Source organism: Arthrobacter gengyunqii (genome assembly GCF_023022985.1).
Classification (GTDB): domain Bacteria; phylum Actinomycetota; class Actinomycetes; order Actinomycetales; family Micrococcaceae; genus Arthrobacter_B; species Arthrobacter_B gengyunqii.
Map to the genome: position 1 here is coordinate 3,300,259 of NZ_CP095461.1, position 55,688 is coordinate 3,355,946.

Sequence of the window (55,688 nt, forward strand, 5' to 3'; positions counted from 1 at the left end):
TGCTTCACGCAGCAGTGTGGGTCAGCGCACCGGCAGATCTGCGGCGGGAACAGGCGCTGGCCCGCGACGGCGACACCTACGCCCCGCATTGGGAACGGTGGGCCGATCAGGAACAGGCGTGGGCGGCGGAGGATCCGGCGGCTTCCCGCGCTGACATACGGGTGGACCGGGAGCATGCCTCGGGGGCTCCGGCAACCGCCGCCGGTTATGTGCTGCGCGCCCTCGGGCAACTCGCCCTTCCGCTTGCCGCGACCTGGCCGGGAGCCGGTGCGCCCGCCGAAGCCGTCCGAGTGGAGCGGCTGGACACCTGGGCGAACCCCGAACAGCTCTACGCCGCCCTGTTTGGCGGTTCGGCCCGGGCGGTATGGCTGGACAGCTCCAGTGCCTCCGCGGCGCCTGCCGGGACATCGGGGGCCGGGCACGTTGCAGCCCGCAGCCGCTTCAGCATCATGGCCGACGACGGCGGCCCGCGGGGGCGGTACGCGGAGCACCGGCGCGGGACGGGCCGCGAAACAACCGGGGTAACCACCCTCGTGGCCGGACCGGTGAGTGTCTCCCGGCCGGGGTCCTTCTTCCCGTGGCTGGATACTGTCTGGGGGCAGCCGCGGGCGGACGTTCCGGCGGACTATCCCTGCGGCTTTGCCCTCGGCTGGCTGGGGTTCCTCGGCTACGGCCTCAAGCGGGAAACCGGCGGAGCTGACACGCCCGCGGCTCCCGGCTCCCCGGCGGATGCCGCTCCGGACGCCGCCCTGATATTCGCCGGCCGGGCCGTGGTTCTGGACCATGACGAGCGGTGCGTCTATGTACTGACACTCGCCGACAGTGCCAACGGTGCGACGGACATCGGTGACGGCGGTGACGGCGGTGACGGCGGTGACGACGGCGACGATGACGATGACGGCGGCGACCGTCACTGGGTCGCGGCGGTGCGGCGGTCAGTCGAGGCTGCAGCCGCTTCGCCGCCGGACCCTTCGAGCGAAGAACCTCCCTTTCCTGCTCCGGAGTTCACCGTGCGGGACAGCAGGGACTCCTACCTCGCCAACGTCCGTTCCGCGCAGGCGGAGATCAGCGACGGCAATTCCTACGAGGTGTGTCTGACCACCTCTCTCACCGCACAGCTGGACGAGCCCCTGGCCGGGGCGGACATCCTGGCCCTGTACCGCCGGCTTCGGCGGCGCAGCCCGGCTCCGTTCGCCTCCCTGCTGCGCTTTGAGGGATACAGCCTGGCTGGAACCTCTCCGGAACGCTTCCTGTCCTTCGACGCCGCCGGACACATGCGGGCCGAGCCGATCAAGGGCACCCGCCCGCGCGGCTCCACGCCGGCGGAAGACCGGGAGCTGGAAGCGGATTTGGTCTCCTCGCTGAAGGACCGCGCGGAAAACATCATGATCGTGGACCTGCTGCGCAACGACCTGTCCCATTTTGCCGTTCCCGGCTCGGTCACCGTGCCACGGTTGTGCGCGGTGGAAAGCTACGCCACGGTTCACCAGCTGGTCAGCACGGTGGATTCCCGGCTGCTGCCGGGCGCGTCCCGTGCCGAAGCCGTCGCGGCCGCCTTTCCGCCCGGGTCAATGACCGGAGCTCCGAAAATCAGCACCATGGCCATCCTCGACCGGCTGGAGGGCGCGCCGCGGGGAGCCTATTCCGGCGTCGTCGGCTGGTTTTCCCTGACCGGTGCGGCAGATCTGTCCGTGGTGATCCGGACCCTGGAGATCCGGAACGGTTCCCTGTCCCTGGGCGTGGGCGGGGCGGTTACTGCTGATTCGGATCCGCAGGCGGAGTGGGAGGAAGTCCGGGCCAAGGCCTTCGGCGTGCTCAGCGCGCTGGGCGCCAAGTTCCCGGAGTAACTACTGCAGGGTGGCAGTCAGCCGGCACACGTTGTCAATGTAACGCTGCCAGACGGGGCGCCCCACCCATTCGGAGAGCAGCAGCTCCCGGGACATGGACCGGTAGGTGTCTTCAATCCGGCGCATGTCGGTCACGATGTTCCCGTCGAACATCATGACCGACACTTCCAGATTCAGGGAAAAGGACCGCATGTCCATGTTCGAGGACCCCAGGACGGCCACCTCGTTGTCGATGGTGAAGTGCTTTGCGTGCAGCACCAGCGGCTTGGGATACAGGTAGATCCGGATGCCTGCCCGCAGCAGCGCTTCATAGTAGGAACGCTGGGCATGGTCGACGAGGAACTGGTCGCCCCGCTCGGAAACGAACAGCTCCACCTGAACGCCGCGCTGGGCAGCGGTGGTGATGGCGTACAGCAGGGAATCATCGGGCACGAAGTAGGGGCTGGTGATGGAAATGCGGTCCGACGCGGAATAAATCAGCGAGGTGAACAGGCGCAGGTTGTTCTCCGTGGTGAACCCCGGGCCGCTGGGCACCACCTGGCAGGTTACGTCGCCGGGATGACTGCTCCATTCATAGAGGCTCAGCTCCCGTTCAAGGTTCTCATCCGTTTCCGCGTTCCAGTCCGTGGCAAAAACCACGTTGATTTCATCCACCACCGGACCTTCCAGCCGCGCCATCAGCTCCACCCATTTCCGGCCGATCTTCCGGTTGTGGGGCTTCCTGTAGGAAGGCTCCACCAGGTTCTGGGACCCGGTGTAGGCCACCTTGCCGTCAACCACCAGGATTTTGCGATGATTGCGCAGGTCCGGCCGCCGCCACAAACCGCGGGCCGGGAGCAGGGGCAGCATCCGCCGCCACTGAATGTCAGTGCTGCGAAGTTCCTTCAGCAGTTTCCGATAGCCCTTCACCCGCAGTGTGCCGATGTGGTCAAACAGCAGGCGCACCCGGACTCCGCGCGCGGCGGCGTCCTTCAACGCGGCGAAGAATTCCCGGGTGACGCTGTCGTAACTCATGATGTAGAACTCGACGTGCACGTATTTTTGGGCGGCGCGGACCACTTCGGTCATTTCGCGGATGGACTCGCTGTAGTCCCGCTGCAGCTCCACTTTGTTGCCGTCCAAGCTCGGGAAGGACCCGAGCCGGCGGTTCAGCTCGGTGGCCGAGACCACCCATTCCGGCCCGGAATACCGGCTGCCTTCGGCCTCCAGCTCGCGGGTGTTCTCACGGACCGCCCGGTTGACCTCAGCTTGGCGCTTGACCCGGTGTTCGGAGAGCCGGAAATTGCCGAAGAGCAGGAACAGGATGATTCCCGGCACCGGGAGGAAGAAGATGCACAGCAGCCAGGCCATGGCGGTGGTGGGGCGCCGGTTCCCCGGCACCACCCCGAGGGCGATGATGCGGATCGCGTAATCCAGCACGGTCAGCGCCGTGGCGATCCAGACGGGGAGCGCTGTTCCCGTTAATGCCACCCACACACGACGCTCCTATCAGCTGCTGTTCCTCAATAGCCTAGTCTGCCGGATGGGCAAACTAGGCTGGGTGCATGACTGTTCTGGTGTTCCTGGATCCGAAGTTCCCCGAAGGCCGCCTCGCGGATGCCGCCGTTCCGCAGCTGATGGCCGCTGATCTTGGGGCTACCCGAGGCGACGGCGTTTTCGAATCGATGCTGGCCATTGACGGCGTCCCCCGCAAAATGGACGCCCATCTGGACCGGATGGCGTCCTCGGCGCTCGCCCTTGACCTTGTCTTTCCGGCGAGGGAGAGCTGGGAACGTGCGGTTTCCACGGCTCTTTCAGAGCTGCCCGTCCAGGCGGGGTCCGGCCAGGTGGGGTCCGGCGAGGCAGTGGTGAAGCTGCTGCTGACCCGCGGCGTCGAGGGAACCGACTCCCCCAGCGCGTGGGTCGCGGCCTCCCCCGTACCCGCCGCTGTCCGGGAGCGCAGCGCCCAGGGCCTGGACGTCCTGCTGCTGGACCGCGGCTATGACAGCACCGTGGCCGACCGCGCACCATGGCTGCTGCTCGGCGCCAAGACCCTGTCCTACGCCGTCAACATGGCGGCGCTGCGCTACGCCAAGGCTCAGGGCGCCGACGACGTCATCTTCACGTCCTCCGACGGAAAGGTCCTGGAGGGTCCGACGTCGAGCGTCATCCTGGCGGTGGAGGAAGACGGCGTCAAGACGCTGCTGACGCCCGAACTCGAGAGCGGCATCCTTCCCGGCACCACCCAGCGCGCACTGTTCGACGCAGCCGAAGCGGCAGGCTGGGCCCGGGGTTACGGCCCCCTGGAGCCGGCGCACCTGATGGAGGCCGACGCCGTGTGGCTGGTGTCCAGCATCCGGCTCCTGGCTCCGGTGACTTCCATTGACGGCACCCCGATTCCTTCGTCTCCCGCGCTGACGGAGGAACTGACCGCACTGCTGCGCGGGGCGTTGTAACCGGGCCGGCTCAACTCGGGATGAAGCTCAGCTCAGGATGAAATTAAACGTTCCTGCGCCCACGGCGGCGGCCAGTGCACCTCCGGCCAGCACCACCCCGTAGAGGGCAACCCACGCGTCCAGGCCGGTGAACACGGAGGTGCGGGCCCAGGTCCGGCCGCCGTTGCCGAAACCGCGGGCTTCCATGGCTGCGGCCAGGCGGGTGGCACGCCGTACGGCCTGCACCAGCAGGGCGACGGCCTGGCCCAGGAAGGAGCGGACCCGGGTCAGCAGCCCCGAATCCGCGCCGACTCCCCGCGCGTGCCGGGCCATCCCCAGGCTCTGCCATTCGGAAACCAGCAGCCCCACGAGGCGCATGGCGGCCAGTGCCCCGAGCACAAAACGGTGCGGGAGCCTCAGTTTCTGTGCCAGCGCGTCCGCCAGATCCGTGGGATCCGTTGAGGCCAGCAGGAGGATTCCGGGCAGGGCGATCGCCAGGCCCCGCAGCCCGATGGCGATTCCGGCAGCCACTGAATCCGACGTAAACAGGACCGGGCCGGCGTCCAGCAGGACGGTGCCGGTCTTTTCCGCCAGCAGCGCGGTGCCCCACGCGCCCACCAGCGCGGCGACGATCAGGGGCCAGATCCGTCGAAGCAGGGTCAGCGGCCGGGTCCGCAGCAGCGGCAGCAAAAGAAGTTCCCCGGCAAGGACGATGCTGGAGCTGATCCAGTCCACGCTGATCAGCACGGCAAGTGTCACTGCCACGGCTGCAGCAAGTTTGGACAGCGGATTGGCCCGCTCCAGCAGGGTTCCGGACGGACGCCGGGTCGGATTGCGCAGATCAATGTCCAGTTCCGCAGTGCTCACTTCCGCGCCGCTTCCTTTCCCGCCATTTTCAGCGCCGCCTTCTGCGCCGTCGTGCGCACCGTGGCAGTGCCGTCCTCCACGTGCAGGACGTTTCCGCCCAGCGCCGCCAGGAACTCGGCGTCATGGGTGACCGACACCACGGAGCGGCCCTCGGCCAGCAAGGTGCGGAGCAGGGTCACCAGCTCCGCCCAGGTGTTGGCGTCCTGCCCGAAGGTGGGTTCGTCCAGCAGCAGGATGTCCGGTTCCGTGGCGATCATGGTGGCCACGGAGAGCCGGCGCTTTTCGCCGCCCGACAGGGTGAACGGATTGGCGTCCAGCAGAGCGGTGAGCCGCAGCCGCTCCGCCAGCCTGTCCACCAGGGAGGCAATCTCGGTCTCCGTCAGCCGCCCCGCCCGTCTTGGCCCGAAGGCCAGTTCGCCGCGGACGGTGCCGGTCAGGAACTGGTGCTCCGGCTCCTGGAAGACAGTGCCGATCCGGGTTACCAGCTCGGTCGATTTCCAGCGGCCCGGGTCGGTGCCGGCGGAACCGGCCAGCGCGGCTGTGGCCCGCAGAGTACCGGCCACAGGCTTCAGCAGTCCCCCCATTGTTAGGGCCAGCGTCGTTTTTCCGGCGCCGTTGGGGCCGGTGATGCCGAGCGAAGTCCCGGCGCGCAGCGCCAGATCCACGCTGCTGACAATTGCCGGAGCCCGCTTCCCGCGCCCCGCGGCAAGGCCGCGGGCAACCAGCAGCTCTGAACCGGCATGCTGTGCCGCCGGTTCCGGGACGGCAGGCCGGTTCCCCGGCAGCCAGACGCCGGCGGCGGTGAGACGGGCACGGTTGCCCGGTGCCGACAGAACCTGTGACGGCGGACCGTCGGCAAGGATCCCGCCGTCGGCCGCTAAAACCACCACCCGGTCCACGACGTCCGCCCAGACGGACACCCGGTGTTCCACCACAATCAAGGTGGCCCCGGTGCGCTCCAGCACGCGTTCGACGGCGGCACGGACTTCTTCCACACCGTCCGGGTCGAGATTGGCCGTGGGTTCATCCAGGAGCAGCAGACCCGGCTGCATGGCCAGAACGCCGGCCAGCGCCAGGCGCTGCTTTTGTCCGCCGGACAGTGCGGCCGTGGAATGGTGCAGCGGCACCCGCAGGCCAACGTCGTCCAGGCTGGTGCGCACCCGCTGCCAGATCTCCTGCGGGGGTATGCGGAGGTTCTCCGCGCCGAAGGCAACCTCGTCCCCCACCCGGGAGAGCACCAGCTGGGAGTCCGGGTCCTGAAGCACAAGGCCGGCCCGGCCGCGGGCCAGCTGCGGAGCAATCCCGTCCAGGGTGAGGCTGCCGTGTTCCTCCCCTGCTGCGTCCGGCCCGGTACCCTCGCCGAGAACACCGGCGAGGGCGTGCAGCAGCGTGGATTTCCCCGCGCCGGAGGCACCCAGGAGCAGAACCCTCTCCCCCGGTTCGATGTCCAGCGTCAGGCCGGAGACCGCGGGGGTGCTGCGTCCTGCGTGCCGCCAGGAGTAGTCCCGTGCCCGTACGGACACGGGGGAAGACACGGGGGAAGACACGGGGGAAGACACGGGGGAACCGTCAGGAGCGCGCATCTGCTGCCCGGCCCGACGCGAACGACGCCAGAACTCCGGTCCGGGCCAGGGCACGTGCGGCCAGCCAGGACAGCAACCCGGCCAGGACGGCACCCGACACCGCGGCAAACAGGGTGTACAGCGCCTGCCACTGTGCGGCCCATTCCGGCCGGAAGAGAATGTTCTCGCTGACGCCCAGGAACACACCGGACACCAACCCGGCAAGCATCGCCACGGGCAGGGTGTACCGGGCATACAGGAAGGCCAGGAAGACCAGCTCCGCTCCCGCCCCCTGGATGAATCCGGACAGCAGCACCGAGAGGCCAAACTGTGTTCCGAGCACGCCGGACACCGCGGAGGCCAGGACCTCACAGTAAATTGCAGCTCCGGGTTTGCGGATGATCAGCGCACCCAGGACCCCTGCGATGAGCCACCCGCCGGTGTAGAGACCGCCTAACGGTGGAAAGGCAAGGAACACGACCTCCACCCCGTTGTACGCCAGCGACCAGGCCCAAAAGATGACCCCCACAGCCACTGCAAGGACGGACGCCACCACAATGTCGACAACGCGCCAAGGCCTGCGCCAGACGGAATCCTGCCGACCGGAGCGTTGGAGCCTGGAATTGTTCTGCTGCATGAAAAAAACCTCCTGAGGTACAGGAGGGGAGGGACTGTTCACGGCGGATTGCCGTGAGGTCCCGTGAGATCTCGACTCCCTAGCGCCGGTACTAACCGGATCAGGTTCGAGGGTCTGCGGATGTCCGCACTCTCAGCGCCTGGGTCTTCCCGCGTCGTGCCGAAGCACTGGCGGGGAGGGCGCTCCCCTGTCGTATGTTTTGCGATCACCACTCTACACACGGACAGGCCACTTTGGGCGGCTCGGCGGTAGGGTTAGGGAAAACGGCCCCCAACCTTAGGAGCATCCATGAACCTGATCCTGAAACTGCTCAGTACCGGCGTGAGCATCGGCGCGGGCATTGTGTCCGCCAAACTGCTGGACTTCCTCTGGACCCGGATCACCGGCAACGAACCGCCCCGGGACAATGACGGAGTCCTGGACGTCAACCTCCGCACCGCGGTGGTCTTCGCCGTCGTTTCCGGCGCCGTCAGCCAGGCCATCCGGGTGCTGACCACCCGCGGCACGCAGCGCGCCATCCAGCGTTACCAGAAGACCCCCGAGATCGTTTAGTCGACAGCTGATCCCAGCAATACCGAGTTTCACCGCAGGGCGCTCAGCCCTCGGGACTGCGTCCCGGGCGCTGGGCGCCCTGCGCTGTTTCCGACATCGAATCGTCGTCCAGGGACCCTGCCTCGTTGTGCTCCCCCGGGTCGTCGTCCACGCGGGGGTCTTCGTCTTCACCGTCGTCGTCGGAGTCCGAGCCGTCGGCGTTCTTGGCGTGCAGAAGCAGCTGCTGGGCCCGGCCCACCACGTCATCCAACTCGTCAATGGTGAGCAGTTCCGGACGCAGGTGCTTGGTCCGGTAGCCGGCCCGGCCCACCATGTGGGCGGACACCGGCGCGGTGAGGATCATGAACAGCCAGCATACGGCCAAGACCGGCAGCAGGGACCAGCTCTCAAACTGGACCGCCATCGCCAGCAGGAACAGCAGCAAACCCAGCACCTGGGGCTTGGACGCGGCGTGCATGCGGCTCATCAGGTCCGGGAAACGGGTCAGCCCGATGGCGGCAGCCAGGGACATCAAAGCCCCGCCCAGCATCAGGATTCCCACAATCAGGTCATTCAGTTCCTGGCTCACAGGCTACCTCCGGTCCGTAACAAAGCGGGCAACGGTCACGGAGCCAATGAACCCGATGAGTGAGATCGAGACCAGCAGCGCCAGATAGTTCAGGTTCTTGTTGACGATCATGTCCGTGGCCAGAGCCGCACCGACGATCGTCAGCAGGACGTCTGCGGCCAGCACCCGGTCCAGGATGGACGGTCCCCGGGCAATCCGGAAAATGGCGCCCGCTGCTGCAACTGCCAGCATGACGGCCACCAGGACCACAAAAACTGTCATCATGAGTTTGCTCCCTTAGCGGATTCCGCCCGGTTGTTCGCCAGGTCGGCGGCTTTCCTGCCGGCAGCCTGCTCCGCTTTAAGGACCTCAAGGTCCTCACGCGATCCAATGCTGCGGATCAGCCAGGACTCGGTGTCCCGCACGTCCTTGCGGACCTTATCGGCTTCCTCAGGAGTGGAAACGTTCAGGCAGTGCAGGTAAAGGGTGGACGTGGACCGGTCCACTTCCACCACGAGCGAGCCGGGAATCAGTGACAGGGCGTGTCCGGTTGCTGTCACCAGCAGGTCGGAGCGGCTGCGCAGTTTCACGCCCACCACCGCATTCTTGATGTGCGGTCCCTTGGTCACAGACAGCCACAGCACTTCGAAGCTGGCGTGGACCAACTTGTAGAAGAACCGTGCCAGGAATCCCGCAGCATAGAGCGGGTTGAAGCGTCCGCTCAGCTCCACGGGAGGCAGGTAGAAGATGTTCGCCACGATGAACGCGATCACGGCGCCAAAGATGAGGTTCCCCGCGCTGAAGTCCTGCCAGAGAGCGCCCCAGAGGAACACCAGCCAAATCAGCAGGGGGATTTCCTTCAGCAGCGGGACACGCGGACGGTTCCGCATTTGGGCCCTGCGGGTCATTGTCCGGCCCCCTCTCCGAGAACGGCTTCAATGTAGGGCGTACGGTCCAGCAGGTCCTGCGCCGCGTTGTCACTGAGTGAGAACAGAGGGCCGGCCAGGACGGAAAGGGAGACGCCAAGCGCCACCAGCCCCACCGTGGGGTACACCATGGTGCGCGGCAGCAGGTCGACGGCGTCGCTGCCGGAGAACTTGCCGGTGGTGACGCTTCCGGAGGTCCGCAGCGATGATCCGTCGGCACCGGTGGCCAGCAGGATCGGATCCGGATGCACGGCGTCTTCCGGCGTGCGCCAGAACGCACGGTTCCAAACCCGGGCCATCACCAGGAGGGTCAGCAGGCTGGTGAGCACGCTGGCCCCGACCAGGACGTAGGCCAGCGGAGTGCCCAGCTCAACGCCAGCCTCCAGGAGACCCAGCTTGCCCAGGAATCCGGAGAACGGCGGGATGCCGCCCAAGTTGATGGCGGGAATGAAGTAGAGCACGGCCAGGATCGGCGACAGTTTCGCCAGCCCGCCGAGCCGGTCCATGTTGGCGGTGCCTCCCCGGCGCTCGATCAGGCCGGTCACCAGGAACAGCGAAGTCTGGATTGTAATGTGGTGGACCACGTAGAACACCGCGGAACCAATGCCGATAACGGATCCGACGGCCAAACCGAAGACCATGTAGCCGATGTGGCTGACCAGGGTGAAGGAAAGCATTCGCTTGATGTCGGTCTGCGCCAGGGCGCCGAGGATCCCCACCACCATGGTCAGACCGGCAACCACCATCAGCAGCGTGTTGATCCGGTCTCCGGGGAAGAGCAGCGTCTCGGTGCGGACCATGGCGTAGACGCCCACCTTGGTCAGCAGCCCGGCGAACACGGCAGTCACCGGCGCCGGGGCCGTTGGATAGGAGTCGGGCAGCCAGAAGGACAGCGGGAACACCGCGGCCTTAATGCCGAACGCCACCAGGAGCATCAGGTGCAGCATCAGCTGTGTTCCGGGATCCAGGTCTCCGAGCTTCACCGCCAGGTCCGCCATGTTCACGGTGCCCGTGGCCGCGTAGATCATGGCGATGGTAATCAAGAAGAGCAGCGAGGAAACCACGCTGACCACCACGTAGGTGATGCCGGCGCGGATGCGCGCCGTGGTTCCGCCCAGCGTCATGAGCACGTAGCTGGCCGTCAGCAGGATTTCGAAGCCCACGTACAGGTTGAAGAGGTCCCCGGCGAGGAACGCATTGGACACGCCGGCCACCAGGATGAGGTAGGTCGGATGGAAGATCGAGACCGGCCCGTCCTCCTCGCCGCCGGCCATGCCCTGCCCGGCCGCATAAATAAGCACCGCCAGGCTAACGGCCGACGAAACCACCAGCATCAGGGCGGAGAACTGGTCCACCACCATGGTGATGCCCACCGGCGGCAGCCAGCCGCCCAGGTTCACCGCCTGCGCTCCGGTTTCCCAGACGGAAAACAGCAGGAAAACTTCCAAGATCAGGGTCACGGACAGGATGGTGACGCTGATAATGCGCTGGGCACGGGCATGGCGGATGAGGATGAAGGCCAGGGCGGCGCCGAAGAACGGCAGGACCACGGCCAGCGGAGCCAGACTTATCGTGTTCATTCCTTGGCCTCCGGGCTGGTGCTTTGACCGGTGGCGCGCAGGGATCCGGGCGCCTCTTCAGCCTCTTCGGGCGGGGTGAATTCGGTGGTGTCCTCGGGGACATCGGCGTCATCTTCAGCGTCGAAGCTGCTCTGGCTTGCCACGCGGCGGTCTTCGACGTCGTCCTGGACCTCGTCCTGGCGGCTCAGCACCCAGGAGCGGTAAATGATGCCGAGCATGAACGCCGTCACCGAGAAGGAGATCACGATGGACGTCAGGATGAAGGCCTGGGGCAGGGGATCGTTGTAATCCTCCGCCGCAATCTCCGCGCTGAACAGCGGTGCGAGGCCCTGGAATCCACCGGTGGACAGCAGCAGGATGTTCGTGGCGTTGGTGAGCATGGTCAGCCCCAGCACCACACGCGTCAGGCTGCGTTCCAGGAGCAGGTAGATCCCGCAGGCATACAACGCACCCATGATGATCATGAAGGTGATGTTGACGCTCATCGGGCCACCTCCTCTTCTCGCATGGTTATTTCAGGTTCGATCTCCACCAGGTCCTCGTCGTCGGAGGAACCGCCTTCGCTGCGTTCATCAATTTCGGAACCCAGGCTGCGCAGGACATCGAGCACCAGCCCCACGACCACCAGGTACACCCCGATGTCGAAAATGGTGGAGGTGACGAACTTGATCTCGCCGAAAATCGGCCAGGTGAACTTGATGATGGCGCTTTGCAGGATCTGCCCGCCGAAGAACAGCGGTGCCGCGGCGGTGAGGCCGGCAATCCCCAGCCCGCCGCCCAGCAGCAGGCCCGCGCTTACCGGGCTTGCCTCCGCGAGCTCAAACCGGCCACCGGCCAGGTACCGGATGGTCAGGGCCAGTCCGGCCATGAGTCCGCCGGCGAAGCCGCCGCCGGGAATGTTGTGCCCGGCGAGAAGGAGGTAGATGGAGAACAGGATCACCGAGTGGAACAGCAGCCGGGTAACCACTTCGAAGATGATGGAACGCCGTTCCGGCGCAAGCGTCCGACCGGCAACCAGCCAGGCGTCACGGCTCACGCTGGAGAACTTCCGTGCCAGCGCCAACGTGGCCTCCTGGCGGCCTGTCGAGGCAAAGTGCTCGCGGCCGCGGTCCACCGAGCCGGTGGCAATGCCCTCCGCACGGCGGCGTTTGTCGCCCCGTCCGCGGACAAAGATCAGCGAGGCCACACCCGTGGCGGCCATGGCCAGCACGGAGATCTCACCGAAGGTGTCCCAGGCGCGGACATCCACCAGGGTCACGTTGACGATGTTCGCTCCGCCGCCGACCTCATACGCGAGGTTGGGGAAGAGGAGCGAGATGGGCTCGGCGACGCGGGAGTTCATGGCGGTCATGGCAATCAGCACCATGGTGGCACCAAAGGCAATTCCCAGCAGGGCCCGCAGCAGGCGGTGTCCGGCGGGTTCGCGCTTCCAGAGCCGGGCAGGCAGCGACCGCAGGGCCAGCACGAAGGCCACGAGGACGATGGTTTCCACCAGCATCTGGGTCAGGGCCAGGTCCGGTGCGCCCTGCAGTGCAAAGATCAGGGCAATCCCGTAACCGGTGACGCTGACCATCAATACAGCCAGGAAGCGCTTGTTGGCGCGGGCTGCGGCAACGGCGCCCAGAATGATCCCCAGGCCAATGACGGCCTGCAGCGGGGTGTCCCACCAGTGGAACTGATCCGGAAGCGCGGCGCCGCGCCACAGCAGTGCGGTCAGCGGCGTCAGGACGGCAACCGTCAGGATCACAAAGAGGTAGAACATCAGCGAACCGCGCTGCGTTCGGCCCGTAACCCAAACGGCAACGTCGTCCAGCACGCCAATGATTCCGCGGTAGGAACGCTCGGCATCCAGCGGTGCGGTGAACCGCCCCTGAACACTTTCGACCCGCACGCGCTGCCAGAACAGCAGCACTCCGGCGCCGATGGTGATGACCGTCAGCAGCAGCGCCGTGGTGAAACCGTGCCACAGCGCCAGATGGGTGGGTTCACCGTCAACCGGGTACAGGTCAGCGTAGGAGCTGACGGCAGCATCGATCGGGGCCGGCCAGAGACCGAACACCACGGTGACCGCGGCGAGGATGGCCGGTGCACCGAGGAACGCCCACGGAACCGGCTTGAAGGGCGTCTGCTTGCCATTGGGCTTGGCCGCAAAACCGCCCCACACAAAACGTGCGCTGTAGGCAAACGTCAGGATGGAGCCGATGACGACGCCGGCCAGCAGAACGGCCGCGCCGAAAGTTCCCTGCTTTTCGGCAAAGTGGACGAACGTCTCGTAGACGGATTCCTTGGCCACAAAGCCCAGCAGGGGCGGCACGCCGGCCATGGAAGCGGCACCGATGAGGGCCACCACAAACAGTTTCGGTGCGGAACGGTAAATGCCGGAGAGCTTGCGGATGTCGCGGGTACCGGCCTGGTGGTCCACAATTCCCACCACCAGGAACAGCGTCGCCTTGAAGAAGCCGTGGGCCAGCAGCAGGCCCAGCCCGGCGATGGCAGCCTCGCGGTTGCCGAGCCCCACCACCAGGGTCAGGAAGCCGAGCTGGCTGACCGTTCCGTAGGCCAGGATCAGTTTGAGGTCATGCTGGCGCAGTGCCCGCCATCCGCCCAGCAGCATGGTGGAAAGACCCAAAACCAGCACAACCGCGTGCCAGTAGGCGCTTTCGGAAAAACCCGGTGCCAGCCGTGCAACAAGGTAGATGCCGGCCTTGACCATGGCAGCGGCATGCAGGTAGGCGCTGACCGGGGTCGGCGCAGCCATGGCGGCCGGGAGCCAGAAGTGGAAGGGCAGCAGCGCGGACTTCGAGACCGCGCCGATAAGCATCAGCACAATGGCGATGTCCACAAGGGCACCGCGTTCAAGCAGCTGCGGTGCCATGGCCAGGATCTCGGAAATCCGGAACGTTCCCGCGGCGCCGCCGATCAGAACCATGCCCACGAGCATGGTCAGGCCGCCGAAGGTGGTGACCACCAGCGCCTGCAGGGCGGCCCGGCGGGCAGACAGCCGATGCGCCGAGTATCCGATCAGCAGATAGGACAGGACGGTGGTTATTTCCCAGAAGATGAACAGCAGGATCAGGTCATCTGCCGTCACCAGGCCGAACATGGCCGCGGCGAAGGCCAGCAGCTGAGAACCGAAGGCACCCATCTGGGTGTCCCCCGGGCGGAAGTAGCGTGCGCAGTAGAACAGCACCAGCGAACCGACGCCGAGGATAAGGATGGACAGGACCGCGGCCAGGGTGTCCATCCGGAAGGCGAGCTCAACTTTGAGATCGGGTATCCAGGGGATCACTACGGACGGCGGGGCGTTGGGAGCGCCCGAGGCCAGCGTCTGGTCGGCAGCTGTGTACCGGGGGAACGTGACCAGCAGCCAGACGAAGGCTGCTGCGGGGACGGCTGCCAGGACGTAAAACGCCGACCTGCCGATCCTGCGAAACATTAAGGGCGCCACCAATGCCACCGCAAATAAAACGGTGAGCACAACTAGCACTAGATCTCCCGAGCTTTTTTTGACAGTCTTCCAGCCGCAAACACAGCTGTAGTTATCAAGGTGGTGGTCAGAGGGCGTATATCTATTCTACTCATGGCATACACCCAAGCCGTATTCGGGTACGGTTCAGCCATGCCGCGGGACATGCCGGAGATCCGGTTGTCGTCCCGCCCGGACCATGCACCTATAGCATCTGCCTATGGTCTCCAACACAGAAGTTCACATCGCGCTGCCCGGCGGGCCGCCTCCGCGTTTCCGGAAACGGCAGGTCCTGGCCTGGGCGTCCTGGGACTGGGGGTCCGCCGCCTTTAACGCCATCATGACCACCTTCGTCTTTACGGTGTACCTGACCTCGGAGAGCTTCGGCGGGGAAGACCATGCTTCCGCCGTCCTGGGGTACGGCATCGCCCTGGCCGGAGTGGCAGTGGCAGTGCTCGCCCCCGTCATGGGACAGCGCTCGGACGCCGGGGGGCGGCGCCGGCTCTGGCTGGGCATCAACACGGCCCTGGTGTGCCTGGTCACCGCCCTGTGCTTCTTCGTCTTTCCCCGGCCGGAGTTCCTGCTGCTCGGCGTTGCGCTGATCGCCTTGGGCAACGTCTTCAGTGAGTTTGCCGGCGTGAACTACAACGCCATGCTGTCCCAGATTTCGACGCCGGCAACGGTGGGACGGGTCAGCGGTTTCGGCTGGGGCATGGGGTATGTGGGCGGGATTGCTGCCTTGGCAGCGGTGCTGGTGGGCTTCATCAACCCCGACGTGGGCTGGTTCGGCGTTACTTCGGAGAACGGCTTGAACATCCGCGCCGTCGCCGTTTTCGCCGCCGTCTGGCTGGCCGTCTTCGCGTTGCCCGTCCTGTTTGCGGTTCCCGAAGTTCCCCGTAAGGCGCGAGCTGCCGGAATTGGTTTCCTGGCGTCCTACGGACTGCTGTTCCGTCGCGTCAAGGCCATCTACAAGACCAGTCCGCACACCATCTGGTTCCTGCTGGCCAGCGCAGTGTTCCGTGACGGCTTGGCCGCGGTGTTCACGTTCGGCGGAATAATTGCATCCGGAACCTTTGGATGGCCCATCTCACAGGTCATCATCTTCGCCATCTTCGGCAACGGGGTGGCAGCCGTCGGTGCCATCGCGGGCGGCTTCCTCGACGACCGCAACGGCCCCAAGAAGGTCATTGTCTTCTCACTGATCGGGCTGCTGATCTCCGGCGGAATCATTGCGCTGTTCGGAGCCGAGGACCAGAGCCTCTTCGGGCTGCAGTGGAGCGGAGACACCACGTTCTGGATATTCGGCCTGCTGCTGTGCCTGTTTGTGGGGCCTGCCCAGTCGGCGTCCCGTGCGTTCCTGACCCGGCTTGCCCCGGAAGGCGAGGAAGCCGAGCTGTTTGGGCTTTATGCCACCACCGGCAGAGCCGTGAGCTTCCTGGCGCCCACGCTCTTCGCCGTCTTCATCACCATTTTCGGCGCCCAGCGGTACGGCATCCTCGGCATCCTGCTGGTGCTGCTGGCGGGCCTGCTGGTGCTGCTGCCGGTGCGATCACCGGACAAGACACCGCGCGCGGTGGTTCCGGAAGCCTGACCGCTGCCCGGCGTTATACCTGGGAGCGGTGGAAGTTCAGGTGGCTGCGCGACGCCGTCGGGCCCCGCTGGCCCTGATAACGGTTGCCGTACTGTCCTGAACCGTAAGCGTATTCCGCCGGGGAGGTCAGCCGGAAGAAGCACAGCTGGCCGATCTTGGAACCGGGCCACAGTTTGATCGGCAGCGTTGCCATGTTGGACAGTTCCAGCGTGACGTGCCCGGAAAAACCCGGATCAATGAAACCGGCAGTGGAATGCGTCAGCAGCCCCAGACGGCCCAGCGAGGACTTGCCTTCCAGCCGTGCCGCAACGTCGTCGGGCAGGGTGACCGTCTCGTAGGTGGACCCGAGGACAAATTCGCCCGGATGCAGGATGAAGGGCTCGTCCGGATCGACCTCCACCAGGCGGGTCAGGTCCGGCTGGTCCAGGGACGGGTCGATGTGCGCGTATTTGTGGTTGTCGAAGAGCCGGAAGAACCGGTCAATGCGCACGTCCACGCTGGAGGGCTGAACCATTCCGGGATCGTAGGGATCGAGGACGATCCGCTTGTCGGCAATTTCGGTTCGTATGTCGCGGTCAGAAATCAGCACCTTCTAAAAATAGCGCATGACGGCGGGGCCTCCCGCAGCGGCTCCGGTCAGCGCCCGATCTCCGTACGCACGGCATAAAGCTCGGGGAAAAAGGTAAGTTCGAGCGCCCGCTGGAGGAAGGACGCCCCGGAGGATCCGCCTGTTCCCCGCTTGAAGCCAATGGTGCGCTCCACTGTCTTGAGGTGCCGGAAGCGCCACAGCTGGAAGTTGTCCTCCAGATCCACCAGCTCTTCACACGCCTCGTAGATGTCCCAGTGTTCCGCGGCGTTCTCATAAACGTGTTTGTAAACACGCATCAGGGCATCGTTGGCCACATGCGCCTGCGTGACATCGCGGTGGAGCAGCTCCTCGGGAACGGCATAACCCCGGCGGTGCAGGTACCGGATGAACTCGTCGTAGATGCTGGTCTGTTCCAGCAGGTCCGTAAGCAGTGCCTGCGCCGCCGGATCGGCGGCAAAGACGTTCACCATGGCAGCGTTCTTGTTGCCCAGCAGGAACTCCACGGCCCGGTACTGGTAGGACTGGAAACCGCTGGAGGCGCCCAGATCACCCCTGAATTCCGCATATTCCGACGGCGTCAGCGTCGCCAGCACGGACCACTGCTCGGTCAGCGAGCGCTGGATGTGCTTGATCCGGGCTATGCCCTTCATGGCGGCACGCAGGTCATCCGCGGCCAGTTTGGACCGCACGGCACGCAGTTCATGCAGGACAAGCTTCAGCCACAGCTCGGAAGTCTGGTGCTGGATGATGAAGAGCATCTCGTCGTGATGCTCCGGGCTGCTCACCGGATGCTGCGCGGCCAGCAGCTCGTCCAGCGCCAAATAGGAGCCGTAGCTCATCTTGTCGGTGAAGTCCCGTTCGATGCCCGGCTCGAGGTTTCGGGTGTTCCTGCTCACGCTCATCGTCCTACCGTAGCTTGGTTTTTCCCCCTGCCGCTGTGCCAGACTTGCGGCTGAGCCTTTGGCAGACACTGAGCACTCAAGGAGAACATCATGACTGAGAACACAGAGAACACGGACAACACGGACAGCAGCGCCGCGGAACGGGAAGGCACGCTTCCCGGCCAGGCGCAGTACCAGGATCCCGAAGGCGCTGCGGCGCTGGAAGAAGCCATCCTCGCCGGCCAGGAAGGCCGGATCAGCAGCCAGGAGCTGGTGGCCCGAATCTGTGAGTCGGAGCTGCTGAGCGTTGGCCGGCTGCTGGACGAGAAGGACCCCGCCTCCTTCCAGGCCCTGGTGCTGAAGTCTCCGGAAGGGGACTCCGCCGTTGCGGCAACGTTCACCAGCGCCGGGCGGGTACCGGAACAGATCCGTGAAAAGGCACCGGTCATGGTCAAGGCCGGAGGGGAAGCAACACTGCGCAGCATCGGCGCCGGCTACGGGCTCGCGATCAATCCCGGCAGCAACCTCGGGCTCGAGCTTGGACCGGAGGGAATTGCCGCCATTGTGGCCGCCTATGACCAGGCCGCAGCGAATCAATCCGCAGCCGCCCGCCCGAACGCAACCGGCAGTGCAGACGAAACCGGCAGCGCGCCCCAGGCACAGTAGCCGCCCTCTTGCACTGTCGGAGGGGGGCTCTAGGCTGGGGCCACAGGTGTGCAGGGAAACCAGTTGCCCTGCACCCGGACCCCGGAGGACAGCATGACCTGTTCAAGCAAGACATGTTCAATCGTTCCCCCCTATCTCCTGGCGCGTATTGCCGATCTCCAGGACGACGGCTTCCAACGGGCCGCCGATGCAGCCCGGCGGGCACTGGCCGAACTGCCGCCGGTCCATTCGGCCCGCTCCCGGTCCCTGCAGCCCCCGTTTCCCCCGCGGGGCAGCGCACTGCCCCCCTCCCTGCGGCGTGAAATTTCCGACGCCGGAGAACGTGAGGTCCTCCCCGGCACCCTCGTGCGGTCGGAGGGAGGGGAGCCGACCCGCGACGAAGCAGTGGACGAGGCATATGAGGGCCTTGGAGCCACCCACGCCCTTTTCCGCGACGTCTACGGCAGGGACTCGGTGGACGGTGCCGGCGGCATTTTGGCGGCCACCGTCCACTACGGGCGCGATTACGACAACGCGTTCTGGAACGGTGAACGCATGGTGTGCGGTGACGGCGACGGCGAGATCTTCCAGCGGTTCACCAAATCGCTGACGGTCATCGGACATGAACTGGCCCACGGCGTTGTCCAGTACACGTCCCGGTTCGACTACGAGGGCCAGTCCGGAGCGCTCAACGAGTCGGCCGCTGACGTTTTCGGTGTCCTGGTCGAGCAGAAGCTCCTGCACCAGGAAGCTGCGCAGGCGACGTGGCTGGTGGGCGCAGGTTTGTTCACCGACCAGGTGACAGGAGACGCACTGCGGTCCCTCAAGGCGCCCGGCACAGCGTACGACGACGACGTAATCGGCCGCGATCCGCAGCCGGCCACCATGGCCGGCTACATTGACACCCAAGCGGACAACGGCGGCGTCCATCTCAATTCCGGCATTCCCAACCATGCGTTTTACCTGGCGGCCACTGCCATGGGGAATTTCGCCTGGGAACGGGCCGGACAGATCTGGTACGACGCCCTCACCGAACAGGATCTGCCAGCGGACTGCACCTTTTCCCGTTTTGCGGCCGGAACACTCGCTGCTGCGGAAAAGCGCTACGGCAGCTCAAGCGCGGAGTACGATTCCGTGTCCGATGCCTGGGAAGCCGTAGGCGTGCAACCGTGAAGATTGTGGTCATCCGCACCGGCGGATTCGCCGGTCTCACCCGGATTTGGAGCACCCATGTCAGCACCGAAGAGGCCGAGCAGCAGTGGCTGCCGCTGCTGCAGGAACCCCCACCGCAAAAACCCGCCGGATCGGACCGGTTTGTCTACGAAATCAGTGTGGGCCCCGCCGCCGTCACCCTGCCCGAGCACTGCGTCCAGGGCAAATGGCGGGATTTGGTGGAACGCGCGCGGAAGGGCGGGGAAGAAGCCGGCAGCGACGGCACATGACCGCCGAATTCGGCGCGGAGCTGCTTCCATGTAAAGTGGTTTTTTGTGCCGGAGCCTTCCGGCGCTGCGGGCGTAGCTCAATGGTAGAGCGCTAGCTTCCCAAGCTTGATACGCGGGTTCGATTCCCGTCGCCCGCTCTCGAAAAAGACCCTCGGTATCCCATCGGATACCGAGGGTCTTTTTGTTGCCCGCCGGGTTTTCACCGTGGCTATACTTGGCCCCGATGAACTGCACAATTCCACCGCACGCAATTCCACCCCACGGTCTGTAGCGCCCGGTGCTGGGGGTACTTACCGGATTCACCGTTGTCTGGATCATCATCCTTGTCGGGTACCTGATCGGCAGGCTCGGGGTCCTGGGAGCAAATGCGCAAAGTGTCCTGAGCCGGCTGGCGTTCTTCGTGGCCTCCCCCGCACTGCTGCTGGTGACGCTGAGTGACGCTGACCTCCACACGGTCTTTTCCCTGCCGCTGCTCGTTGCCGCCGTCAGCGCTTTCCTTACCGCCGGCGCCTTCCTGCTGTGCACCCGCTGGTGGCTGCGCCGCCCGCTCCCGGAGGCGGTCATTTCCACAATGTCCGCGTCCCTGGTCAACGGGGCCAACCTCGGCCTGCCCATCGCCGTATATGTGCTGGGGGACGGCGCCTACATTGCACCGGTGCTCATTTTCCAGATGGCCGTGTTCACCCCGCTCTTCCTCATGGTGATGGACACGGCGACGAGCGGACGGCGCACCTCCCTGCCGCGGTTCCTGGGTCAGATCGTGCGCAACCCCATCATCATCGGCACCCTGATCGGCCTCATCCTGGCCGCCACCGGGCTGACGCTGCCCGTCATCATCCTGGAACCCGTCACCCTCATCGGCGGAGCAGCTGTGCCGGCCATGCTGCTGGCTTTCGGCATCTCACTCGTGGGCTCCCGGCCAATGCCCCGTATCGGCGGACGCCGCACCGACGTCGTCGTGGCCACTGCGTTCAAACTGGTGCTGCAGCCGCTCCTGGCCTTTGCCCTGGCGCGCTATGTCCTGGGCATGGATGGGCACCTGCTGTTCGCCGTCGTCGTCACGGCTGCCCTGCCCACGGCGCAGAACGTCTTCGTCGCGGCCAGCCGCTACGACCAGGGCGTGCTCGTGGCGAAAGACACCGTCCTGTTGACCACCGTCCTTTCACTTCCCGTCCTCATCGTCACTGCCGCGCTTCTGACCTGACCTTTCTCTGCCGTCGCCGCTTTGGGACAGTGGCGAAATTCATATCGAGGGCATAGTGTCTTTCGAAAGGCTGCTTAGGGTGGCAGTTCCGCGGAAAGTTCGATCAATCCGCGCCAACGACGAGGTGGAGGCACAACACCGATGCCAATGGACGCAACACACTACGGCCGGCCCCGCAAACGGGCCCGTGCAGCTGCGGGGCTTGCCCTCGCCGTCGGAGCCACGCTGCTGACCGGCTGCGCCTCCGAAGAAGGCCCACCAACACTCACCTGGTACATCAACCCGGATGACGGCGGACAGGCAACCATCGCCGAAATCTGCACCGACCAAGCCGACGGGGCTTACACCATCCAGACCTCGCTGCTTCCCAGCGATGCGGGAGCGCAGCGGGAACAGCTGGCCCGCCGCCTGGCGGCCGGTGACGACACCATGGACATCATGAGCCTGGATCCGCCGTTCGTCCCCGAGCTGGCCGAGCCCGGCTACCTTGCACCTGTGCCCGAAGATGTCGCCGAGCGCACCACGCAGAACGTGGTCGAAGGTGCGCTGACCGGCGCCAAGTGGAAGGACGAGGTGGTGGCCGTCCCCTTCTGGGCCAACACGCAGATCCTCTGGTACCGGAAGTCCGTGGCCGAGGCCGCGGGCCTGGACATGACCCAGCCTGTCACCTGGCAGCAGATCATTGACGCAGCCGCCAGCCAGGACAAGTTCCTGGGCGTGCAGGGCGCCCGCGCCGAGTCCATGACAGTGTGGGTCAACGCCCTCGTCGAGTCGGCCGGCGGTGCCATTGTGGAGAATCCCGATGCCCCGGCGGAGGAAATCCGCTTGGGCCTCGATTCCGAGGCTGGAACCCAAGCCGCGGAAATCGTCTCCGTGATCGGCAAGGAAGGCCTCGGCGGCCCCGGACTCCCCACCCAAACCGAAAACACCTCCATGATCCAGTTCCAGGGGGACCAGGGATCGTTCATGGTCAACTACCCCTTCGTCTGGCCTGCCACCAACGCAGCAGTGGAAGCGGGAACGCTGCCCGCGGACCTGATCGAGGACATTGGCTGGACACTGTATCCGCAGGTCAATGCCGGTGAGGAAACCGCGCCCCCGCTGGGAGGCATCAACCTCGGGGTAGGCTCCGAGAGCAAGCACCAGGACCTGTCCTACGACGCGATTGAGTGCATCGTCAGCCCGGACAACCAGTCCCTGTACTTCACATCCAACGGCAACCCTCCGGCCAACATCGATGCCTATGATGCCCCGGGAGTCTCCGAAACCTTCCCGATGGCGGAAACCATCCGCGAGTCGCTGGAGCTTTCCAAGCCCCGGCCGCAAACCCCGTACTACAACGAGGTTTCAACCGGCATCCAGCAGACGTGGACCCCGCCCAGCGACGTGAATCCGGAAACCACTCCGGCGACCAGCTCCGAGTTCATTCTTGCGGTCCTGAAAGGGGAGAAGCTGTTGTGAGTACTTCGGTAGAAGCTAAGCGGGGAGCTGCGCCCGCGTCCAAGCCCGCCAAGCCGCGCCTGAGTGACAGGGCCCGGTCGGAGCGGCGGCTCGGGTTGTGGCTGGCTGGTCCGGCATTCGTCATCATGCTGGCGGTCACTGCGTACCCGATCCTGCTGGCCGTGTGGGACTCGCTGTTCAAGTACCGGCTGACGGCACCTGATGACCGGGCGTTTATCGGTTTGGGAAACTACGGCGTCATCCTCACCGACAGCGTTTTCTGGCGCGACCTCGGAGTGACCCTGCTGATCACGGTGATCACCGTGGCGGTGGAACTCGTCCTGGGCTTCGCCCTGGCCCTGGTCATGAACAGTGCCCTGAAGGCTGTCCGCGGCTGGCTGCGAACCGCCATCCTCGTCCCCTACGGGATCATCACCGTGGTGTCCGCCTTCGCATGGTTCTATGCCTTTGACATCAACTCCGGCTATATCAACCATTGGTTCGACTGGGTCCCGGGAATCAGCCCCGACCTGAACTGGTTCGCCGACGGCCCCACGGCACTGTTCGTGATCATTGCGTCGGAAATTTGGAAGACCACGCCGTTCATCTCGCTCCTGCTGCTGGCCGGCCTGGCGCAGGTGCCCGGAGAGCTCACCGAGGCCGCGGAAGTGGACGGCGCCACCTGGTGGCAGCGGATGGCACGCGTGATCCTGCCGAACATGAAGGCCGCCATCATGGTTGCCGTCCTGTTCAGGGCCCTGGACGCTTTCCGAATCTTCGACAACGTCTACATCATGACCAACGGAGCCTACGGGACCGAGGTCTTGTCGCTGCTGGCGTACCGCACCTCAATTTCCCGCCTGGAGATCGGGATGGGTTCCGCCATTTCAGTGCTGCTGTTCCTCTGCGTCATCATCATCTGTTTCATCGCCATCAAACTGTTCAAGGTGGACCTCACCGGTGCACGAGGGGGTAACTAATGAAGTCCTCACCCGTCCGTCGGAGAGTGATCTGGACCATCATCTCGATCGTCGTCGTCGTCTACGCGCTGTTCCCGGTGGCGTCCATCTTCGCCACGTCCTTCAAGATCCCCAGCGACCTCACCTCGGGGACGTTCCTCCCCAACACGTGGTCCACCACGAACTATGAGGAGATCCTGGTGGGAGACGCCCAGGACCTCTTCCTCTCCGCCCTGCGCAACTCCATCGGCATTTCACTGATTGCAACCTTCGTTGCCGTGGTACTGGCGACCCTGTGTGCCTACGCCATTGCACGGCTGGATTTCCCCGGCAAAAAGCTGATCCTGACCACCGCCCTGGGCGTCTCGATCTTCCCGGTAATCTCCATCGTGACTCCGTTGTTCAATCTCTGGCGCAACATCGGCCTGTACGACACCTGGCTCGGCCTGATCATTCCGTACCTGTCACTGACGCTGCCGATCTCAATCTGGACCCTGTCAGCGTTTTTCCGGCAGATTCCCTGGGAGCTGGAGCAGGCCGCGCAGGTGGATGGTGCCACCACGTGGCAGGCCTTCCGCAAGGCCATTGTTCCGCTGGCAGCGCCCGGCGTGTTCACCACGGCGATCATTGCTTTCTTTATCGCTTGGAATGACTTCGTCTACGGCATTTCACTGACGTCTACTGATGCGGCACGCCCGGTGCCTGCAGCCTTGGCATTCTTTACCGGCGCATCCCAGTTCGAAGAGCCGACGGGCGCCATCTCGGCGGCCGCAATCATTGTCACCATTCCCGTTGTCGTGCTGGTGCTGGCGTTCCAGCGCCAGATCGTCTCGGGTCTAACCCAGGGCGCCGTCAAGGGCTAATCCCCTTGCGTCCGGTCGAAGAAAAGGATTTGTTCTCATGGCATCGATCACCCTCAACCACCTCGTCAAGAAATACGGAGACGGCTTCCCCGCAGTCAACGATGTCAGCCTGGACATCGCTGACGGCGAGTTCATCATTCTGGTTGGCCCCTCCGGCTGCGGAAAGTCCACTCTCCTGCGGATGATCGTGGGTCTTGAAGACATCACGTCCGGAGACCTGCTGATCAATGGGGAACGCGTGAACGACAAGGCGCCCCGTGACCGCAACTTGGCCATGGTGTTCCAGAACTATGCGCTCTACCCGCACCTGACGGTCTTCGAGAACATCGCGTTCCCGCTGCGTCTGGCCAAGGGTAAGTACACCGATGAGCAGATCGACAAGCTGGTCAACGACGCGGCCGCCACGCTCGAGCTGACCGAGCATCTGGACCGCAAGCCCGCCAACCTGTCCGGCGGGCAGCGCCAGCGGGTTGCCATGGGACGTGCCATCGTCCGCCAGGCGGATGCCTTCCTCTTCGACGAGCCCCTCTCCAACTTGGATGCCAAGCTGCGCGGACAAATGAGGTCCGAGATTTCGCAGATGCAGCGCCGGCTGGGAACCACCAGCGTCTACGTAACCCACGACCAGACTGAAGCCATGACCCTCGGAGACCGGGTGGCCGTGCTGAAGAAGGGCATCCTGCAGCAGGTGGCCTCGCCGCGCGAGCTGTATGAGCAGCCCGTCAACCTTTTCGTGGCGGGATTCATCGGATCCCCGTCCATGAACTTCCTGCCGGCCACGGTGGAAGGGAACGTGCTGCGGACTGCGGTCGGGGACCTCACGATTCCCCAGGACAAGGCGGACAAAGCCGCGGGCAAGAACATCGTGCTGGTGGGCCTTCGGCCGGAGTTCTTCGAGGACGCCAAGTTCGTGGACGATGCCAAACGCCCCCACGGCTCCACGTTCACCGCCCCGATCAGCCACACCGAATGGCTGGGCAACGAGCAGTACGGCTACATCCCCTTCCATCCGGATCCCGAGGTCAAGGAACTCCTGGACAACCTGGCGCGGGACATGGACGCCGACGAGCTGCGGCCGCAGATTGTGGTAACCCTCGACGCAGCATCCCGCATCCGCGGCGGACGCGACGCCGAGCTGTGGCTGGATACCCGCAAGGTGCACCTGTTCGATCCCGAGACCGGGGAGAACCTCACCCGGGATGCCGAGGCAGGTGCGGAGCTGACCGAGGAAGCCAATGCCGCAAGGGCTGAGGAAATCGCCATGGCCCGTGAAAACGACAAGGTCAGCAGCGGGACTGAATCCTAGGCCGGTCCCGGCCTGCGTACGGGCCACCCGGCTGCACCGGAAGCCCGGAAGCCCGGAAGCCCGGAAGCCCGGACTGAGCGAAGCACGCCGGTCCGGGCTTCCGGCGTTGAACCCGGTATCGTTTGATCGGTGCAGGGAACAACGTCAGTAATCAAGGCAGTGGCCACGTGGCTGCTTGCCCTCATGCTCACTATCGCCGCGGCAGTGGTTGTCATCTACTTCGTCAACGCCAAGGTGTACGGGCCAGGGCATCAGGTGAGCAGCTACTTCCAGGCCCTCCGGGAGGGGGACGGGGAACGTGCGCTCGGCCTGTTGGCGGCGAAGGTGCCGGAAGCCAACGCAGCCCTGCTTGACGGCCCCGCGCTCAAAGCCTCCGCCGCCGACCTTGAGGTGCTGGAGATCCACGAGCCCCGCGCCGCAGGTGATGACAGGGTGGACATTGACGTCACCTATGCCCTGGGCGAAGAGGAAGGACAGAGCACCTTCCGTTTGACCCGCACGGAGAAACAGTGGCTGTTCTTTGACCGGTGGAACTTTGTTCCCTCTGTCCTTCCCACGGTGACGGTCAGCGCCCCGAGCCAGCAGGAAGCTGTCCTCAACGGCGTTCAGGTTGCCCTGCCCGAAGAGACCACCACTTTTGCTTCGTTCTATCCCGCACGCGTGGAAGCTTCCTACGATTCGGAGTTCTTCGCCGCGCCGGCACAGTCAGGCGTTCTGGCATCGCCGCAGGACACTGCCTCCCTGGTCCTCGCCACCGAGGCCACCGAGGCCCTCACGAGTGCCGTGGATGCCAAGGTCCGGGATTTTCTGGCCGGATGCACCAGCGCCCAGGACCGGCTTGCCCCGCCGGGCTGCCCGTTCTTCCACTTCACCGACAACCGGGTCCAGCTGCCCATTGTCTGGGAAATCACCGAGTACCCGGAAGTCAACATTCGGGCCGTGTCCGGAAACTGGGTACTCTCTCCGCTCAACGGCAAAGCCCGCCTCACGGCTGAGCAAACGGACCTCTTCAGCGGTGTGAAGAGCCCGCTGGAGGTTGAGAAGGACTTCAGCTTCGCCGCACAGCTGTCAGTGGGTTCCGGCGAGGTATCCGTCTCTCCCCTGATCGACTAGTCGAGTCCGCGCAGGTCCAGGGTCAGCTCGGTGTCCCCGGCGGTGTCGATGGTCACAGGAATACCCCAGTCCTGCTGGTACAGGTGGCAGGCAGCGTGGTCGGGGATCTCGCCGTCGGGTTCTCCGTCGCAGGCCGCCGCACGGGCCGTGATGTGCAGGACACCGCCGGAGACGGAGTCCGAGAGGACCAGCTCCCGGGTGAGTCCGGTGGAGGTGCCGCCGCCGGAAACCAGCAGTTCCTCCGGAGAGGATGAGATCTTCAGCTGCGTGGGATCGCCCCAGCGGTCATCGAGTTTCTGCCCCTTCGGCGCGGCAAACCGCACCGAAAGTGCCACAGGGCCGGCGGCCATCGGGCTGGCGGGCCGCTGCGTCTGCCGGGCGCCCTCATCCACCGACTGGGCTTCCTTGGGAATCGGCAGCCGCACCAGTTCGTGTTTGTTGGCCTCCACCACGATCAGCAGAGGTTCTCCGGCAGTGCTGTCCACCAGGACACCTGAGGGCTCGGAGAGCCCGCGGGCCAGCGTGGACACGGTCTCGGTGGCCGGGTCATAGCGGCGGACCGCCCCGTTGTAGGTGTCGGCGATCGCCACCGAACCGTCCGGCAGCACCGCAACCCCCAGCGGATGCTGCAGCCGCGCCTCGCCGGCGGCACCGTCACGGAATCCAAAGTCAAAGAGGCCGGCGCCGACGGCGGTGCTGACGGACACCCGGATGCCACCGTCGGTCTCGGTGAAGGCCAGACGGCGCACGGCTGAGGTTTCCGAGTCAGCGACCCAGATGTTGCCGGCGGCGTCTTCGGCCAGGCCGGAGGACTGCGCAAACCAGGCCTCGGCGCCGTCGCCGTCGAGCAGGCCTTCCAGTCCGGTGCCGGCCAGGATGCCCAGCGCGCCGGTCAGCGGGTCGAAGCTGAAGATCTGGTGTGTGCCGGCCATGGCCACCACCAGGCGGTCCAGCGCCGTGGACCAGGTCAGGTCCCATGGGGAGGACAGGGACACGGCCAGCGGGTCTGAGCCAAGGGCCGGCTGCGCTGACGCAGATCCGGGTACGTCGCTGCTGCCCGCTGAGGCGGCTTCGGAGGGGTGATCCGCGCCGGGTGCCCGCTTTGTCTGGTTGCCGGCGTCCAGGAGCCGCTGCACGCCGTTTCCGGCGACAGTGGTGACGGTTCCGGAGGCCAGCGCCACTCCGCGCAGCCGGTGGTTGACCGTGTCCGCCACAACAACGTCGTACCCGGCCTGCTCCGCCGCGGCGGCGGGCAGGACGGCCAGGCCCTGGGGTTCGTTGAACTGTGCGGTGCCGGCGTCGCCGTCGCGCCATCCCTTGGTGCCGTCACCGATGACGCTGCGCACAGTGGTGAGATCCGCTTCAAGCTCCACGAGGCGGTGGTGGCCGGTATCGGCAACCAGGAAGGTCCCGCCGGGAAGCGGCACCGCCTTGCCGGGAAAGCGAAGGTTGCCGGCGGTGGGTTCGGCCGGAATGTACGGGCCGTTTCCCCGGTGCAGCGTGCCCTTGGCCTCGTGCTCCTCAATGAGCTCACTGACCAGTGATTCGAGTCCGGCGGCGTGACCTTCACCGGAGAGGTTGGCCACGATGTAGCCTTCCGGGTCCAGGACCACCAGGGTCGGCCAGGCGCGGGCAGCGTAGGCCTGCCAGGTGATCAACTCCGGATCGTCCAGGACGGGGTGGTGGATTTCGTAGCGTTCCACGGCCGCGGCCAGGGCCACGGGATCGGCCTCGTGCTCAAACTTGGGTGAGTGCACGCCCACCGTCACCAGGACGTCGGAGTACTTCTCCTCCAGCGGGCGGAGCTCGTCCAGGACGTGCAGGCAGTTGATGCAGCAGAAGGTCCAGAAGTCCAGGAGCACGATCTTCCCGCGCAGGTCTTCCAGCCCGAGCTGGCGGCCGCCGGTGTTCAGCCAGTTGCGGCCCTCCAGGGCGGAGGCCCGCACCCGGTATCCGGCGCGCACAGTTTCAGTCATTAACGGTCTCCTTCAGAGCTGCTGGCATCCCGCTTGGCCAGATTGGCAAACATGTTGTTGTAAGCGGCCAGTTCAGCCTCATTATTCCTTTCGGCTGCCCGATCTTTACGCCGTGTTTCGCGGGCGTCGGTCCGCGACCACTGCAGGGCCACGCCGATGGCCACCATGACGGTGGGAATCTCGCCCAGGCCCCACATGATGGATCCGCCCAGCTGCTGGTCCGCGAGGGCGGACAGGCCCCAGTCCCGGCCCATGTTGCCGAAGTAGGACGCCTGGATCAGCGAGGTGCCGCCCATCACTGCCACGCCGAAGAAGGCGTGGAAGGCCATGGTGGCCAGCAGGATCACCAGGCGCAGCGGATACGGCGCCCGGTAGGGCAGCGGGTCGATGCCGATCATGGTGAGGACGAAGATGTACCCGGTCAGCAGGAAGTGGACAACCATCAGCTCGTGGCCCACGTGCTGCCGGAGGGCGAAGCCGAACAGCTCGGAGTAATAGAAGATCACGATGGACCCGGCGAAGTTGACGGCCGCGAAGACGGGGTTGGTGATGATCTTGGAGTAGCGCGAGTGCACGCCGATGAGGATCCATTCGCGGATGCCGCGGGTGCCGTCGCCGCGCGGTGTGAGGGCCTTCAGCGCCAGTGTCACGGGTGCTCCGAGGACCAGGAACAGCGGAACCACCATGGTCAGGGACATGTGGGCAAGCATGTGGGTGCTGAACAGGACCATCCCGTAGACGGCGGGGGCTCCTGAGGTGACGTAGGTGAGACCCGCCAGGCCGACCAGCCAGCAGAGGGCCCGGACCACGGACCATTTGTCCCCGCGGCGACGGACCTTGATCATCCCGGCAATGTAGGAGACGGCAAGGATGGCCACGATCGCTACCCACAGCCAGTCGAAGCGCCATTCGGTGAGGTAGCGTTCGTTGGTCAGTTCCGGCGGCAGGTCGTACCCGGTGAGGATGCGCGCCGGTGACGCGTTGGGCGGCAGCTCCTCGGGACGCGGGGTGGCGGTGCGGCCCAGCGCTACGGCAACGCCGGAAACCGCAGCCATGATCAGTAGTTCGACGCCGATCAGCTGCCAGAGAATGCGGTTGGCGCTCTTGGCCCGGGGTCCGCCCTGTTCGCTGGACCCGGCCGCGGAGCCGGGGACCTTGGCCGGCAGCTGGGGAATGATCCAGCGCCGGTGCAGGAATCCGATCACGCCCAGCAGCAGGGTTGCCGCGGCCTTGAAAATGACGAGGCCCCCCCACTCGGAATTCAGCTGGGAGAGCGAAGTGATCCGCAGGGAGGCGTTGACGACGCCGGAGAGGAAGACCAGCGCGAAGGCGAAACCGGCCAGCGCCGAATAACGGCGCAGGACGACGCCGGTAATGGGACCCAGCTGGCGGGAAATCACGGCCAGCACGATCAGCCCGCCGATCCACAGGCACACACCGGCCAGGTGCAGGCCAATGGAGTTCACGGCGGCGCTGTGGTCGTCGCCGCCGGCTGAGTGGCCCACGAGCGCGATGGGAATGATGGCCCCGGCGGCCAGCACCGTGGTGGCGGCGAGACCGTTGAGGGACCGGACGCCGAAGGCCAGCGTGGTCACCACCGCAGCGATGATGCTCACGGCGAGCCAGGCGCGGCCGGTGGAGAAGTCGGTGACGAAGGCGCCCAGGCCCTGCGTGTAGCTGGCGTCTGCGCTCAGCGGCAGCCCGGAGACATCCGAGTAGGTGAAGAGCAGCACGCCAACGGCGGCCAGCGTCCAGACCGCGGCGGCGAACCCTGCCAGCGACAGGGCCCGGGCGAAGGCGGGGTGTTCCGGCTCATCCGCCCGGACCTTGCGGGACCGCGTGAATTTCAGCGACTTCGGCAGGATGGCCACCGAGAACACCAGCGCTCCGATGACGGCGGCCATGGCACCGTTCTGGACGGCCTTGGCAACCGGCAGGGCCCAGCGGGTCAGTGCGCCGGGGTCGGATAGCTGCTGGGCCGCGGCGGCTCCGGAGAAGACCAGTGCCGAGGCAAGGGCCGTGAACAGGACGGCGGCGGCAGCGGCGAGCCAGCCGCCGCGAAGGGCACCGGCAGGTACGGAAGTGCCGGATGGCAGGCTGGTGTCCGTTGTCCGGCCGGCGCCGGCGGTATCGGTGTTCACAGTTTTAGGCACGATACCTATTCTCTACCCACGGTAGAAATTTGGGCTAATTGCACGAAAAAGGCCGGCACCCGAAGGCACCGGCCCTTGCCTCTTCCGAGGAAGTTACTTCTTGGTGGAGACAGCAGCCTTCAGCTTGGAACCGGCGGTCAGCTTGACGCTGTGGCCTGCCGGGATCTGAATGGTTTCGCCGGTCTGCGGGTTGCGGCCCGTGCGGGCAGCGCGGTCGGTGCGCTCGACTGCGAGCCATCCGGGGATGGTGATCTTCTCGCCATTGGCAACGGAGGTTGCGAAAATGTCGAAGACAGCGTCGAGAACGCCGTTCACTGCGGTCTGGCTGTTGCCGGACTTCTCTGCCACTGCTGCAACAAGTTCACTGCGGTTCATAGCCAATTTATGTCCTCCTGGACTAGGTGTTAGCTCGAGCGGATCACGGATGCGAAACCGCCACTGTTGGAAACTTACCAGTCCGGACCCTCAAATCAGGAAAATTCCCCTGTTTTTCGCGGTTTTTTCAGCTTTCAGCCCACAAAAAGGTGCCATTTACCCCGTCCGGGACCTTAGCCTGTTTCCCCGCAACGGCGCGGTTTTTGCGCGCCCGTCCGGAAGCGCTCCCCCGGGGCACGCAAAAGGGCGGCAACCCGGAGGTTGCCGCCCTTTTGAAACTGGTTAAGCAGTGCTTACCAGCTGGACTTCTTTACGCCGGGCAGTTCGCCGGCGTGGGCCATGTTGCGGAAACGCACACGCGAGATACCGAACTTCTGGAGGGTACCGCGGGGGCGGCCGTCAATCTGGTCGCGGTTGCGAAGGCGAACCGGCGACGCGTTGCGCGGAAGCTTCTGCAGGCCGAGGCGTGCAGCTTCGCGGGCTTCGTCGGTGGAGTTCGGGTCCACCAGAGCCTTCTTCAGCTCGAGGCGCTTTGCAGCGTAGCGCTCAACAATGACCTTGCGCTGCTCATTGCGGGCAATCTTTGACTTCTTTGCCATGTTTAGCGCTCCTCACGGAATTCGACGTGCTGGCGGACCTTCGGGTCGTACTTCTTCAGGACCATGCGGTCCGGGTCGTTACGACGGTTCTTGCGGGTCACGTAGGTGTACCCGGTTCCGGCGGTCGACTTCAGCTTGATGATCGGACGTACGTCCTTGTCCTTAGCCACTAGAGCTTCACACCCTTCGCGATAAGGTCAGTGATGACGGCGTCGATACCGCGCACGTCGATCGTCTTGATGCCGCGGGCCGAAACCTGCAGCGTCACGTTGCGGCGCAGGGACGGAACCCAGTAGCGCTTCTTCTGAATATTCGGGTCGAACCGGCGCTTGTTGCGGCGGTGCGAGTGCGAAATGCTGTGACCAAAGCCGGGGATGGCTCCGGTGACCTGGCAATAAGCTGCCATGATCTCTCCTCCAGTTGTAGTAAATATGACGGTCCTCAAAAAACAGACACAGGGCGTTTGCCTAAGCACCTGCCATAAAGAGCGTCCCGCCACCAGTTTTGACACCGTTATTACTGCGACTTTCCGGAGGTGAACCTGGCGGGGTGAGATCCAGCCGAAGTGCCTCGCCGCGGGGAAGACGGTGAAGTTCAGGCTGCCAAGCAGTATCTGCCGGGACAGCCTTCAATTCTAGGTTTATACGGGTGGCCGCGCAAATGTCCTCCGGCCTGCCTGACGGCGGGCCTTTACGAACATAGGCGCAACTTAACGCCTCTCTATCCTAGGGGCAACCCGGCTTTCATTCAAACCGGCGGGATACTGTACCCGTTAAAGGTGCCTGACCTCACCCTTTAGACGGCGACGACGGCGTTTCCACTGCCCCGTCCGCCCCGACAACCACCACTGCCGCCTCCGGATCCAGCTCGGCGCCGTCGAGTTCGGTGCCGCCGCCCACCACTGCGCCGGCATCCACAATGGCGTTGCGCAGCTTTGCGCCGGAACGGATCTTCACGTCACCCAGGAGAACGCAGTTCTCCACTTCGGCGCCGGCTTCCACCAGAACGCCGGCTCCCAGGACGCTGCGCCGGACGCTGCCTTCCACCCGGGAGCCCGGCGCGAGGAGGCTGCTGGAAACCCGGGCCGCCTCGCCGGCGAAACCGGGCAGCCGGCGCGGTGAGGCACTGAGGATGGGCCACTGAGGGTCATCGAAGTCCAGTCCGCGGCCGTCAATCAGGTCCATGTGGCCCTCGTGGTAGCTGCTCGGCGTGCCCATGTCCCGCCAGTAGCCATCCAGCCGGTGTTCCGCCACCTTTTCCGTCTTCACGAGGTGGGGAATGAGCTGGTCGCCGTAATCCTCCAGCTGGCCGTCCCTTTCCATCAGCTCATCCATGGCGTTCAGGAGCACCGCCGTATCGTAAAGGAAGATTTCGGCAGCCACGAGGTCGGTCTTGGGCTTCTCCGGCTTGTACTCAAAGCCGGTCACGAAGCCGCCCTCCACCTCCACCACGCCGTGGTCGGAGGGGTTCCTGCGGATCTTGGTCGTAACCACGGTCAGGGCAGCACCGGCACGTTCATGGGTGGCAAGAACCTCCCGGTAATCGAGCCGGTAGAGATGGTCGGCGCTGAGCACCAGGACCAGGTCCGGATCATAATCGCGGATGTAGTCGGCCTGGCGGTACAGAGCGTCAGCATTGCCTTCAGCAAAACCCTCACCGTCGCCGCCCTGATAAGGCGGCAGGACCCGCAGGCCCCCGTTGGTCCGGTCCAGGTCCCAGGGGCGGCCGCTGACCAAATGGTCATTCAGTGATTTGGGCTTGTACTGCTCCACGATCCAGACGTCGGACAGGCCGCTGTTGTGGAGGTTCGAGAGGGGAATATCGATCAGCCGGTAGGAGCCGGCAACCGGCATGGCCGGTTTGGCGCGATGGTCGGTAAGGGAGCCGAGGCGGCCTCCCGTTCCGCCGGCAAGGATCAGTGTCAGAATGCGGGGGGTGTGCATGTGGTACCTCTCGCTGTGGGGGCGTGTTGGCTGCTCTCCATTTACACCAAGGCTAACAAAATGCCCTGACGCCGCTCTCAGGAGGGATCGGCAGGGGTGTTGTCTTCAACGATGCTGTTGCCCGGTTCCAGGCGGCCCAGGATGCGGCGGCCAATGCGTTCGAGGTCGCTCACGTCGCGGGCGTCCAGTCCGTCGAAGACCAGGTCCCGGACGGAGCGGACGTGGTCGGGAGCGAGTGAGGCCAGGGCTGCCATACCCTCGTCCGTGAGCGCGGCCATGGTGACGCGGGCGTCGTCGGGCGACTGCGAGCGTTCCATCCAGCCGCGGCCCTCAAGTTTCTTCACCACGTGCGAGAGCCGGGAGAGGGATGCGTTGGACCGGGCCGCCAGTTCACTCATCGGAAGCGCACGCTCCGGTGCCTCAGAGGTCATCGCCAGCACGTGGTAATCGAAAAGCGTGATCCGTGCCCGCTTGGACAGCTCCGCATCCAGGGTCGGGTTAAGCCGTGTGGCCACCGCGTAGAGCGCCAGCCACGCCCGTCGTTCCTCGGGACTCAGCCACGGGACGGAAGAGAACTCGGTATCAGGCATTTCTCCATCCTCCCACAATTGCTTGAGCCTTCAATGATTCGACGGGCGGGCCGGCACCGCCTAGCTGTCCTGCTGCTTGGGCTCCCCGGCGGCTTCCAGCTTTGATTCATCAGCGCGTTCAATGCCGAAGGGCAGGGAATCGACGTCGAGCCGGGGATTCTCATCCTGGGTTGCCACAAGGTCCCGTGCTTCGGCGTGTGTGTCCACGCTGGGCATGGAGCCGGGCATGGGCCGGTTGGCGGATTCCTTCATGATGTAGACCGCCACGGCTCCCACCACGGAGGTTGCCATCAGCCAGAACGCCGGCATCAGCTCGTTGCCTGTCAGGTTGATCAGACCCTGCATGATCAATGGAGCCGTGCCGCCGAAGATCGCCACGGCGAAGTTGTAGGAGATGCCCATGGCGCCGTAGCGGCTTGCAGTGGTGAACAGTGCCGGGAGCGCCGAAGCGAGGTTGGACACGTAGAGGGTCACGGGCACAGCCAGCAGGCAGAGGCCCAGCAGGGTCGACCAGATGGGACCGTGGGCGATCAGCAGGAACGCCGGAACAGCCAGCACAATCGTGGACCCCGCGCCCATCAGCAGCACGGGCCGGCGGCCGATGCGGTCCGAGAGCTTGCCGCAGAGCGGAATGCACAGTGCCATCAGCACCAGGACGGGAATGGTGAGCAGCGTGCCGTGGAGCGCGTCGTATCCCATCGAGTCGGTGAGGTAGGACGGCATGTAGGACGTCAGGGTGTACCCCACGGTATTGGCTGCTGCGACCAGAACCATGGCCACGACGATCGGGCGCCAGTAGAGGCCAATCATGGCCAGCGTTCCCGGGGGCGCCACTTCGGCATCCGGATTATCTGATGCCGCGTTCTCCTCCTGCGCGTCCAGCGTGGCCTGGAACGCCGGGGACTCTTCGATCTTGAGCCGGAAGTAGATGGCGATCAAACCCAGCGGGCCTGCAATCAGGAAGGGAATGCGCCAACCCCAGTCGAGCATCGTTTCGGGACTGAGCGTCAACTGCATGATGGATACCACGCCGGCACCGAGCGCGAAGCCCATGTAGCTGCCCAGGTCCAGGATGCTGGAGAGGTAGCCGCGGCGCTTGTCCGAGGCATACTCCGTCACGAAGGTGGTGGCGCCGGCGTACTCGCCGCCGGTGGAGAAACCCTGGAGCAGCTTCATCAGGATAAGCAGCACCGGAGCCCACATGCCGATTTGGTCATAGCCGGGCAGCAGACCGATCACGAAAGTTGAGCCGGCCATCAGCATCAGGGTGGTGGCCAGCGTCTTCTGGCGGCCCAGACGGTCACCGAGCCGGCCGAAGACGATTCCGCCGAGCGGGCGGGCCAGGAAGGTGGCTGCGAAGACACCCAGGCTGAAGATGAGCTGGGCGGAGGCATCGGCTTCGGAGAGGAACACCGCACCCATGGTGACGGCGAGATAGCCGTAGACACCGATGTCGAACCATTCCATGGTGTTGCCGACAACGGTTCCGCCAACGGCCTTTTTCATCATCGACTTGTCGACGACATTCACGTCATCAACCTTCAGGCGCCGGCGCCTGAGGACAGGACGACGGAGGGTGGGTGCATCTTTGGGCATGTTGGCTTTCTTTCCTAGAAGTCAGCTGCGTTTATCGGAAGCAACCGGCCGAGCGACGCAAGAGGCGCCTGTCGGACCATTAAGTTTAGGAAAGAGAGCAGCGGGTCACCGAATCAACAGTGTCCCGTGGACGCGTTCAGGACGCTGAGGCAGGTGAATTTCCCTTATATTCATTGGGTGATTGGGAAGATGTGTGAAACACCTTACAAAGGGTGTTCAGGCGGCTTCGAGATGCACGGGAACCGGGTATTTGGGGGTCAGGTTGTCCCCTGAGGAAACCCCCCGCAGCCTGCGCCCCACCCACGGACCGAGGTATTCCCGAGCCCACTGGGCATCCCGGCGCAGCTGCTCGGCACGGGTCCGCGCCGGCTGCTCATCCAGTTCCGGCACATCGATGGCGTCCGTGCGGCGCAGGACTTCAAGGACCTTCTTGGCGGTGAGCATGTGCCCGGCGGGCGCCATGTGCAGCCGGTCGATGTCCCAGTACCGTTCATCCTGCAGTTCCTTCATCCGCCAGTAGTCCACGAGCTCGGCACCGTGGCGGTCAGCGACCTCGCGCACCAGTTCGTTGTACAGGGCGGTCCGCCCGCGGGTGGCGCCAAATACGGGTGACCGGCCGGAATCAAAACCCGTGAACATCAGCACCGCGGTACCTGACGCTCGCAGCTTGGCAATGGCGGCGTCGTACGAGTCCATCAGGGCGTCAATGTCCACCTTGGGACGCAGAATGTCATTGCCGCCGGCATAGACCGTCACCAGTGTCGGTTCCAGCGCGATGGCGGCGTCCACCTGTTCCGCGAGGACCTGGTGCAGCTTCTTGCCGCGGATCGCCAGGTTGGCGTACCCCCAGGAATCATCGGCGAGGATTAACTGCTCTGCCACGCGGTCCGCCCAGCCCCGGACGCCGTTGGGGCGGGAATCATCCCAGTCCCCCACGCCTTCGGTGAAGGAATCGCCCAGTGCCACATATCGAGAAGTAAAAGTCACTCCCACAGGCTACAAGTTGGGCGGGCAGTTTCCGCATTGGCCCCCGCCGCCCGGCCGGCGGATTAGACTCTGATCAAGCCCTCACCGCTTCACAGCAATCAAAGGACACCATGGCCACCTCAGCCGCCGGAACGCGCCAGCGCGTCGCCGTCATCGTGAACCCCATCAAGAAGACGGATGTGGACATCCGCACCCTGGTCGACGGGATCTGCCGGGACGAGGGCTGGGACAAACCCCTGTGGCTGGAGACTACCGAAGAGGATCCCGGCCGCGGAATGGCACGTCAGGCGCTGGAAGCCGGCGTTGACCTGGTCATTGCCGCCGGCGGCGACGGGACGGTCCGCTGCGTGGCAGCCGAGCTGACCGGCACGGACACCCCGCTGGGCCTGCTGCCTTTGGGCACAGGAAACCTGCTGGCACGGAATTTGGACATTCCCGTTGATGATCCGGCAGCGGCGATCAGCGGCGCTCTGACCGGGGCGGACCGGGGGATCGACGTCGTTCACGTCACCCTCGACCGTGCGCTGAAAGGCGACGTCTTCCTGGTCATGGCGGGGCTCGGCTACGACGCAGCCCTCATGGGAGATACCAATGACAACCTCAAGGACCGGGTCGGATGGCTGGCCTATGTTGACGCCGGCGTCCGCAACCTGCCCGGCAAACCGGTGAAGAGCACCATCCGGCTCGACGGCGGCAAGGAGATCTCCGGCTACCCGCGCAGTGTCATGGGCGGCAACTGCGGAAAGATCATGGGCGGTTTGGAGATCTTCCCCGGCGCCCGCATCGATGACGGGCTGCTGGACATCATGACGATGGCCCCCAAGGGGCGGCTTGGCTGGCTCGGCGTTGTGGCAGGCCTGCTGCGCCGCGGCAAAGGCAAGGGGGCCTCCGTGGAGTATTACCAGTGCAAGGAGGCCGAGATCTTCACGGAAATCCCGCAGGATTTCGAGGTCGATGGTGACCACTTGGGCAAGGTCTCGCATGTGGCTTTCCGCGTGGATCCCAGCGCCCTGAAGGTCCGGATGCCTCGTGGAGAGAAAGACCCGGCCATCCTCACCGATCCCGAGGTCTAGGGCTTACAGCCCCAGCTCGACGGCAGGATCCTGGTATTCCCCGTTTCGCAGCACTTCGAAGTGCAGGTGCGGCCCGGTGGAGTTGCCGGTGCTTCCGACGGCACCGACCTGCTGGTTGAAGTCCACCCACTGCCCCACCTCGACAGAGATTTCATTCAGGTGGTTGTAGGTGGTCTCAACACCGTTTCCGTGGTCCACCACCACGCGCAGGCCACCGTACTGGTGGTACTCCGCGTAGGTCACGGTGCCGGGAGATGTCGCCTTCACGGGGGTGCCCAGCGGGGCGCCGAAGTCGATTCCGGTATGCCATTCCAGTGCTCCGTTTCCGAGCAGCGGATTCTCCCGCCAACCGAACGGAGACGTCACGCGCCGTTCGTCCAGAGGCACGGACGGGGTTGGCGCCGCGGGCTCCGGTTCCGCCGGCTCTGCTTCCGCCGGAGCTGCTTCCACGGGTGCGGCGGGTTCCTGTCCGTTTTCTGCAGGGGGTTCCGCGGGGGCGGTTTCAGGAGCCAGTTCTGACACCACGGAGGTGCGGTCCACCAGGAGCGAATCCTCCGTTGCGCTATGGGCCGTGCCGGCCACAAGGGATCCCAGCGCCAGGACGGCACCCGCACCGAGGGCACAGGTGCTGCGGGCCGGGGTGGACAGCCAGCGGAAATTTGCGGCCAGGGGCTTTGCAACCGGCGGCATCTTTAGCTGCCGGTTCTTCAACGTTTCCGGCCAATACTTGGCAAGCTTGGAGTGGACAGATTTACCGGGAGGAGTGCTTTCGGTGGTCCAGTTGAGCACCCGTTCCCGGAGTTCGGGAAGGACGCGGTCCCGGATTTCTGACCAGTAGTGCAGGGGAAGGTCTGAGTACTTCGTGATTCATCACCTCAGTGCAGTTGTCGGCAGAGGGGCTGTGAACAGAGAGTATTTCTCATGGAACGCGGGAGCCCTGCTCCCACTGTAAATTACTTTACCGGCGAAGCACTTCGGGTCGGAAGGAAATGTGAGCAAGGACCAACCGCTGTCTGACGCGGATCACGCTGCTGCAGCGATGCGGGGCAGAACCTATGATTCAGCGCGGCCGATGCGCCAGTAACCCATGAACGCAACCTGTTTGCGGTCGATTCCGGCTTCGGCGACCAGGTAGCGGCGCAGCCCGCGAACCACTGCCGCTTCGCCCGCGATCCAGGCATAGAACGGCAGGGCGCCCGACGGCGTATGCGGGTTGGGTGTTCCCTGGACGGCCGCCGGAGTAAGCCGCTGCGGTGTTTCCCACAGAATGGTTTCATCCACGTTGACGTCTTCGATCTGCGGGCGCGGCGGCACGGGTGCGCCCTCCACTGAGGCCCATCCCGGAAGGACAACGGCGTTCCGGACAGCGGCTTCGAGCAGTTCGCCGTGCGGCCTCAGGCCGCGGATCAGCCAGCTCACCCGGACTGAAGATGCCGTGGACACCGGCTGCTCATCGCCCGCAGCGGGAATTTCAAGAAGTGCATGTCCGGTCACATCCGCGGGCAGGCTCTCCAGAATTGCCGTGATGGCCGGGACAGCGGTTTCATCGCCGGCCAGCATAATGTGACGTGCCATCCCGGGACGGAATTCGATGCCGCCGTAGGACTCTGCGGTGACGCAGTGGGCCGCGTTGGGGCCGATAATGCTGACCCGGTCCCCCGGCTTCGCCGCAGCGGCCCAGTTCGATGCCGGGCCTCCCCTGCCCTGCTTGTCGAAGTGCAGGACAAAGTCGACGTCGATCTCCGGCTCCGCACCCGAGCAGCGGGCCGCCCGGACCGTGTAGGTGCGCATGGAACCGCGCACGGCCGCATCCAGCTGCAGCCAGTTCCGGTACCAGGCGGTGTCGCTGCAGTCGAACTCCGGCAGGGGGATCGGGCTGCCGTCCGCAGCAACCGATGGCACCACCACCTTGATCCGCAGATCATGCGTCTGCCCCTGGACCCCGAACTCCGCCAGGCACGGACCGGCAAAGGTGATGCGCTGGAAATTCGCGCTCAGGCGCTGAACCCGGCGCACTTCCACGTCGAAGCACATCACGGCACCGGCGCTGGCGGCCCGGCGCGCCTTCCGGGGCACTGCTGTTGCTCCGGTGCGGGTACTGACCTGCGTCATGATGCGGCCTCCAGGCGGGTTTTTGAAGCGCGTGCCGTGCGGGTGTCGTGCGGGTTGGGCAGGTAGCCCACGGGTTTGGCCTGGTCCGGGCCAGGCTCCGCCTCCGCACCCGCATCCGGATCCGCAGGGAGCCGGGCATGGTGGCGCCCCAGAGGCACCACCATGGGAGTGCCGGAGACCGGATCTTCAATGACCCGGGACTCCAGGCCGAAGACGTCGCGGACCAGGTCTTCGGTGACCACGTCGGCGGGGGCACCCTGGGCCACGATGGCACCGGACTTCATGGCGATCAGATGGTCCGCATAGCGGGCGGCCAGGTTCAAGTCATGCAGCACGATCGCCACGGTGGTGCCCGCCCGCCGGTTCAGGTCGGTGACGAGGTCCAGCACCTCGATTTGGTGGGTGACGTCCAGGAAGGTAGTGGGCTCGTCGAGGAGGAGGATCTGCGTCTCCTGGGCCAGTGCCATGGCAATCCACACCCGCTGGCGCTGGCCGCCCGACAGCTCGTCAACGTTGCGCTCGGCAAGGTCCAGGGTGCCGGTGGCTTCCAGCGCGGCGGCAACGGCGGCGTCGTCGTCGGGCGTCCACTGCCGGAACCAGCCCTGGTGCGGGTAGCGGCCGCGGCCCACCAGGTCCGCCACCGTGATGCCGTCCGGCGCGGTGGGCGTCTGGGGCAGCAGTCCCAGGGTGCGGGCCACCTCGCGCGCCGGCCGGGAATGGATGTCCCGCCCGCCCAGCAGCACCGTACCGCCCGCCGGCTTGAGCAGCCGGGACAGCCCGCGGAGCAGGGTGGACTTGCCGCAGGCGTTGGCGCCGACAATGATCGTGATGCGGCCGGCGGGGAGCGTCACCGACAGTCCGTCCACCACCACGCGCTCGCCGTAGGAAAGGACCAAATCCTGTGCGCTCAGGGTGTCCGGGTCAGGGGTATTGTCCATTTCAGCCTCCTCGGCCTACACGGTTGGAAGTCACCAGCAGCCACAGCAGGAACGGCGCCCCAAGGGTGCCGGTCACCACGCCCACGGGCAGTGAAACGCCGGGAACCAGATTGGCTCCGACAAAATCGGCGGCCAGCACGATGACGGCACCGACCAGGGCGGAGACCGCCAGGGAGTGCCGTCCGCCCAACAGCCGGCGGGCAATCGGACCGGACAGGAAGGCGATGAACGCCACCGGGCCCGCAGCGGCGGTGGCCACGGCAGCCAAAGCCACCCCGGCAACCAAGAGCCCCAGTTTGGACGCCTCAACCCGCAGTCCGAGACCCGCTGCCGTGTCCTCCCCCAGCTCCAACCCGCGCAGCCGGCGCGCAAGAACCGCAGTAAGCGGCAGCAGGACGAGCAGTGCGGCGGCCAGCACGGCGGCACGATCCCAGTTGCTGGAATTCAGCGAACCGTTCAGCCAGACCAGCACCTGCGAGGCTGTCCGCACGTCTGCGCGCGTCATCAGGAAAGTGACCACGGCCTGCATGGCCGCGGCAAAGCCCACCCCCACGAGGATCAGCCGGTAACCGGCAGCGCCTCCGCGCCGGGAAAGCAGGTAAATGGCCATCGCGACGATCAGGGCTCCGCACAGGGCAGCCAGGGAAACGGTGGTCCCGGCGGCGCCGAATACCACGATGGCCACCACCGCGCTGGCGCTGGCGCCGTAACTGATGCCAATGATGTCCGGGCTGGCCAGCGGATTGCGCAGCATGGTCTGGAAGATGCTGCCCGAAATCCCGAAGGCCGCACCCACCAGGAGCCCGATGACGGCGCGCGGCAGTTTGCTCTCCAAGACGATGAACGTGGCACCGGGAATCTGTTCCCCGCCCAGGATCCGGAAGAAGTCCGGGATGGTGACGGTGTAAGTGCCCAGCAGAATGCTGACCGCAAAGAGGACGGCGACGGCGCCGGCCAGGACTGCGGCCACCGTGCGGTGGCGGCGCACGGACCGGCGGCGCGCGGCACGGACAATCATGGCTCCGGGACCGGGACCAACGGCAGAAACAGGTTCCGGTCCGGCTGCGGCGCGGTCCACCAGTGCACTCACAGCTGGACCTGCTTCCGGCGCCGGACCAGCCAGATAAAGACGGGGGCGCCGATGACCGCCGTCATGACGCCTACGGGGATCTCTCCCGGCGGCAGGGCAAGGCGGCCAATGATGTCGGCGCCGATCAGCAGGACCGGCGCCAGGACGAGAGAGAAGGGGAGGATCCACCGGTAGTCCGGGCCGGTGAAGGAGCGGACCATGTGCGGGATCACCAGGCCCACAAAACCGATGGGACCGGCCGCCGCAGTGGCAGCTCCGCAGAGCAGCACCACACCCAGGGCGGTGATGCCGCGGCTGAGGCCAACCCGCTGCCCCAGTCCACGGGCCAGGTCATCTCCGAGGGACAGTCCGTTCAGGGCGCGTCCTGCGCCCAGGACGATGACTGCACCTGCCGCAAGGAAAGGCAGCACCGCGGCGATGACGTCCCAGCCGCGGCCTGAGACACTGCCTGCCTGCCAAAACCGGAAGACGTCCAGGGTTTGCTGGCTGGAGACCAGCACTGCGCTCATCAGGGAGGTCAGGCCGGCCGTCAGTGCGGCGCCGGCCAGTGCCAGTTTGACCGGGGTGGCTCCTTCGCGGCCCAGGCTCGCCACGGTGTAGACCAGGACGGCGGCCAGAGCCGCACCGGCCAGCGCGAACCAGATGTAGCCAAGGAAGGAGGATATGCCGAAGCCGTAGATACCGAGGACCACAAAGAAGGCGGCCCCGGCATTGACGCCCAGGATTCCCGGGTCCGCGAGCGGATTGCGCGCCACCCCCTGCATGGCCGCTCCGGCCAGGCCCAGCGCCCCGCCGGCCAGCAGGCCCAGCACGGTGCGGGGAATCCGGGACAGGACCACTGCATGGTCCCCGTTGGCCGGGTCATTGGCGGTGAGGGCTTCGACGACGGTCCCCCAGGACAGCGCCCGTGCGCCGAATGCCACGGAGGCAAGGCAGGCCAGTGCCAGCACCAGCACCGCGGCGGCCAGCAGGACAGCCCGGCGGCCGTTGCGGTTGGGCGTGTTCGGAGGCTGGGCCGGCGTCAACGGACCGCCCGGGATGCCGGTTTTCGGTGCCGGTGCCGGGGAGCTGATGTTCACGCCCACGGCGGCACCTCCTTAAGACGGAATGATCTTAAGTAAGGCTAACCTACGGTCCCGGTCCTTAAGAAACATTTCTGTGTCCTATTGGCCCCGAGCGAAAGCAATCAGCGCGCGCCGTGTCCCGGGGTTACTTCTTCGCCGGAGCGCACCGGTCCCGGAGGGGTTCCGTTGCCGAACGGCCGGCCGCCGAGCTGCTCTCGATCGTGCTCAGTGAGCCACCCTGACAGGTCCGGACCCTTGGGCACGATGCCCGTGGGGTTAATGTCCTCATGCACGATGTAGTAGTGGGCCTTGATCTGCTCAAAGTCGACGGTGTCCCCAAACCCGGGCGTCTGGAAGAGATCGCGGGCGTATCCCCAGAGGTTCGGCATCTCCGTGAGCTTGTTCCGGTTGCACTTGAAGTGTCCGTGGTACACCGCATCGAAGCGGACCAGGGTGGTGAACAGGCGGACGTCGGCCTCGGTGATGGTGTCCCCCACCAGGTAGCGCTGGCGCGAGAGCCGGTCCTCCAGCCAGTCCATTGCCGTCCACAGCCGGTCATAGGCGGCGTCATAGGCTTCCTGTGATCCGGCGAAGCCGCAGCGGTAGACGCCGTTGTTGATCTCGGTGAAGACCCGCTTGTTGACGGCCCGCATTTCCTCCATGTGCTCTGCGGGCAGCAGGTCCGGAGCACCCCCGCGGTGGAAGTCCTTCCACTCGGTGGAGAAATCCTCGGTGATCTGCGGGAAATTGTTGGTCACCACGGCGCCGCTCGGGATGTCCACGATGGCCGGAACAGTGATTCCGCGGCTGTAACCCGGGGTGCGCCGGAAGAAGGCCTCCTGGAGCCGTTCGATTCCCAACACCGGGTCCCTGCCGTCCGGATCCAGGTCGAAGGTCCAGCTGCGGGCGTCGTGGGTGGGGCCGGGGGTGCCCAGCGAAATGGCATCTTCCAACCCCAGCAGCCGCCGCACGATGATGGTCCGGTTGGCCCAGGGGCAGGCCCGCGCAGCGATCAACCGGTACCGGCCCGCTTCCACCGGATAGCCGTCCCGCCCGTCGCGCGTGATGCGTGTTTCGATGTAGTTCGTGTCCCGGGTGTACTCGGTACCGCCGGTCACATACGCTCCGCGCGTGCTGAAGCCGGAGCCGTTGTCCTGGTCTGTTGCAGTGCTGTCAGCCATAGGAGTCCCTGTTCTGGTGCGTTTGCCTCGTGTTTGGCACTTCACTCAACACTAACGGCAACCGAAACCGTCCCCGCCTGCCCCCTGCTCTGCCGACCGTCTCCCCGGTAGAGTCGAGGGCAGCGCCTGCGTATCCCAACACCCAAAGCCGGAGGAACAAGCCACATGCGAGTAGCTGTCATTGGAGCAACCGGAAATGTTGGCACGGCCCTGCTGCGCCGGCTGGCCCAGGCCCGCGGCGAACGGCCGGACGGCCTGGAGATCGTGGGGATCGCCCGGCGGATTCCGGACGGCGGCACCCCTCCGTACGACGGCGTCGAGTGGCACAGCATCGACATCGCCACGAGTGAGGGCCGGGAAAAGCTGACCGAGGCACTGAAGGGAGCCGACGCCGTCGTCCATCTCGCCTGGGCCATCCAGCCCAACCGTGACGAGGCGGAGCTGCACCGCATTAACGTGCACGGCACCGAAAACGCCCTGGCCGCCGCGGCGGCCGCGGGGGTGCGCCAGTTTGTCTGCGCGTCGTCCGTGGGTGCCTACTCCCCCGCCCCCAAGGACCGGCTCACCGATGAGTCGTGGCCCGCGCGCGGCATCGCCAGCTCCCACTACAGCCGGCACAAGGGCGAGCAGGAAGCGCTGCTGGACAAATTTGAACGCGAGTATCCGGAGATACCGGTAGCCCGGCTCCGTCCCGGACTGATCCTCTCTTCGGATGCCGGCACCGAAATTGGCAATTACTTCCTGGGCCCGCTGGTGCCCAAGTTCATCCTGAACAAGCTGCGCCTGCCGCTGATCCCGCTGCCGAAGGAGTTCTCCTTCCAGATTGTCCACGCCGATGACATGGCCGATGCTTACTGGCGGGTGGTGGACCAGCGGGCCGAGGGTGCCTTCAACATCGCCGCCGATCCGGTGATCACCCCGGAGCTGCTCGCCGGAGTGCTGGGCGCCCGGCGGCTGCTGAACGTTCCGGTGAAACTGGTGCGCGCCGTCGTTGGCCTGACCTGGGCCGCGCACCTGCAGCGCACCGATCCGGGGTGGATAGACATGGCTGCCGGCGCTCCCATCATGGACACCTCACGGGCACGGGATCTGCTCGGCTGGAATCCGCGGCGCACCTCGGTTGAGGCACTGAGGTTCGTTTTGGACGGGATGACGAAGGGCGACGGCGTCAAAGGCTCACCGCTGCTCGCTCCCAGGCGCTGAGCGCCTCCGCGGTGTCCTCCTCCACAAGCGCTGCGTTCAGTCCGACGGCCAGGCGGTAGGCGTCACCGGCTACGGGCACCACTTGGCCGGAGGGGTCGGTGACGTTCCCGACGGCCCAGATCCGGTCTGCGCCCGTCCTGCCGATCTCATCCGTTTCCAAGCAGCCGTCAGCATCCAGGGTGCATCCCGGGATATTGGCCAGCATGGGATCAACCGTGGCCACCGGTTCACAAAACAAGGCACGGCAGGGCACCGTCCGGCCGTCCGCCAAAGCCACTGCCTCCAAGGCATCTTCACGGATGAGCAGCCGCTCCGCTGTCCCCTCCACGACTCCCACGCCCATGGCCTCAAGGGAACGGGCATCATCGTCTGAAAGCTCGAGTCCTTCCTGAACGATCAGGGTCACCTCGGCGGAGAAACTCCGGACCAGGATGGACTGCTGGACGGAGGTTTGCTCCGTTCCCAGGACAGCCAGCGGCTGGTCCTTCACTTCCCAGCCATGGCAGTAGGGACAGTGCAGGAGGTCCCGGCCCCAGCGTTCGCGGGCACCGGCAATGTCCGGCAGGGTGTCGCTTAGCCCGGTAGCCAGCACCACATGCCGGCCCTGCAGCGTCCTGCCGCCGGCAAGCTCCACAGTCCTGTCTCCGTTCACGCGGAAAACCTGTCCCGACACCAGCTCGACGTCGTAGCGCTCCACGTCCGACCGGCACAGTTGAAGAAGGTCCGCAGGCGCGATGCCGTCCCGGGACGGGAAACCGTGGACCTGGTCGGCTGGACCGTTTCGAGGCCGGCCCGCATCGACAACTGCGATCCGGCGACAGGCCCGTCCCAGCACGGTGGCAGCGGTCAGCCCGGCCATTCCTCCGCCGATGATGACCACGTCATAGATGTCCGGGGAAGTGACCACGGACGCATTGGAAGATCGACTCATGAATCCTTTCTATCGCACTTTCCAATAATCGTCAGCACGCTTAGTTTTACTATCATGACCAACACCCCCCAGGCAGCCCCCGCTTCCAAACTCAAACAGGCCATCACCGGTCCCATGCTGTATCTCTTCATCCTTGGGGATGTCCTGGGTGCCGGCATCTATGCCCTGGTGGGCGAGGTTTCCGGGGAAGTGGGCGGAGCCATCTGGGTGCCGCTGGCAGCGGCGCTGCTGCTGGCACTGCTCACGGCATCCTCCTACGCCGAGCTCGTCACGAAGTACCCCAAGGCCGGTGGGGCCGCGGTGTTCGCGGAACGCGCCTTCAAACGTCCCGCCCTCTCCTTCATGGTGGGATTCTGCATGCTCGCGGCCGGCGTCACCAGCGCTGCGGGCCTCTCCCTTGCCTTTACCGGCGATTACCTCAAGGCCTTCCTGGACGTCCCGCCGGTGCCTGCAGCCGTCGTCTTCCTGCTGCTCGTTGCCCTGCTCAACGCCCGGGGAATTTCCGAATCGGTACGGACCAATGTGGTCATGACCGTCGTCGAACTCTCCGGCCTGCTCCTGGTCATCGTGCTGGTGGCTGTGATGGTTGGCCGGGGAGACGGCTACACGGAACAGATCACCCAGTTCCCCGCCGGCGCCAATCCGGCAACGGCGGTGCTGGGGGCCTCCCTGCTTGCGTACTACTCTTTTGTGGGATTTGAGGTCTCAGCCAACGTTGCCGAAGAGGTCCGGGACGTCAGCCGGGTGTATCCCCGGGCGTTGTTCGGGGCGATGCTCACCGCCGGAGTGGTGTACCTCCTGATCGGGATCGCCGCATCCAGCGCCCTTCCCACGGAGGAGCTTGCAAATTCCAGCGGCCCGCTGCTGGCAGTCGTCAGCGCCACGGGCTTCGGCCTGCCGGATTGGTTCTTCAGCCTGATTGCACTCGTGGCTGTGGCCAACGGCGCCCTGCTGACCATGATCATGTCCAGCCGGCTGACCTACGGGATGGCGGAGCAGGGCCTGCTTCCCGCAGTTTTCGGCAAAGTCCTTCCCAACCGGAAAACGCCGTGGGTGGCGATTGCGGTAACCACCGCCGTCGCCATGGTGCTGACCATGACCGGCGGCTTGGCCTCTTTGGCCGAAACCGTGGTGCTGCTGCTGCTCCTGGTCTTCCTCAGCACGAATCTGTCAGTGATCGTGCTGAGGAAGGACTCCGTGGACCATCCGCACTTCCGCACACCGCTGGTGCTGCCCTACCTTGCCATTGCTTCCTGCGTCCTGTTGCTCACCCAGCAGTCAGGGTCGGTATGGCTGCGGGCCGGGATCCTGCTGGCGATCGGCGGAGTGCTCTACCTCGTCCGCCGCGCCGTCAAAGGCAAGGCGGGCTGAGGGCCTACTTGAGGTCGTCGTCGTAATCCTTACCGGCGTGCTGCTGACGCAGCTTGCGGCCCTCCTCGATGTCCTCTTCCATCTGCGCCTCGCGCTTTTCCGTCTGGCGGGTGTCACGCGGCGGCAACTGAACGCTTTCTTCAGCCTGGATACCCGCCTGCAGCTCGCGTCCGCGTTCCACCTCGGCGTCGAACTCCGCACCAAACAACAACGACACGTTTGCCAGCCAGAGCCACAGCAGGAGAACGATCACACCACCGATGGCGCCGTAGGTTGCGTTGTAGTTGCCGAAGTTGGCCACGTAGAAGCTGAATCCCAGCGTGACGATCCCCAGCACGATCAGCGCAATGAAAGCACCCATGCTCATCCAGCGGAACTTGGGCTGCTTCACGTTGGGCGTGGCGTAATACAGAATGGCGACAAGCAGCACGGCGAAGATCAACATCGCCGGCCATTTGGCGATGTTCCAGATCATGACGGCCTCCGAGCCGAGGCCAACAAAGTTGCCTATGGTCTCAGCGATCGGGCCGCTGAGCACCAGCATCATCAGCAGCGCGGCAACCAGCAGGACCAGCACCAGGGTGACCAGGAGCTGGGTCGGCAGCAGCTTCCAGGCCGGCCGGCCCTCATCCACTTCGTAGATCCGGTTCATGGACCGGCCAAAGGCTTTGACATAGCCGGAGGCGGACCAGAGAGCGCCGACAATACCGATGATCAGGGCGAATCCTGCACTGCTCGACGACGTCAGCTGGGTGATGGGCCCTTCCAGGACCTCCACGGCACTGGCCGGGGCGAACTCTCCGAGGAGCTCCAGCATGGCCTTGGTGGTGCTTTCAGCCTGCCCCACCACGCCAAGGATGGACACCAGCGCCAACAGCGCCGGGAAAAGGGCAAGGACCGTGTAGTACGTCAGCGCTGCCGCGAGGTCGGTGCACTGATCCTTGCTGAACTCGCGGATGGTTTTGCGGGCAATGTATTTCCAGTTGGGTTTCGTGACCTCGGCCGGGGTGTCCGGCTTGCTCGCGTCGTCCGGGCTGGGAGCCGTTTGCGCCTTGTCCCCGGTGTCCTGCTGCGCCATGAAGGCCTCCTGGATGCATTGAGTGGCAGATGGATTTATAAGTGAGCTTACTACCAAGCGGCGCGGACAGGCTCGGCGGCAACCGGCCGAAGTTGTCAGAACTTTTTGTAGTAGTCCGTCAGCAGTGTCTCCTCGGCGGGGCTCAGTGCACCGTCGGGATCAACCTCGGGCGAGTCATCCACCGCCTGCCGGCTGTAGTTCACGTAAATGTCGTCGTCGTCCCGGCGGGCTCCCGCCAAAGGAACAAAGTGCTGCCGGGTTTCGAAGAGTCCCAAGGCTACGGTGATCCACTCCGGCGCCCCTGTTGCCCGGTCCAGGTGCACCTGACCCACCAGCCCCAGGCGTTCACCGTCTTTGGCCCAGACGTTGGATCCCTGAAGTTCGTGGAGAACAAACTCATCTGCCATAACCGTTCCTCTTTTCGTGTCCCGCAGGTGCGCAAGTTATCCCAGCAGGCCAGATAAGCGCCCGGCATGTCAACGGATGGCGGAGGAAAGATGTCAGCGGCTGCGGTCTCCCGGGTCCTCGGCAGAGTTTTCCCCGCGCTCCTCATAGACCTCCTGCCCCGGCCCGGCGAAGGAGTGCCGGCGGTCCACGGCTTCGAGTGATCCGGTGAAGAACTGCGAGGTGCTGGTATCCGCCGGATCTCCTCCGGCCCGCGAACGGGGATTCCGGTGCACCTCCGGAGCCTTGGACTTCACTTCTTCCCACCGCTGGCGGGGCAGCGCACCGGGGTGCCATTCCTGCAGATAAGTCACCATCGCTTCACGCACCAGGCAGCGCAGGTCAAACAGGGCTCCGCTGTCGGCGGCGCTGACCAAGATGCGCACCCGCACCAGCCCCTTGACTGCGTCGGTTATCTGCAGCACGCCGGTGCGGCCGTCCCAGAGATCGGTTTCCGCGAGGGTCTTTTTCAGGTGGGTGCGCAGATCTCCCACCGGTGCACGCCAATCCAGGTCCAGTTCCACAGTGCCGAGGATCGCGGACTGCTTCCGGGTCCAGTTTTCGAACGGGGTGGTGGTGAAGTAGGTGGAGGGCAGGATCAGGCGCCGGTCATCCCAGAGGTGCACCACCACGTAGGTCATGGTGATTTCTTCGATGGTTCCCCACTGGGTTTCCACCACCACAACGTCATCCACCCGGATGGCGTCCGTGAAGGCGAGCTGCATGCCGGCAAACACATTGGTCAGCGTGCTCTGCACCGCAAGGCCGGCAACAATGGAAATCAAACCGGCGGAGGCAAGGATACCGGCGCCGAGCGCCCGCACCTCCGGAATGGTCAGCAGGACACAGGCCACGGCAATCGTGATGATGACGGCCACACCAACGCGCCGCCCAAGCATCACCTGCGTCTTCAGCCGCCGCATCCGGCGGTTGTCCTTGGTGTCGGTCTTGTACTTGCTCAGCAGCATCGCTTCGATGATGAGCAGGACAACAACGGCCAGCCAGGCCAGCGAGGCGATCAGGGCCAGGGTGAGGATATAGCTGACCGGTTCGAACCAGTCGAAGCCGGCAGCGGTGGCACCGAGGGCAATGCGAATGCCGATCAGGGACAGCACCAGCCGCAGCGGGTTTCGCCCGAGCGCAGTCACTTCGCGGATCCGCGGCACGCGCCGGAAGATCTTCGCGGTGGACTCACGCACTATCCGCGCCAGCACCAAGGCTGCCGCGACGGCGATCAGGAGGGCAAATAGGGGTTTGAGGCCAGCGGCCACCGAAAGCAGATCTTGCATGTCCTCGATGGTGTCAGCACCCCCGGGGGTGCTGTCCAATCGGATGTCAGGAGCATCCCGGCCCGGCCGGGATGCTCCTGACACCGCAACTACTTGGCGGCGTCGGCCTTGGCGGCCGCATCGGCGATCATGGGCACCACATTGTCCAGGGCATACGGCACGCTCAGGACGTTGATGGCTGAGACGGAAAAGACGCGCTCAGCATCGGCGTCGGCAATCAGGGCCCCGTTCTTCACAGCGGGAATCTGGCCCAGCAGCGGGTCGGCGGCAATGGAAGCAGCGGCTTCGTCATCAGCAACCCAGGTCACGAAGATGTCGGAATCCAGCTGATTGGCATCCTCATCGGCCCAGGGGACGTAAAAGGCGTCTGCCGGCGCCTTCTCGTCCACGATCGGCGCCTGGACCATGCCCAGCTCGGTCAGGAACTTGGGGCGGTTGTCCAGCGACGTGTACACGGAGGAGGCACCCTTGGCGAGGTTGCCGTAAATGAAGGACTTGCCTTCAAGCTCCGGGTACTTGGCTGCGGTGTCCTTGATGGACTGCTCAGTGTCCGCGACCAGCTGCTCCGCCTCGCCGCTGAGTCCCAGCGCCTCTCCGGTCATCGTGGCTGTTTCCTGCCACGAGGTGCCCCACGGAGCATCCGGGTAGGCGACGACGGGAGCGATCTTGGAGAGCTTGTCATAGTCCTCCTGCGTCAGGCCGGAGTACGCAGCGAGAATCACGTCGGGGTCGGCCGCAGCTACGTCTTCGAAGTCGATGCCGTCCGTGTCCGAGTACAGTGCGGGAGCATTCTCAGACCCGATGGGTGCGTCCAGTTCTTCCAGCGCCTCGTCGATCCAGGGGGTGGTTCCCTGCTCGTTGCCGCCGTAGCTGATGGCCGGCATGACCACCGGCACCACACCAAGGGCCAGGGCGGTTTCCGCGTTTGACCACGCAACGGCAGCCACGCGCTCGGGAGCGGACTCTATGGTTGTTTCGCCGTAGACGTGCTCGATGGTGACCGGAAAGGAATCGGTTGCCGCTGCAGCGGAACTTCCGCCGTCTCCCGCTTCACCGGTGGCACCGGTTGAGCAGGCGGAAAGGGACAGAACGGCGACGGCGGCAACGGCCGCAGCGCGGCGCATCCGGGACAGGGCCATGGGGGCTCCTTGACTAAGGGGTTAATTTCTACAAAGTAAGGCTAACCTATCCTTAGCCCAATTACGCAACGTCTGTCTTGCGTAATACGCCCCACGTTATCCGTCGCTTATTCGGGTGCTTCTCCGGGGTGCAGGTAGATGCCATCGTCGCGCACTTCCACCCGATGCGCTTTGGCATTGACCATGGCCGGCAGGCACAGAGCCTCGCCGGTGCGCAGGCAGAACCGTGCAGAATGTATGGGGCATTCCACCTCGGTGTCTTCAATCCACCCTTCCGACAACGACGCTTCCTCATGCGTACAGGTGTCATCCAGGGCGTAATAGCTTCCGTTGTCGCTGTGGAACACTGCAATGTCATCCGAGGTGCCGGCAACCTCGGCATCGACTTTCAACGCGGTTCCTTCATCAATCTCATCTGCGGCAGCAACGCGAATGCCCTCGCCCATCATTTACCTCTTCCAGACCTCGGCCGTGACAAAGTGTCAACCTTCATCCACGTTACCCGGCACCCTGCGGTCCGTGCACAAAGGCTAGATCCGGGCCGAGGCTCCCGTGCGCCGAACCTCAAGCTCCCGGATCAGCCCGATAAGCTCCTGGCGCAGCTCCGGACGGATAGCGGCGCTGAACCCTGACCGCTCTATGTCGTCCGCGCGTCCCAGCATTTTGCGCCCGTGCTCGGAAATGCTGACCGCACGGCGCGAGCCGTTGGCTGCAAGGGGCACTTCACCCACCAGCCCCTGGCGGGACATTGTCACCAGCGACGTGCCCAGCGTTTGGGCTGTCACCCGCAGCCGCCGGGCCAGTTCCGCCCGCTTCATGGGCCCGTCGGTATCCAGCACCCTGAGCACGGTGACCCGCTCCTGTGTCAGGCCAATGCCCCTTAGCCGGTTGTCGATTTCCCGGCGCACCAGACGGGCCGCCGTGGACAGCAGCCGAACTGCCTCCCAATCCCCCTCGTTCTGCATTTGCCTGCTTTCCTGTGCACATCTCCAGTTGGCATCAAAATAATCAGTGTGCTTACCATTTCAACGCCCCGGAGGGGGGTGTTGTCAACAATTCCTAAATTCGGGCGGGTCGGTGACGTCAAAACCGAGCGGCCTGAAACGTGGCACCCATGCACCCTTTCTGCCCGCTGCCGCCGCGCGTAGGCTATGCCGCACAGCCAACGGAGGTTGCCTGGAGCAGCCCGGAGTGAGGGGAAGTGCCATGAGCACCAAGGACCTGCAGGATGCCCGCATCACCGGAAATGACGGCGTTCGGGAGGTCAAGGAGCGCGTTGTCACTGCCAAGGACGCCCGGGCGTTGGCCGAAGAGTCCCGCATTGCCGAGGATCGGCGTCCCGGGTTTGCCAAGGGCATTTACATGGGCAGCTATAACTTGGACCTCATTCGTCCCCAGCCGGCGGATCCCGAGGAAGCCATCCGCGAGAGAGACTTCCTGGACCGGCTGGAGGCTTTCTGCGGCACATTGGACGGGCAGGTCATTGAGACCACCGGCGTCATTCCCGATGAGTACCTGCGTGGCCTAACGGAGCTGGGGGTCTTCGGCATGAAGATTCCCCGCCGCTACTCCGGGCTGGGATTGTCGCTGCTCGCCTACGGCCGCGCCCTGATGCTGCTGGGGTCCGTGCACCCCAGCCTTGGCGCGCTGGTCTCGGCACACCTGTCGATCGGCGTACCGGAGCCGGTCAAGGTGTTCGGCACCGAGGAGCAAAAGGAGAAGTACCTGCCCCGCTGCGCGGCCGGCGCCATCTCCGCATTCCTGCTCACCGAGCCCGACGTCGGCTCCGACCCGGCGCGGATGCGCGCCACCGCCGTGCCGTCCGACGACGGAAGCGAGTACGTCCTGGACGGAGTGAAGCTTTGGACCACCAACGGGGTCATAGCCGAACTGGTGGTGGTAATGGCCGCGGTGCCGCCGCACGGCACGGAAAAGGGCGGCATCAGCGCCTTCGTGGTGGAAATGGATACGCCGGGGATCACGGTGGAAAACCGGAACAACTTCATGGGTCTGCGCGGCATTGAAAACGGCGTGACGAGGCTCCGCGGTGTGCGGGTACCCGCCGTCAACCGGCTGGGCCGGGAAGGCCAGGGCCTCAAGATTGCCCTAACCACTTTGAACACCGGACGCCTGTCCATCCCCGCCCTGTGCGCCGGTGCCGGAAAATGGTCGGTCAAGATTGCCCGGGGGTGGACCGGAACCCGTGAGCAGTGGGGCCAGCCCATCGGGCAGCATGAGGCCGTGGCAAAGAAGGTGGCGTTCATCGCCGCGACCGCCTTCGCCCTGGAGAGCGTCTTCGAACTGTCTGCATCCCTGGCCGACGCCGGCACCAAGGACATTCGGATCGAAGCCGCGCTGGCCAAGTTGTGGTCGTCTGAGATGGCCTACCGGATTGCCGATGACCTGGTGCAGATCCGGGGCGGGCGCGGTTTCGAGACGGCGGCCTCTCTGGCCGCGCGGGGTGAGCGGGCAGTTGCCGCCGAACAGCAGCTGCGGGATATGAGGATCAACCGGGTCTTCGAAGGCAGTACGGAGATCATGCACCTCCTGATCGCCCGCGACGCGGTTGATGCCCACCTGAAAGCAGCGGGTGACCTGGCGGTGGCGGATGCCTCGTTGGGCAGCAAGGCCAAGGCAGCCGTGAAAGCCAGCACGTTTTACGGCCGCTGGCTGCCCACGCTCGCCGCCGGAAAGGGATCCGTGCCCACCGCGTATGCGGAGTTCGGCCCCCTGTCGGTATACCTGCGGTACGCAGACCGTGCCTCGCGCCGGCTGGCCCGTTCCACGTTTTATGGAATGGCTCGGTGGCAGGCGGGACTGGAACACCATCAGGTGTTCCTGGGCCGGATAGTGGACATCGGCGCAGAACTGTTCGCCATCTCCGCTGTGTGCATGCGGGCGGAAACCCTGCGCCGCAAAGATCCCCGGGCCGGTGCGGAGGCCTACGAGTTGGCGGCGGCCTTCTGCGCGCAGTCACGCGTGCGGACCGATACGCTCTTCGACGATCTGTGGCGCAACTCCGATGAAGAGGACCGCAAGCTGGCCAAGGGCGTGCTCGCCGGCCGCTATACCTGGCTGGAGGAAGGGGTGCTGGACCAGTCCGAAGGCACCGGCCCCTGGATCTCCGCGTCGGCAAACGGACCGGTTGCGGGTGAGAACCTGCACCGCCGATACCGCTGATTCCTCCCAACCGGCAGCCTCAGCCACTGCTCCCCGTCAGCTGCCCATGGCAGCGCGGGCAATCACCACGTACCGGGCGGCCAGCTCTTCCGGGGACAGTTCACCGGCCGCGCGGTACCACTGGGCGACGCCGGTGCACATGGTGATGACGGCCCGTGCCGACTCCGCGGGAAAAGGCGTGGTGAACACACCGGCTGCAACGCCGTCGTTCACCACGTCCGTCAGCAGCCCCTGCTGACGGTCACGGGCGGCGATGTGTGCTGCGCGGGCCTCATCCCGGAGGCTGCGGATTTCCGACGCCGCAATGAAAGCGTGCTCGCTGCGGTGGGCGTGAAAGAGCACCAGGCACTCGATGAGCAGACGGAAGCGCTCTTCCACCTCCGTGCCCGCGTCTTCCATGGCCGCAACACTTCGCCGAAACAGGTCGGCCATGGCCTGCTGCGCGATGCCCTCCAGGAGTGCGTGCTTGGAGGGGTAATGGTGATAGATGCCGGGAACGGAGAGCCCTGCCCGGCCCGCAACCTCGCGGATGGTGGTGCCGTGATAGCCCTGGTCAACAAAACAGGCCAGGGCGGCGGCCAGCACCGGCGGCAGTTCCCGGCCGGAGTAATCCCGCCAATCCGTGTCCGCCGCGGTTGTCCGCGCTGCTGCTGATCCCTGCATGCCGCTCCCCTGCCTGTCAGGCTTCCAATAGTGACCCTTGACACACCTATACCGCTACACCAGACTTAGCCTACCCGCGCACCATACCGATCGGTTGCTCGGTCCCTGCATCACGGTCCGCCGCACCACCTGAGGAGCTCCATGGCAGAGAACAGCGTCCACGCCCGCCGGCTGGAAGGAAAGACGGCCATCGTCACAGGTGCCAGCCGCGGCATCGGGCTGGCGGTGGCCCGGCGGCTGGTGACGGAAGGGGCCCGCGTCTGCATCACGGCACGTAAACCC

Annotated in this window: 53 protein-coding genes, 1 tRNA gene, 1 pseudogene and 1 riboswitch (2 of these 56 only partly in view); of the genes and pseudogenes, 19 read left to right on the forward strand and 36 right to left on the reverse strand. The window is 65.2% G+C overall.

Annotated elements, in window-relative coordinates:
- Positions 1–1,847: the 3' portion of a chorismate-binding protein gene (locus tag MUG94_RS15225; RefSeq protein ID WP_341482148.1), read on the forward strand. 226 nt of this gene lie to the left of the window's left edge; the window shows 1,847 of its 2,073 coding nt (coding positions 227–2,073); its start codon lies off the left edge, out of view; it ends in the stop codon at positions 1,845–1,847.
- Here MUG94_RS15225 and cls read toward each other — a convergent pair whose 3' ends face one another.
- Complete coding sequence (gene cls / locus MUG94_RS15230) at positions 1,848–3,323, reverse strand: cardiolipin synthase (RefSeq protein ID WP_227907025.1); 1,476 nt, start codon at positions 3,321–3,323, stop codon at positions 1,848–1,850. It abuts the gene before it with no gap.
- A 68-nt stretch (positions 3,324–3,391) separates the two neighbouring features.
- Between cls and MUG94_RS15235 the strand changes: the two genes are divergently transcribed.
- On the forward strand, positions 3,392–4,282 hold the full coding sequence (locus MUG94_RS15235) for an aminodeoxychorismate lyase (RefSeq protein WP_227907026.1): 891 nt from the start codon (positions 3,392–3,394) through the stop codon (positions 4,280–4,282).
- Between the two features lie 27 nt (positions 4,283–4,309).
- Here the strand turns inward: MUG94_RS15235 and MUG94_RS15240 are convergent, their stop codons facing one another.
- Genes MUG94_RS15240 through MUG94_RS15250 form a run of 3 tightly spaced genes read right to left on the reverse strand, consistent with a single transcriptional unit; the run spans position 4,310 to position 7,327 of the window.
- A complete protein-coding gene (locus MUG94_RS15240) occupies positions 4,310–5,128 on the reverse strand; it encodes an energy-coupling factor transporter transmembrane component T family protein (RefSeq protein WP_227907027.1) in 819 nt (272 codons plus the stop codon).
- Entirely contained in the window at positions 5,125–6,711 is a 1,587-nt protein-coding gene (locus tag MUG94_RS15245) for an ABC transporter ATP-binding protein (protein WP_227907028.1), read from the reverse strand. Before MUG94_RS15245 ends, MUG94_RS15240 begins: the two co-directional genes overlap by 4 nt.
- Positions 6,698–7,327, reverse strand: a complete 630-nt coding sequence (locus MUG94_RS15250; protein ID WP_227907029.1) for an ECF transporter S component — start codon at positions 7,325–7,327, stop codon at positions 6,698–6,700. Before MUG94_RS15250 ends, MUG94_RS15245 begins: the two co-directional genes overlap by 14 nt.
- A gap of 59 nt (positions 7,328–7,386) precedes the next feature.
- A riboswitch (TPP riboswitch) is annotated at positions 7,387–7,526 on the reverse strand.
- Between the two features lie 89 nt (positions 7,527–7,615).
- Between MUG94_RS15250 and MUG94_RS15255 the strand changes: the two genes are divergently transcribed.
- Positions 7,616–7,879, forward strand: a complete 264-nt coding sequence (locus MUG94_RS15255; protein ID WP_227890567.1) for a DUF4235 domain-containing protein — start codon at positions 7,616–7,618, stop codon at positions 7,877–7,879.
- A 169-nt stretch (positions 7,880–8,048) separates the two neighbouring features.
- Here the strand turns inward: MUG94_RS15255 and mnhG are convergent.
- The 6 genes and pseudogenes from mnhG to MUG94_RS15285 form a co-directional block, all read right to left on the reverse strand.
- Positions 8,049–8,408 (reverse strand): annotated as a pseudogene (gene mnhG, locus MUG94_RS15260) (monovalent cation/H(+) antiporter subunit G); the annotation flags it as partial.
- A gap of 42 nt (positions 8,409–8,450) precedes the next feature.
- Positions 8,451–8,708, reverse strand: coding sequence for an MrpF/PhaF family protein (locus tag MUG94_RS15265; protein WP_423724182.1), 258 nt, complete (start codon positions 8,706–8,708; stop codon positions 8,451–8,453).
- Positions 8,708–9,334 carry a Na+/H+ antiporter subunit E gene (locus MUG94_RS15270; protein WP_227890569.1) on the reverse strand — a complete coding sequence of 209 codons (627 nt, stop codon included), beginning with the start codon at positions 9,332–9,334 and terminating at the stop codon, positions 8,708–8,710. The genes MUG94_RS15265 and MUG94_RS15270 overlap by 1 nt, the downstream gene beginning before the upstream one ends.
- On the reverse strand, positions 9,331–10,932 hold the full coding sequence (locus MUG94_RS15275) for a Na+/H+ antiporter subunit D (RefSeq protein ID WP_227890570.1): 1,602 nt from the start codon (positions 10,930–10,932) through the stop codon (positions 9,331–9,333). The genes MUG94_RS15270 and MUG94_RS15275 overlap by 4 nt, the downstream gene beginning before the upstream one ends.
- Complete coding sequence (locus tag MUG94_RS15280; RefSeq protein ID WP_227890571.1) at positions 10,929–11,417, reverse strand: Na(+)/H(+) antiporter subunit C; 489 nt, start codon at positions 11,415–11,417, stop codon at positions 10,929–10,931. The genes MUG94_RS15275 and MUG94_RS15280 overlap by 4 nt, the downstream gene beginning before the upstream one ends.
- The gene (locus MUG94_RS15285) at positions 11,414–14,419 is read right to left on the reverse strand and encodes a Na+/H+ antiporter subunit A (RefSeq protein WP_227907030.1); all 3,006 of its coding nucleotides are present in this window, start codon (positions 14,417–14,419) and stop codon (positions 11,414–11,416) included. Before MUG94_RS15285 ends, MUG94_RS15280 begins: the two co-directional genes overlap by 4 nt.
- 199 nt (positions 14,420–14,618) lie before the next feature.
- Here MUG94_RS15285 and MUG94_RS15290 point away from each other — a divergent pair, with 199 nt between their 5' ends.
- The gene (locus MUG94_RS15290; RefSeq protein ID WP_227907031.1) at positions 14,619–15,989 is read left to right on the forward strand and encodes an MFS transporter; all 1,371 of its coding nucleotides are present in this window, start codon (positions 14,619–14,621) and stop codon (positions 15,987–15,989) included.
- Positions 15,990–16,002: 13 nt separating this feature from the next.
- Here MUG94_RS15290 and dcd read toward each other — a convergent pair whose 3' ends face one another.
- Both dcd and kynA read right to left on the reverse strand, forming a co-directional pair.
- Positions 16,003–16,578, reverse strand: a complete 576-nt coding sequence (gene dcd / locus MUG94_RS15295) for a dCTP deaminase (RefSeq protein ID WP_227890574.1) — start codon at positions 16,576–16,578, stop codon at positions 16,003–16,005.
- Between the two features lie 47 nt (positions 16,579–16,625).
- The gene (gene kynA, locus MUG94_RS15300) at positions 16,626–17,480 is read right to left on the reverse strand and encodes a tryptophan 2,3-dioxygenase (protein ID WP_227907032.1); all 855 of its coding nucleotides are present in this window, start codon (positions 17,478–17,480) and stop codon (positions 16,626–16,628) included.
- A gap of 90 nt (positions 17,481–17,570) precedes the next feature.
- Between kynA and MUG94_RS15305 the strand changes: the two genes are divergently transcribed.
- From MUG94_RS15305 to MUG94_RS15350, 10 genes are all read left to right on the forward strand, one after another.
- Positions 17,571–18,125 (forward strand): SseB family protein, encoded by a 555-nt coding sequence (locus tag MUG94_RS15305; protein ID WP_227907033.1) that lies wholly within the window; start codon positions 17,571–17,573, stop codon positions 18,123–18,125.
- A 93-nt stretch (positions 18,126–18,218) separates the two neighbouring features.
- Entirely contained in the window at positions 18,219–19,277 is a 1,059-nt protein-coding gene (locus MUG94_RS15310; RefSeq protein WP_227890577.1) for a M4 family metallopeptidase, read from the forward strand.
- A complete protein-coding gene (locus MUG94_RS15315; protein WP_227890578.1) occupies positions 19,274–19,546 on the forward strand; it encodes a protealysin inhibitor emfourin in 273 nt (90 codons plus the stop codon). The genes MUG94_RS15310 and MUG94_RS15315 overlap by 4 nt, the downstream gene beginning before the upstream one ends.
- Positions 19,547–19,612: 66 nt before the next feature.
- Positions 19,613–19,683 (forward strand) — tRNA-Gly (locus tag MUG94_RS15320).
- Between the two features lie 140 nt (positions 19,684–19,823).
- A complete protein-coding gene (locus MUG94_RS15325) occupies positions 19,824–20,750 on the forward strand; it encodes an AEC family transporter (protein WP_227907034.1) in 927 nt (308 codons plus the stop codon).
- A 147-nt stretch (positions 20,751–20,897) separates the two neighbouring features.
- Positions 20,898–22,211, forward strand: coding sequence for an extracellular solute-binding protein (locus tag MUG94_RS15330; protein WP_227907035.1), 1,314 nt, complete (start codon positions 20,898–20,900; stop codon positions 22,209–22,211).
- Positions 22,208–23,170 (forward strand): carbohydrate ABC transporter permease, encoded by a 963-nt coding sequence (locus tag MUG94_RS15335; RefSeq protein WP_279324695.1) that lies wholly within the window; start codon positions 22,208–22,210, stop codon positions 23,168–23,170. The genes MUG94_RS15330 and MUG94_RS15335 overlap by 4 nt, the downstream gene beginning before the upstream one ends.
- Complete coding sequence (locus tag MUG94_RS15340) at positions 23,170–24,012, forward strand: carbohydrate ABC transporter permease (protein ID WP_227890581.1); 843 nt, start codon at positions 23,170–23,172, stop codon at positions 24,010–24,012. Before MUG94_RS15335 ends, MUG94_RS15340 begins: the two co-directional genes overlap by 1 nt.
- A gap of 37 nt (positions 24,013–24,049) precedes the next feature.
- Positions 24,050–25,318: an ABC transporter ATP-binding protein gene (locus tag MUG94_RS15345; protein WP_227907036.1), complete on the forward strand. Its 1,269-nt coding sequence runs from the start codon at positions 24,050–24,052 to the stop codon at positions 25,316–25,318.
- 129 nt (positions 25,319–25,447) lie between these two features.
- Positions 25,448–26,431 carry a hypothetical protein gene (locus MUG94_RS15350; RefSeq protein ID WP_227907037.1) on the forward strand — a complete coding sequence of 328 codons (984 nt, stop codon included), beginning with the start codon at positions 25,448–25,450 and terminating at the stop codon, positions 26,429–26,431.
- On the opposite strand, the gene MUG94_RS15355 is transcribed toward MUG94_RS15350, so the two are convergent.
- The 10 genes from MUG94_RS15355 to MUG94_RS15400 all read right to left on the reverse strand — a co-directional run bounded on the left by MUG94_RS15355 (position 26,428) and on the right by MUG94_RS15400 (position 36,650).
- Positions 26,428–28,407 carry an NHL domain-containing thioredoxin family protein gene (locus MUG94_RS15355; protein ID WP_227907038.1) on the reverse strand — a complete coding sequence of 660 codons (1,980 nt, stop codon included), beginning with the start codon at positions 28,405–28,407 and terminating at the stop codon, positions 26,428–26,430. The two genes, MUG94_RS15350 and MUG94_RS15355, sit on opposite strands and share 4 nt — an antisense overlap.
- Positions 28,407–30,560 (reverse strand): bifunctional copper resistance protein CopD/cytochrome c oxidase assembly protein, encoded by a 2,154-nt coding sequence (locus tag MUG94_RS15360; RefSeq protein ID WP_423724281.1) that lies wholly within the window; start codon positions 30,558–30,560, stop codon positions 28,407–28,409. Before MUG94_RS15360 ends, MUG94_RS15355 begins: the two co-directional genes overlap by 1 nt.
- A 93-nt stretch (positions 30,561–30,653) precedes the next feature.
- The gene (locus MUG94_RS15365; protein WP_104053170.1) at positions 30,654–30,941 is read right to left on the reverse strand and encodes an HU family DNA-binding protein; all 288 of its coding nucleotides are present in this window, start codon (positions 30,939–30,941) and stop codon (positions 30,654–30,656) included.
- Between the two features lie 287 nt (positions 30,942–31,228).
- Positions 31,229–31,534 carry a 30S ribosomal protein S14 gene (gene rpsN, locus MUG94_RS15370; RefSeq protein ID WP_227890585.1) on the reverse strand — a complete coding sequence of 102 codons (306 nt, stop codon included), beginning with the start codon at positions 31,532–31,534 and terminating at the stop codon, positions 31,229–31,231.
- Between the two features lie 2 nt (positions 31,535–31,536).
- A complete protein-coding gene (rpmG, locus tag MUG94_RS15375) occupies positions 31,537–31,704 on the reverse strand; it encodes a 50S ribosomal protein L33 (protein WP_104053172.1) in 168 nt (55 codons plus the stop codon).
- Positions 31,704–31,940: a 50S ribosomal protein L28 gene (rpmB, locus tag MUG94_RS15380; protein WP_104053173.1), complete on the reverse strand. Its 237-nt coding sequence runs from the start codon at positions 31,938–31,940 to the stop codon at positions 31,704–31,706. The genes rpmG and rpmB overlap by 1 nt, the downstream gene beginning before the upstream one ends.
- Positions 31,941–32,322: 382 nt before the next feature.
- Complete coding sequence (locus MUG94_RS15385) at positions 32,323–33,477, reverse strand: glucose-1-phosphate adenylyltransferase family protein (RefSeq protein ID WP_227890586.1); 1,155 nt, start codon at positions 33,475–33,477, stop codon at positions 32,323–32,325.
- A 77-nt stretch (positions 33,478–33,554) separates the two neighbouring features.
- Positions 33,555–34,067 carry a MarR family winged helix-turn-helix transcriptional regulator gene (locus MUG94_RS15390; protein ID WP_227907039.1) on the reverse strand — a complete coding sequence of 171 codons (513 nt, stop codon included), beginning with the start codon at positions 34,065–34,067 and terminating at the stop codon, positions 33,555–33,557.
- Between the two features lie 60 nt (positions 34,068–34,127).
- A complete protein-coding gene (locus tag MUG94_RS15395; protein ID WP_227907040.1) occupies positions 34,128–35,663 on the reverse strand; it encodes an MFS transporter in 1,536 nt (511 codons plus the stop codon).
- A gap of 216 nt (positions 35,664–35,879) precedes the next feature.
- Positions 35,880–36,650, reverse strand: a complete 771-nt coding sequence (locus MUG94_RS15400; RefSeq protein ID WP_227907041.1) for an SGNH/GDSL hydrolase family protein — start codon at positions 36,648–36,650, stop codon at positions 35,880–35,882.
- A gap of 110 nt (positions 36,651–36,760) precedes the next feature.
- Between MUG94_RS15400 and MUG94_RS15405 the strand changes: the two genes are divergently transcribed.
- Entirely contained in the window at positions 36,761–37,723 is a 963-nt protein-coding gene (locus MUG94_RS15405; RefSeq protein ID WP_227890590.1) for a diacylglycerol/lipid kinase family protein, read from the forward strand.
- A gap of 3 nt (positions 37,724–37,726) precedes the next feature.
- On the opposite strand, the gene MUG94_RS15410 is transcribed toward MUG94_RS15405, so the two are convergent.
- The 6 genes from MUG94_RS15410 to MUG94_RS15435 form a co-directional block, all read right to left on the reverse strand.
- Positions 37,727–38,413, reverse strand: coding sequence for a M23 family metallopeptidase (locus tag MUG94_RS15410; protein WP_227907042.1), 687 nt, complete (start codon positions 38,411–38,413; stop codon positions 37,727–37,729).
- A gap of 363 nt (positions 38,414–38,776) precedes the next feature.
- Positions 38,777–39,835, reverse strand: a complete 1,059-nt coding sequence (locus MUG94_RS15415) for a siderophore-interacting protein (protein ID WP_423724282.1) — start codon at positions 39,833–39,835, stop codon at positions 38,777–38,779.
- Positions 39,832–40,773, reverse strand: a complete 942-nt coding sequence (locus tag MUG94_RS15420; RefSeq protein ID WP_227907043.1) for an ABC transporter ATP-binding protein — start codon at positions 40,771–40,773, stop codon at positions 39,832–39,834. Before MUG94_RS15420 ends, MUG94_RS15415 begins: the two co-directional genes overlap by 4 nt.
- 1 nt (position 40,774) lies before the next feature.
- Positions 40,775–41,791, reverse strand: coding sequence for a FecCD family ABC transporter permease (locus MUG94_RS15425; RefSeq protein ID WP_227891119.1), 1,017 nt, complete (start codon positions 41,789–41,791; stop codon positions 40,775–40,777).
- A gap of 68 nt (positions 41,792–41,859) precedes the next feature.
- Positions 41,860–42,888: a FecCD family ABC transporter permease gene (locus tag MUG94_RS15430; protein WP_227907558.1), complete on the reverse strand. Its 1,029-nt coding sequence runs from the start codon at positions 42,886–42,888 to the stop codon at positions 41,860–41,862.
- Between the two features lie 161 nt (positions 42,889–43,049).
- On the reverse strand, positions 43,050–44,108 hold the full coding sequence (locus tag MUG94_RS15435; protein WP_227907044.1) for a glutathione S-transferase family protein: 1,059 nt from the start codon (positions 44,106–44,108) through the stop codon (positions 43,050–43,052).
- A gap of 165 nt (positions 44,109–44,273) precedes the next feature.
- Here MUG94_RS15435 and MUG94_RS15440 point away from each other — a divergent pair, with 165 nt between their 5' ends.
- The gene (locus tag MUG94_RS15440; protein ID WP_227907045.1) at positions 44,274–45,311 is read left to right on the forward strand and encodes an NAD-dependent epimerase/dehydratase family protein; all 1,038 of its coding nucleotides are present in this window, start codon (positions 44,274–44,276) and stop codon (positions 45,309–45,311) included.
- Here the strand turns inward: MUG94_RS15440 and MUG94_RS15445 are convergent.
- Positions 45,277–46,242 (reverse strand): NAD(P)/FAD-dependent oxidoreductase, encoded by a 966-nt coding sequence (locus tag MUG94_RS15445; protein WP_227907046.1) that lies wholly within the window; start codon positions 46,240–46,242, stop codon positions 45,277–45,279. The two genes, MUG94_RS15440 and MUG94_RS15445, sit on opposite strands and share 35 nt — an antisense overlap.
- A 54-nt stretch (positions 46,243–46,296) precedes the next feature.
- On the opposite strand from MUG94_RS15445, the gene MUG94_RS15450 reads away from it, so the two are divergent.
- Positions 46,297–47,613: an APC family permease gene (locus MUG94_RS15450; protein ID WP_227907047.1), complete on the forward strand. Its 1,317-nt coding sequence runs from the start codon at positions 46,297–46,299 to the stop codon at positions 47,611–47,613.
- Positions 47,614–47,617: 4 nt separating this feature from the next.
- Here MUG94_RS15450 and MUG94_RS15455 read toward each other — a convergent pair whose 3' ends face one another.
- From MUG94_RS15455 to MUG94_RS15480, 6 genes are all read right to left on the reverse strand, one after another.
- Positions 47,618–48,691 carry a YhjD/YihY/BrkB family envelope integrity protein gene (locus MUG94_RS15455; RefSeq protein WP_227890596.1) on the reverse strand — a complete coding sequence of 358 codons (1,074 nt, stop codon included), beginning with the start codon at positions 48,689–48,691 and terminating at the stop codon, positions 47,618–47,620.
- 95 nt (positions 48,692–48,786) lie between these two features.
- Complete coding sequence (locus MUG94_RS15460; RefSeq protein ID WP_227890597.1) at positions 48,787–49,098, reverse strand: PRC-barrel domain-containing protein; 312 nt, start codon at positions 49,096–49,098, stop codon at positions 48,787–48,789.
- A gap of 93 nt (positions 49,099–49,191) precedes the next feature.
- A complete protein-coding gene (locus tag MUG94_RS15465; protein WP_227907048.1) occupies positions 49,192–50,424 on the reverse strand; it encodes a mechanosensitive ion channel family protein in 1,233 nt (410 codons plus the stop codon).
- Positions 50,425–50,513: 89 nt separating this feature from the next.
- Positions 50,514–51,563 carry an iron-siderophore ABC transporter substrate-binding protein gene (locus MUG94_RS15470; RefSeq protein WP_227907049.1) on the reverse strand — a complete coding sequence of 350 codons (1,050 nt, stop codon included), beginning with the start codon at positions 51,561–51,563 and terminating at the stop codon, positions 50,514–50,516.
- A 107-nt stretch (positions 51,564–51,670) separates the two neighbouring features.
- Positions 51,671–52,009, reverse strand: coding sequence for a bifunctional 3-phenylpropionate/cinnamic acid dioxygenase ferredoxin subunit (locus tag MUG94_RS15475; protein ID WP_227907050.1), 339 nt, complete (start codon positions 52,007–52,009; stop codon positions 51,671–51,673).
- 84 nt (positions 52,010–52,093) lie between these two features.
- Positions 52,094–52,528 carry a MarR family winged helix-turn-helix transcriptional regulator gene (locus tag MUG94_RS15480; protein WP_227890601.1) on the reverse strand — a complete coding sequence of 145 codons (435 nt, stop codon included), beginning with the start codon at positions 52,526–52,528 and terminating at the stop codon, positions 52,094–52,096.
- Positions 52,529–52,769: 241 nt separating this feature from the next.
- Here MUG94_RS15480 and MUG94_RS15485 point away from each other — a divergent pair, with 241 nt between their 5' ends.
- Positions 52,770–54,743: an acyl-CoA dehydrogenase family protein gene (locus MUG94_RS15485; protein ID WP_227907051.1), complete on the forward strand. Its 1,974-nt coding sequence runs from the start codon at positions 52,770–52,772 to the stop codon at positions 54,741–54,743.
- A 36-nt stretch (positions 54,744–54,779) separates the two neighbouring features.
- Here the strand turns inward: MUG94_RS15485 and MUG94_RS15490 are convergent, their stop codons facing one another.
- Positions 54,780–55,406 carry a TetR/AcrR family transcriptional regulator gene (locus tag MUG94_RS15490; RefSeq protein WP_227907052.1) on the reverse strand — a complete coding sequence of 209 codons (627 nt, stop codon included), beginning with the start codon at positions 55,404–55,406 and terminating at the stop codon, positions 54,780–54,782.
- Between the two features lie 141 nt (positions 55,407–55,547).
- Here MUG94_RS15490 and MUG94_RS15495 point away from each other — a divergent pair, with 141 nt between their 5' ends.
- Positions 55,548–55,688: the 5' portion of an SDR family oxidoreductase gene (locus MUG94_RS15495; RefSeq protein WP_227907053.1), read on the forward strand. The gene runs 642 nt beyond the window's last position; 141 of the gene's 783 nt are visible here — the first part of the coding sequence; its start codon is at positions 55,548–55,550; its stop codon lies beyond the right edge, outside the window.

What these genes read in the sequence shown, in the direction of transcription:
- MUG94_RS15235 (WP_227907026.1), top strand. Translation starts at nt 3,392, where the DNA reads ATGACTGTTCTGGTGTTCCTGGATCCGAAGTTCCCCGAAGGCCGCCTC.
- MUG94_RS15245 (WP_227907028.1), bottom strand. Translation starts at nt 6,711, where the DNA reads ATGCGCGCTCCTGACGGTTCCCCCGTGTCTTCCCCCGTGTCTTCCCCC.
- MUG94_RS15250 (WP_227907029.1), bottom strand. Translation starts at nt 7,327, where the DNA reads ATGCAGCAGAACAATTCCAGGCTCCAACGCTCCGGTCGGCAGGATTCC.
- MUG94_RS15255 (WP_227890567.1), top strand. Translation starts at nt 7,616, where the DNA reads ATGAACCTGATCCTGAAACTGCTCAGTACCGGCGTGAGCATCGGCGCG.
- MUG94_RS15265 (WP_423724182.1), bottom strand. Translation starts at nt 8,708, where the DNA reads ATGACAGTTTTTGTGGTCCTGGTGGCCGTCATGCTGGCAGTTGCAGCA.
- MUG94_RS15270 (WP_227890569.1), bottom strand. Translation starts at nt 9,334, where the DNA reads ATGACCCGCAGGGCCCAAATGCGGAACCGTCCGCGTGTCCCGCTGCTG.
- MUG94_RS15275 (WP_227890570.1), bottom strand. Translation starts at nt 10,932, where the DNA reads ATGAACACGATAAGTCTGGCTCCGCTGGCCGTGGTCCTGCCGTTCTTC.
- MUG94_RS15280 (WP_227890571.1), bottom strand. Translation starts at nt 11,417, where the DNA reads ATGAGCGTCAACATCACCTTCATGATCATCATGGGTGCGTTGTATGCC.
- MUG94_RS15290 (WP_227907031.1), top strand. Translation starts at nt 14,619, where the DNA reads ATGGTCTCCAACACAGAAGTTCACATCGCGCTGCCCGGCGGGCCGCCT.
- kynA (WP_227907032.1), bottom strand. Translation starts at nt 17,480, where the DNA reads ATGAGCGTGAGCAGGAACACCCGAAACCTCGAGCCGGGCATCGAACGG.
- MUG94_RS15305 (WP_227907033.1), top strand. Translation starts at nt 17,571, where the DNA reads ATGACTGAGAACACAGAGAACACGGACAACACGGACAGCAGCGCCGCG.
- MUG94_RS15310 (WP_227890577.1), top strand. Translation starts at nt 18,219, where the DNA reads ATGACCTGTTCAAGCAAGACATGTTCAATCGTTCCCCCCTATCTCCTG.
- MUG94_RS15330 (WP_227907035.1), top strand. Translation starts at nt 20,898, where the DNA reads ATGGACGCAACACACTACGGCCGGCCCCGCAAACGGGCCCGTGCAGCT.
- MUG94_RS15340 (WP_227890581.1), top strand. Translation starts at nt 23,170, where the DNA reads ATGAAGTCCTCACCCGTCCGTCGGAGAGTGATCTGGACCATCATCTCG.
- MUG94_RS15345 (WP_227907036.1), top strand. Translation starts at nt 24,050, where the DNA reads ATGGCATCGATCACCCTCAACCACCTCGTCAAGAAATACGGAGACGGC.
- MUG94_RS15355 (WP_227907038.1), bottom strand. Translation starts at nt 28,407, where the DNA reads ATGACTGAAACTGTGCGCGCCGGATACCGGGTGCGGGCCTCCGCCCTG.
- rpsN (WP_227890585.1), bottom strand. Translation starts at nt 31,534, where the DNA reads ATGGCAAAGAAGTCAAAGATTGCCCGCAATGAGCAGCGCAAGGTCATT.
- rpmB (WP_104053173.1), bottom strand. Translation starts at nt 31,940, where the DNA reads ATGGCAGCTTATTGCCAGGTCACCGGAGCCATCCCCGGCTTTGGTCAC.
- MUG94_RS15385 (WP_227890586.1), bottom strand. Translation starts at nt 33,477, where the DNA reads ATGCACACCCCCCGCATTCTGACACTGATCCTTGCCGGCGGAACGGGA.
- MUG94_RS15390 (WP_227907039.1), bottom strand. Translation starts at nt 34,067, where the DNA reads ATGCCTGATACCGAGTTCTCTTCCGTCCCGTGGCTGAGTCCCGAGGAA.
- MUG94_RS15395 (WP_227907040.1), bottom strand. Translation starts at nt 35,663, where the DNA reads ATGCCCAAAGATGCACCCACCCTCCGTCGTCCTGTCCTCAGGCGCCGG.
- MUG94_RS15405 (WP_227890590.1), top strand. Translation starts at nt 36,761, where the DNA reads ATGGCCACCTCAGCCGCCGGAACGCGCCAGCGCGTCGCCGTCATCGTG.
- MUG94_RS15410 (WP_227907042.1), bottom strand. Translation starts at nt 38,413, where the DNA reads ATGCCGCCGGTTGCAAAGCCCCTGGCCGCAAATTTCCGCTGGCTGTCC.
- MUG94_RS15415 (WP_423724282.1), bottom strand. Translation starts at nt 39,835, where the DNA reads ATGACGCAGGTCAGTACCCGCACCGGAGCAACAGCAGTGCCCCGGAAG.
- MUG94_RS15420 (WP_227907043.1), bottom strand. Translation starts at nt 40,773, where the DNA reads ATGGACAATACCCCTGACCCGGACACCCTGAGCGCACAGGATTTGGTC.
- MUG94_RS15425 (WP_227891119.1), bottom strand. Translation starts at nt 41,791, where the DNA reads ATGATTGTCCGTGCCGCGCGCCGCCGGTCCGTGCGCCGCCACCGCACG.
- MUG94_RS15435 (WP_227907044.1), bottom strand. Translation starts at nt 44,108, where the DNA reads ATGGCTGACAGCACTGCAACAGACCAGGACAACGGCTCCGGCTTCAGC.
- MUG94_RS15440 (WP_227907045.1), top strand. Translation starts at nt 44,274, where the DNA reads ATGCGAGTAGCTGTCATTGGAGCAACCGGAAATGTTGGCACGGCCCTG.
- MUG94_RS15445 (WP_227907046.1), bottom strand. Translation starts at nt 46,242, where the DNA reads ATGAGTCGATCTTCCAATGCGTCCGTGGTCACTTCCCCGGACATCTAT.
- MUG94_RS15450 (WP_227907047.1), top strand. Translation starts at nt 46,297, where the DNA reads ATGACCAACACCCCCCAGGCAGCCCCCGCTTCCAAACTCAAACAGGCC.
- MUG94_RS15455 (WP_227890596.1), bottom strand. Translation starts at nt 48,691, where the DNA reads ATGGCGCAGCAGGACACCGGGGACAAGGCGCAAACGGCTCCCAGCCCG.
- MUG94_RS15460 (WP_227890597.1), bottom strand. Translation starts at nt 49,098, where the DNA reads ATGGCAGATGAGTTTGTTCTCCACGAACTTCAGGGATCCAACGTCTGG.
- MUG94_RS15465 (WP_227907048.1), bottom strand. Translation starts at nt 50,424, where the DNA reads ATGCAAGATCTGCTTTCGGTGGCCGCTGGCCTCAAACCCCTATTTGCC.
- MUG94_RS15470 (WP_227907049.1), bottom strand. Translation starts at nt 51,563, where the DNA reads ATGGCCCTGTCCCGGATGCGCCGCGCTGCGGCCGTTGCCGCCGTCGCC.
- MUG94_RS15475 (WP_227907050.1), bottom strand. Translation starts at nt 52,009, where the DNA reads ATGGGCGAGGGCATTCGCGTTGCTGCCGCAGATGAGATTGATGAAGGA.
- MUG94_RS15480 (WP_227890601.1), bottom strand. Translation starts at nt 52,528, where the DNA reads ATGCAGAACGAGGGGGATTGGGAGGCAGTTCGGCTGCTGTCCACGGCG.
- MUG94_RS15485 (WP_227907051.1), top strand. Translation starts at nt 52,770, where the DNA reads ATGAGCACCAAGGACCTGCAGGATGCCCGCATCACCGGAAATGACGGC.
- MUG94_RS15490 (WP_227907052.1), bottom strand. Translation starts at nt 55,406, where the DNA reads ATGCAGGGATCAGCAGCAGCGCGGACAACCGCGGCGGACACGGATTGG.